The 45,251-nt window shown below is 40.6% G+C and carries 56 protein-coding genes; 43 read left to right on the top strand and 13 right to left on the bottom strand.

The features are described from left to right. The first annotated feature begins 351 nt into the window (after window positions 1–351). From M998_RS03515 to M998_RS03485, 7 genes are all read left to right on the top strand, one after another. Window positions 352–3,165 (top strand): DUF2339 domain-containing protein, encoded by a 2,814-nt coding sequence (locus M998_RS03515; RefSeq protein WP_068442816.1) that lies wholly within the window; start codon window positions 352–354, stop codon window positions 3,163–3,165. Next, entirely contained in the window at window positions 3,165–4,652 is a 1,488-nt protein-coding gene (locus M998_RS03510) for a DUF3999 family protein (protein ID WP_068907585.1), read from the top strand. The genes M998_RS03515 and M998_RS03510 overlap by 1 nt, the downstream gene beginning before the upstream one ends. 239 nt (window positions 4,653–4,891) lie before the next feature. Next, a complete protein-coding gene (locus M998_RS03505; RefSeq protein ID WP_068442822.1) occupies window positions 4,892–5,170 on the top strand; it encodes a hypothetical protein in 279 nt (92 codons plus the stop codon). Window positions 5,171–5,363: 193 nt separating this feature from the next. Next, window positions 5,364–5,771, top strand: a complete 408-nt coding sequence (gene psiE / locus M998_RS03500) for a phosphate-starvation-inducible protein PsiE (protein WP_375342644.1) — start codon at window positions 5,364–5,366, stop codon at window positions 5,769–5,771. Between the two features lie 478 nt (window positions 5,772–6,249). Beyond that, window positions 6,250–7,800, top strand: a complete 1,551-nt coding sequence (locus tag M998_RS03495; RefSeq protein ID WP_068442827.1) for an AbgT family transporter — start codon at window positions 6,250–6,252, stop codon at window positions 7,798–7,800. Window positions 7,801–7,824: 24 nt separating this feature from the next. Continuing rightward, the gene (gene pepT / locus M998_RS03490) at window positions 7,825–9,057 is read left to right on the top strand and encodes a peptidase T (protein ID WP_068442830.1); all 1,233 of its coding nucleotides are present in this window, start codon (window positions 7,825–7,827) and stop codon (window positions 9,055–9,057) included. Between the two features lie 423 nt (window positions 9,058–9,480). After that, entirely contained in the window at window positions 9,481–10,683 is a 1,203-nt protein-coding gene (locus tag M998_RS03485; RefSeq protein ID WP_068907583.1) for a tyrosine-type recombinase/integrase, read from the top strand. 14 nt (window positions 10,684–10,697) lie between these two features. On the opposite strand, the gene xis is transcribed toward M998_RS03485, so the two are convergent. The 12 genes from xis to M998_RS03425 all read right to left on the bottom strand — a co-directional run bounded on the left by xis (window position 10,698) and on the right by M998_RS03425 (window position 15,545). Further along, window positions 10,698–10,886 carry an excisionase Xis gene (gene xis, locus M998_RS03480; RefSeq protein WP_232007561.1) on the bottom strand — a complete coding sequence of 63 codons (189 nt, stop codon included), beginning with the start codon at window positions 10,884–10,886 and terminating at the stop codon, window positions 10,698–10,700. Between the two features lie 17 nt (window positions 10,887–10,903). Beyond that, entirely contained in the window at window positions 10,904–11,221 is a 318-nt protein-coding gene (locus M998_RS20025) for a hypothetical protein (RefSeq protein WP_068907579.1), read from the bottom strand. Between the two features lie 159 nt (window positions 11,222–11,380). Then, the gene (locus M998_RS03470) at window positions 11,381–11,629 is read right to left on the bottom strand and encodes a hypothetical protein (protein WP_068907577.1); all 249 of its coding nucleotides are present in this window, start codon (window positions 11,627–11,629) and stop codon (window positions 11,381–11,383) included. Further along, window positions 11,626–11,847 carry a hypothetical protein gene (locus M998_RS20020; RefSeq protein ID WP_068907575.1) on the bottom strand — a complete coding sequence of 74 codons (222 nt, stop codon included), beginning with the start codon at window positions 11,845–11,847 and terminating at the stop codon, window positions 11,626–11,628. Before M998_RS20020 ends, M998_RS03470 begins: the two co-directional genes overlap by 4 nt. Before the next feature lie 12 nt (window positions 11,848–11,859). Further along, window positions 11,860–12,432: a hypothetical protein gene (locus M998_RS03460; protein WP_068907574.1), complete on the bottom strand. Its 573-nt coding sequence runs from the start codon at window positions 12,430–12,432 to the stop codon at window positions 11,860–11,862. Continuing rightward, the gene (locus M998_RS03455; RefSeq protein ID WP_068907572.1) at window positions 12,407–12,769 is read right to left on the bottom strand and encodes a hypothetical protein; all 363 of its coding nucleotides are present in this window, start codon (window positions 12,767–12,769) and stop codon (window positions 12,407–12,409) included. The genes M998_RS03460 and M998_RS03455 overlap by 26 nt, the downstream gene beginning before the upstream one ends. A 71-nt stretch (window positions 12,770–12,840) precedes the next feature. After that, window positions 12,841–13,263: a hypothetical protein gene (locus M998_RS03450; RefSeq protein WP_068907570.1), complete on the bottom strand. Its 423-nt coding sequence runs from the start codon at window positions 13,261–13,263 to the stop codon at window positions 12,841–12,843. Window positions 13,264–13,292: 29 nt separating this feature from the next. Further along, window positions 13,293–13,685 (bottom strand): hypothetical protein, encoded by a 393-nt coding sequence (locus M998_RS03445; RefSeq protein ID WP_068907568.1) that lies wholly within the window; start codon window positions 13,683–13,685, stop codon window positions 13,293–13,295. A gap of 131 nt (window positions 13,686–13,816) precedes the next feature. Further along, window positions 13,817–14,083: a hypothetical protein gene (locus tag M998_RS03440; protein ID WP_068907566.1), complete on the bottom strand. Its 267-nt coding sequence runs from the start codon at window positions 14,081–14,083 to the stop codon at window positions 13,817–13,819. Further along, window positions 14,076–14,300 carry a host cell division inhibitor Icd-like protein gene (locus M998_RS03435; RefSeq protein ID WP_068907565.1) on the bottom strand — a complete coding sequence of 75 codons (225 nt, stop codon included), beginning with the start codon at window positions 14,298–14,300 and terminating at the stop codon, window positions 14,076–14,078. The genes M998_RS03440 and M998_RS03435 overlap by 8 nt, the downstream gene beginning before the upstream one ends. A 3-nt stretch (window positions 14,301–14,303) precedes the next feature. Next, a complete protein-coding gene (locus tag M998_RS03430) occupies window positions 14,304–14,756 on the bottom strand; it encodes a helix-turn-helix domain-containing protein (protein ID WP_068907563.1) in 453 nt (150 codons plus the stop codon). Between the two features lie 132 nt (window positions 14,757–14,888). Next, window positions 14,889–15,545, bottom strand: coding sequence for a LexA family protein (locus M998_RS03425; protein WP_068907561.1), 657 nt, complete (start codon window positions 15,543–15,545; stop codon window positions 14,889–14,891). A 111-nt stretch (window positions 15,546–15,656) separates the two neighbouring features. Here M998_RS03425 and M998_RS19635 point away from each other — a divergent pair, with 111 nt between their 5' ends. From M998_RS19635 to lysC, 15 genes are all read left to right on the top strand, one after another. Next, window positions 15,657–15,878, top strand: coding sequence for a hypothetical protein (locus M998_RS19635; RefSeq protein ID WP_068907559.1), 222 nt, complete (start codon window positions 15,657–15,659; stop codon window positions 15,876–15,878). Then, window positions 15,847–16,125 (top strand): hypothetical protein, encoded by a 279-nt coding sequence (locus tag M998_RS19210; protein ID WP_074379421.1) that lies wholly within the window; start codon window positions 15,847–15,849, stop codon window positions 16,123–16,125. The genes M998_RS19635 and M998_RS19210 overlap by 32 nt, the downstream gene beginning before the upstream one ends. A 246-nt stretch (window positions 16,126–16,371) precedes the next feature. Further along, complete coding sequence (locus tag M998_RS03415; protein ID WP_068907557.1) at window positions 16,372–17,937, top strand: DEAD/DEAH box helicase; 1,566 nt, start codon at window positions 16,372–16,374, stop codon at window positions 17,935–17,937. Then, a complete protein-coding gene (locus tag M998_RS03410; RefSeq protein ID WP_068907555.1) occupies window positions 17,934–18,920 on the top strand; it encodes a DUF7146 domain-containing protein in 987 nt (328 codons plus the stop codon). The genes M998_RS03415 and M998_RS03410 overlap by 4 nt, the downstream gene beginning before the upstream one ends. Further along, a complete protein-coding gene (locus M998_RS03405) occupies window positions 18,917–19,291 on the top strand; it encodes a RusA family crossover junction endodeoxyribonuclease (RefSeq protein ID WP_068907553.1) in 375 nt (124 codons plus the stop codon). Before M998_RS03410 ends, M998_RS03405 begins: the two co-directional genes overlap by 4 nt. Then, complete coding sequence (locus M998_RS20205; protein WP_068907551.1) at window positions 19,288–19,845, top strand: DUF968 domain-containing protein; 558 nt, start codon at window positions 19,288–19,290, stop codon at window positions 19,843–19,845. Before M998_RS03405 ends, M998_RS20205 begins: the two co-directional genes overlap by 4 nt. Further along, the gene (locus tag M998_RS03395) at window positions 19,842–20,621 is read left to right on the top strand and encodes an antitermination protein (protein ID WP_068907550.1); all 780 of its coding nucleotides are present in this window, start codon (window positions 19,842–19,844) and stop codon (window positions 20,619–20,621) included. Before M998_RS20205 ends, M998_RS03395 begins: the two co-directional genes overlap by 4 nt. A 171-nt stretch (window positions 20,622–20,792) precedes the next feature. After that, a complete protein-coding gene (locus tag M998_RS03390) occupies window positions 20,793–21,125 on the top strand; it encodes a hypothetical protein (protein ID WP_068907548.1) in 333 nt (110 codons plus the stop codon). Between the two features lie 206 nt (window positions 21,126–21,331). Further along, complete coding sequence (locus M998_RS03385; protein WP_068907546.1) at window positions 21,332–21,529, top strand: TrmB family transcriptional regulator; 198 nt, start codon at window positions 21,332–21,334, stop codon at window positions 21,527–21,529. Between the two features lie 143 nt (window positions 21,530–21,672). Further along, on the top strand, window positions 21,673–22,719 hold the full coding sequence (locus M998_RS03380; protein ID WP_068907544.1) for a DNA-methyltransferase: 1,047 nt from the start codon (window positions 21,673–21,675) through the stop codon (window positions 22,717–22,719). A gap of 478 nt (window positions 22,720–23,197) precedes the next feature. Next, window positions 23,198–23,548, top strand: coding sequence for a hypothetical protein (locus M998_RS03375; RefSeq protein ID WP_145980645.1), 351 nt, complete (start codon window positions 23,198–23,200; stop codon window positions 23,546–23,548). Between the two features lie 96 nt (window positions 23,549–23,644). Then, window positions 23,645–23,872, top strand: a complete 228-nt coding sequence (locus tag M998_RS03370; protein WP_068907541.1) for a phage holin — start codon at window positions 23,645–23,647, stop codon at window positions 23,870–23,872. Continuing rightward, window positions 23,853–24,422 (top strand): lysozyme, encoded by a 570-nt coding sequence (locus M998_RS03365; RefSeq protein ID WP_068907539.1) that lies wholly within the window; start codon window positions 23,853–23,855, stop codon window positions 24,420–24,422. The genes M998_RS03370 and M998_RS03365 overlap by 20 nt, the downstream gene beginning before the upstream one ends. A 48-nt stretch (window positions 24,423–24,470) precedes the next feature. Continuing rightward, window positions 24,471–24,848 (top strand): hypothetical protein, encoded by a 378-nt coding sequence (locus M998_RS20015; protein ID WP_068907537.1) that lies wholly within the window; start codon window positions 24,471–24,473, stop codon window positions 24,846–24,848. Beyond that, on the top strand, window positions 24,754–24,999 hold the full coding sequence (lysC, locus tag M998_RS20200) for an Rz1-like lysis system protein LysC (protein WP_446000162.1): 246 nt from the start codon (window positions 24,754–24,756) through the stop codon (window positions 24,997–24,999). Before M998_RS20015 ends, lysC begins: the two co-directional genes overlap by 95 nt. 20 nt (window positions 25,000–25,019) lie before the next feature. Here lysC and M998_RS03355 read toward each other — a convergent pair whose 3' ends face one another. Beyond that, window positions 25,020–25,232 carry a HEAT repeat domain-containing protein gene (locus M998_RS03355; RefSeq protein ID WP_068907535.1) on the bottom strand — a complete coding sequence of 71 codons (213 nt, stop codon included), beginning with the start codon at window positions 25,230–25,232 and terminating at the stop codon, window positions 25,020–25,022. 810 nt (window positions 25,233–26,042) lie between these two features. Here M998_RS03355 and M998_RS03350 point away from each other — a divergent pair. The 21 genes from M998_RS03350 to M998_RS03245 form a co-directional block, all read left to right on the top strand. Further along, the gene (locus M998_RS03350) at window positions 26,043–26,612 is read left to right on the top strand and encodes a hypothetical protein (RefSeq protein ID WP_068907534.1); all 570 of its coding nucleotides are present in this window, start codon (window positions 26,043–26,045) and stop codon (window positions 26,610–26,612) included. Next, entirely contained in the window at window positions 26,600–26,947 is a 348-nt protein-coding gene (locus M998_RS03345) for an HNH endonuclease signature motif containing protein (protein ID WP_197713308.1), read from the top strand. The genes M998_RS03350 and M998_RS03345 overlap by 13 nt, the downstream gene beginning before the upstream one ends. A 322-nt stretch (window positions 26,948–27,269) precedes the next feature. Then, on the top strand, window positions 27,270–27,737 hold the full coding sequence (locus M998_RS03335) for a phage terminase small subunit P27 family (RefSeq protein WP_068907528.1): 468 nt from the start codon (window positions 27,270–27,272) through the stop codon (window positions 27,735–27,737). Beyond that, window positions 27,691–29,427: a terminase large subunit gene (locus tag M998_RS03330; RefSeq protein ID WP_068907527.1), complete on the top strand. Its 1,737-nt coding sequence runs from the start codon at window positions 27,691–27,693 to the stop codon at window positions 29,425–29,427. Before M998_RS03335 ends, M998_RS03330 begins: the two co-directional genes overlap by 47 nt. Beyond that, on the top strand, window positions 29,427–30,695 hold the full coding sequence (locus M998_RS03325) for a phage portal protein (protein ID WP_068907525.1): 1,269 nt from the start codon (window positions 29,427–29,429) through the stop codon (window positions 30,693–30,695). Before M998_RS03330 ends, M998_RS03325 begins: the two co-directional genes overlap by 1 nt. A gap of 17 nt (window positions 30,696–30,712) precedes the next feature. Continuing rightward, window positions 30,713–31,381, top strand: a complete 669-nt coding sequence (locus tag M998_RS03320) for an HK97 family phage prohead protease (RefSeq protein ID WP_068907523.1) — start codon at window positions 30,713–30,715, stop codon at window positions 31,379–31,381. Between the two features lie 3 nt (window positions 31,382–31,384). After that, a complete protein-coding gene (locus M998_RS03315; RefSeq protein ID WP_068907521.1) occupies window positions 31,385–32,557 on the top strand; it encodes a phage major capsid protein in 1,173 nt (390 codons plus the stop codon). A 36-nt stretch (window positions 32,558–32,593) separates the two neighbouring features. Then, window positions 32,594–32,896, top strand: a complete 303-nt coding sequence (locus M998_RS03310; RefSeq protein WP_068907519.1) for a head-tail connector protein — start codon at window positions 32,594–32,596, stop codon at window positions 32,894–32,896. After that, window positions 32,893–33,222, top strand: coding sequence for a phage head closure protein (locus tag M998_RS03305; protein ID WP_068907517.1), 330 nt, complete (start codon window positions 32,893–32,895; stop codon window positions 33,220–33,222). Before M998_RS03310 ends, M998_RS03305 begins: the two co-directional genes overlap by 4 nt. Beyond that, window positions 33,215–33,664 (top strand): HK97-gp10 family putative phage morphogenesis protein, encoded by a 450-nt coding sequence (locus M998_RS03300; RefSeq protein WP_068907516.1) that lies wholly within the window; start codon window positions 33,215–33,217, stop codon window positions 33,662–33,664. The genes M998_RS03305 and M998_RS03300 overlap by 8 nt, the downstream gene beginning before the upstream one ends. Next, entirely contained in the window at window positions 33,661–33,996 is a 336-nt protein-coding gene (locus M998_RS03295; RefSeq protein WP_068907514.1) for a hypothetical protein, read from the top strand. Before M998_RS03300 ends, M998_RS03295 begins: the two co-directional genes overlap by 4 nt. 60 nt (window positions 33,997–34,056) lie before the next feature. Beyond that, window positions 34,057–34,542, top strand: a complete 486-nt coding sequence (locus M998_RS03290) for a phage tail tube protein (RefSeq protein WP_068907512.1) — start codon at window positions 34,057–34,059, stop codon at window positions 34,540–34,542. Further along, window positions 34,535–34,909: a phage tail assembly chaperone gene (locus M998_RS03285; protein ID WP_068907511.1), complete on the top strand. Its 375-nt coding sequence runs from the start codon at window positions 34,535–34,537 to the stop codon at window positions 34,907–34,909. The genes M998_RS03290 and M998_RS03285 overlap by 8 nt, the downstream gene beginning before the upstream one ends. A 23-nt stretch (window positions 34,910–34,932) precedes the next feature. Next, window positions 34,933–35,220, top strand: coding sequence for a phage tail assembly protein T (locus M998_RS03280; RefSeq protein ID WP_068907509.1), 288 nt, complete (start codon window positions 34,933–34,935; stop codon window positions 35,218–35,220). Between the two features lie 40 nt (window positions 35,221–35,260). Then, window positions 35,261–35,680, top strand: coding sequence for a hypothetical protein (locus tag M998_RS03275; RefSeq protein ID WP_068907507.1), 420 nt, complete (start codon window positions 35,261–35,263; stop codon window positions 35,678–35,680). A 38-nt stretch (window positions 35,681–35,718) separates the two neighbouring features. Beyond that, window positions 35,719–39,027, top strand: a complete 3,309-nt coding sequence (locus tag M998_RS03270; RefSeq protein WP_068907505.1) for a phage tail tape measure protein — start codon at window positions 35,719–35,721, stop codon at window positions 39,025–39,027. Beyond that, window positions 39,027–39,365 (top strand): phage tail protein, encoded by a 339-nt coding sequence (locus tag M998_RS03265; protein ID WP_068907503.1) that lies wholly within the window; start codon window positions 39,027–39,029, stop codon window positions 39,363–39,365. The genes M998_RS03270 and M998_RS03265 overlap by 1 nt, the downstream gene beginning before the upstream one ends. Then, entirely contained in the window at window positions 39,362–40,105 is a 744-nt protein-coding gene (locus tag M998_RS03260) for a phage minor tail protein L (protein WP_068907501.1), read from the top strand. Before M998_RS03265 ends, M998_RS03260 begins: the two co-directional genes overlap by 4 nt. After that, window positions 40,102–40,815, top strand: a complete 714-nt coding sequence (locus M998_RS03255) for a C40 family peptidase (protein WP_068907499.1) — start codon at window positions 40,102–40,104, stop codon at window positions 40,813–40,815. The genes M998_RS03260 and M998_RS03255 overlap by 4 nt, the downstream gene beginning before the upstream one ends. Further along, window positions 40,812–41,420: a tail assembly protein gene (locus M998_RS03250; RefSeq protein ID WP_068907498.1), complete on the top strand. Its 609-nt coding sequence runs from the start codon at window positions 40,812–40,814 to the stop codon at window positions 41,418–41,420. Before M998_RS03255 ends, M998_RS03250 begins: the two co-directional genes overlap by 4 nt. A 51-nt stretch (window positions 41,421–41,471) precedes the next feature. Continuing rightward, window positions 41,472–45,251 (top strand): TipJ family phage tail tip protein (locus tag M998_RS03245; RefSeq protein ID WP_248846446.1); only part of this gene is annotated, 3,780 nt, incomplete at its 3' end.

Here is a 45,251-nt window from a genome sequence, read left to right as displayed (position 1 = left end):
TTAAATATCTCTGTATTTTAATCGAATATTTTAATAATTATCTAAAAGAGAAAGTCAAAAAATAGATATTTTTGTATTTATAGATAAATATATTATTTAGAACATCACTTAAAGATGATTAAGTATTTTCTGAGTTCGTAACACGATAGAAGAGTGTTATTGTAACACTCTAAAAAAATGATTTTTTAAGACGAGTTTTACCATTCGCTGAGTATTAAATAAATAAATTTGTAACATTTTGTTACATTGAGTTGGCAAGGGGATCAATGCTATCTACACTAGAGCAATTACTGCGGATAGCGAGTGTAGGCATATGCTTAGTTACAAACTTTATTATGAGGAAGCCTATTTGTGGATATATGGATACTAGCAGGGCTCGTCTTGATTATTTTGCTTGGATTGGCGCCTATACTTGCTATCATCGCAATCAATCGAACAGGCCGTTTGCAATATCAAGTTTCTCAATTAAATCAAAAAATTGAATCTCTTGAAACGCTAATTTCGCAAGATAAATCTACTCAAATTGCTCAGACAAATTATCAATCCCCATTACAAGAAATATCCATAACAGGGGATACACAACAAAGTGAATCTGAACAGGGCATAACACAACCACCAGTAACGGAAGATCCCCATCAGGAAATTACTCATTCATACAGCGCAGCGAATACAGCTGTTCAAAATACAGTTATCTCTACTAATGATGAGCTACCCACAAAAATCGAGCCTGTCGCCAAAGGAATAAATCCAAATCGGTTTGATAGTGGAAGGTCAATAGACCGTGTGGAATTAAGTAATACTACGTCAAATAATAATACAGGTAAAAATCAGTCTGTATTTAGCCATTTCTTTAGTTGGTTAGTCAAAGGAAATCCACTGGCTAAGATAGGGATATTACTCCTTTTCCTTGGGGTCGCCTATTTACTTAGTTATAGCGTCCAAAATGATATTCTTTCGGCAGAAACGCGCTTAATTTTCAGTGCAATCGGTTGTTTAATTTTACTCGGAATAGGTTGGTGGCTGCGAAATAAAAAAGCCTTATTTGGTTTAATTCTGCAAGGTGGGGGAATAGGTTGTCTTTATATTACCATCTTTGCAGCGTTTAAATTATACACTATGCTGCCATACAGTATGGCATTTGCTTTCATGCTGTTGATTTGCGCAGCAAGTATCATGCTAGCCTTACTACAACGAACGATTAGCCTTGCCATCCTTGCTTCGATAGGTGGTTATTTGGCGCCAGTCCTGTTATCAACCGGTGGTGGCAGTCATATCATCCTTTTCTCCTACTATTTAATGCTATCGAGTGGCATCTTAATCATTAGCTTATGGCAAGCATGGCGCCCGCTTAATTTAGTGGGCATGTTTATGACTTATTCTGTCGCTGTTTTATGGGGATGGGATAACTACCAACCTGATTATTTTTTATCATGCCAACTATTTATTATCGCTAACCTGGTCATCTTTAATATATTAACCCAGTTATTTGCAATGCGATCTGAGCATAACAAACAGTTAGTCGTCGATAATACGTTATTATTTTTTCCGCCATTCTTGAGTATTGCATTTCAATATTTTATTTCTGGCGAAATGGGGCTACTACCTGCCTTTATTGCTTTATTGCTTGGTTTACTTTATCTCATTGCAGGGCTACAAATTCATAAGCGTTATAAAGTGTCAGGCACAAATATGGCGTTAGGCAATATTATTATTGGTGCGGGGTTTATTACTCTTGCAATACCGCTAGCGCTAAGCTTCGAATGGACCTCAATTGTTTGGTCACTGGAAGGATTGCTTATTCTTTGGTTTGGCTTACAGCAAAACCAGAAAAAAATGTCACTGATGGGTTCATTACTCATCGTAGTGAGCGCAATGACACTCTTAATCGATTATCCTTATTTATACTGGAGTCGCAGCAGTACTTATATGGTTCCAGTTTTATTGGTCGCTTGCTTTTTCGCCGGTGGTTTATTCCATTTACGGCGTAAAGAAAATAATTATTCTGATGTTTTAAGTTACGGTTTCTTAATATTAGGTATGGTGGTTTGGTTCTGCTGGGTTCCTATGTTTACCGATATCCTTTCATGGAGCGGAGAATCTGAAAGCTTTATTATTATGGCATTAGTTGTTATTTCAGTCTGGTTCTGGCGTTTCTACGCAATTAAAATCAATTGGATCCCGTTACTGCTCTGTCAGTCATTTTTGTGGTTTGTTGGCTACTATTATCTGGCACTTGATTTTATATATGATGAAAACCCAATGGGAAGGGGAGAAGGCTCTTTAATATGGGCGGTCATGTTGGGAAGCTCAGTTTTGTTTGTTATTCATGCGTATAAATTACGAAATGTATGGATGAAACGAATTCTCCATGGCGCTAATTTCTGGTTAATATTGCTATTTATAGCAACTCAAGTTAATTGGTTTGTCGTTATTTTGCCGTGGGGTATGCAAGAGCTAGGCTATTTCATTTACGTCATTGCAATAACATTAACGACTTTAGCGTTATATTGGTTGCAGAAAAATAGAATGGCCCCAATGATCCGTAATGGCCTTATTTATTGGTATAGCTATTTACCCGTAATCGCGGTGCTAATTGTTTTATCCTATTGTGCAAACCTAGAAGATGGCAAGCTCACTTTTTGGAATTATATCCCAGTCATTAATCCACTGGATGAAGCTGGGTTATTTAGCATTGCAACGATTATTTTAATGCGTAGAGGCTTTGTTCAGAAGATCAAAAAAGCGACGGAATATGATTTGTGGATCAGCCGTGGGTTGATGGTTACTGCAATTGGTTTGTCCGTACTGTGGTTCAACGGTATTCTTATTCGAGCAACTGCTGATTTTGCGAATATTAGTTGGAATTTGGATGCACTTTATGATTCTCGGATTATTCAAACTGTACTTTCAATTAGTTGGGCACTAGCTGCACTCTTTTGTATGGTTATTGCCGCTATAAAGAAAAACCGTGTTTGGTGGCTCAGTGGTGCAGTGATATTTGGTTGTGTAATCGCAAAATTATTCTTAATTGATATTTATGGTCAAAATGGTATTGAACGAGCGATCTCATTTATCACTGTTGCGTTATTGATATTGGTAGTTGGTTATTTTTCTCCGTTGCCACCTAAAGATGAGCAAGGAAATGCAGAAAAGGAGATGCAGTAATGAATCTAATAAAAAAAAGAGGATTAGGAAGAATAGCTGCCATTTTTTCCTTCGCGTTATTATTTACCAGTAATCTTTATGGTGAAGAGGCTAAAGCACTAATGCCTTATGATTTTTATCAAGGTGTAGAATTAGATACACTTGATAAGACAAGCCCTTTTTATTGGCTTGAGCTTCCCGTAAATGCTTATATAAATTCGGCTCACCCTCAGACATTACAAGATGTACGTGTATTTAATGGAACAGGGGATGAAGTCCCTTCGGCACTTTTTTATGATGCGGAAAAAACGATTTCCACTTCAACGCTCTCTTTTACCCCTCAGCGTTTAGTCGTCCAATCTGATAAAGTTAATTCACGGGATGAAGATAGGAACGAAAGGCAATATTTACTCGTTGAGGCGACACCAGGAAAAGTAAGTCGTATAGCGTTATCCAACATACAAGGAAAGCAAAATACGCAATACCAAGCTTATTTACTGACGCAAGACAAGAATAAAGACAATCCAATGTTAGCTCAAAACTTAACATTGGATTGGTCAAATAGCGAAACAGAATGGCAGGCTAAAGTATTTGTTTATGCGAGCACAGATAAAGAAAATTGGATAAATATTTCGGCTAATCAACCTATTATGAGTTTGAAATTAGATTCAGGAATAATTTCGAGTAATTCTATTGAGTTGCTACGTGGTAATTCATCGGCATTGAGCGCACCTTATTTTATGGTCATCGCAGTGAGTGCGCCAGATATGGCAATCCCAGATCTACAAAAAGTACATGCGACATTGGATGTGCTAAATTCAACGCGCCGGCAAGAAGTGTTTCATTTCGAAATGACCAATGATGGTGTTTCACGGGAACATGTCATTTATCAATTACCTTCGACACAACCACTTTCTGAATTACAGGTTCAGTTACAACAATCAAATAGAGTTATTCCACTAAAGATTGAGTACTCATCCGATAAGGGGGATATTTGGAAGCCCCTTACAGATATTGTGGCTTATAACCAGTCCTCTGATGGTGAAAGTGTCAGCAACCCAAATATTGCTTTAAATGGCGAAATGATTAGATCATTAAGAATTACTGCACTTAAAGGTAGTTGGGAAGATTTACCTCCGCGCATTGATGGTAAACGTGATGCAATCAATATAATTTTTAATATGCAAGGCGCGGCGCCATACCTGTTAGTTTGGGGTAATTATCAAACTCAGATTGAAAAAATGACTTATCGTGATCTTATCGGACAGCCATATAGTGTTGATGAAGTAATGAATCGTTATCCTGAGCTTTACGCCACAGGAAAAACTATTGATCTAGGCGGTGAAGAAAAATTAACCAAAGTTGAGCAACTCGATAGTGGTTCAAATTGGATGACGATTGCTTTATGGATGCTTTTATTCATTGGGATAGTTGTCTTACTGTATTTCTGCTGGTATTTGCTAAAAGAGATCAACTCTTCAAATAAAAACCAATCAGATGACCTATAATTAAGGCCTGTAAGGCAGAATAGATAAGGGAGCGAAAGCTTCCTTTATCATTTGTGTACGTGTCTTTACTTGTCTACAAAAACAATTACCTAGTCTCGGTGTTATTTGACATGGAATTGCGCTAAAACATCGTATATACCCGTCATAATTCAAGTTACAGGGTTGTTGGTCCACTTACCTGCAACTCGAATTATTTTGGGTATAGAACAATGGACTTAAGCCTTGAAGGATAAATGAAGATGAAAGCAACTTTATTTACAAACCTGTTTATGGCGATAGCATTATTTACCAGTGCTTCGGTATTCGCACAATCTGCAACGAGTTCGATAATATACGAAACAGCGCCTTATAATACGGCTCAGTTAGAATATATTTCTCATCACGTTAAGCAGCATGAAGAAAGTGACATTGAATCAGAAAGAGAGAGAAAAGAAACTGAACAACTTCAGCTAAGTGAAATAACAAATGATAAAAGGCTGACCGGGCGACAATTTAGAGTTAATGATGAAAAAAATTAAATCAAATTTGAGTCAAGTTTATTGCCTACTTGTAATGATTGCGTCTTAAAATTGAATTACAATTAGCCTAGTTTGTGTGTAATCGGAAAGTTTTGAATTTTATGGTGTAGATGTTCAAATAGTAACATTGATTATATTTGGTGTTTAAATGAGCGATACCTGTGTACCTGTCGAGGGAGAATATATGAATAATATGAATGGAATGCGTCACGCAAGTAATATTGCATGGGTATTGCAGTGGGTTTTAAACATTGGTTTGATTGCTTTAGCCGCGGTGCTTGTTTTTTTTCTAGGTAAAGAAACGGTCACGATGGCAGCGTTGATGTTTAGTGAAACAAAGAGCGCAACGGCTTATGAATTATTGGAAGGTATTGTTATCTACTTTCTTTATTTTGAGTTTATTGCCTTGATAATAAAGTACTTTATGTCTGGGTATCATTTCCCATTAAGGTACTTTATTTATATTGGTATTACAGCCATCATTAGGCTCATTATTGTTGATCATAGTGACCCTATGACTACATTACTGCATGCTGGTGCAATCTTAGTTTTAGTTGTTGCGCTGTTTATTGCGAATACTGAGAAACTCAAACGCGAATAGCATTTTACAGCCATACTTCAAATTGTAGTGCTATTACCTGACTATAATTTGAAGTACTTTGACTATACATAAAATAAACTTATATATAATGTTGAAAGGAATTTATAATATTCTTTTTTTTTGCCAAAAATTCAATTAAAAAAGAACTTAAACAATATATTTAAAATCAGGGTTTATATTTTAAAAAAATATTATATTTGAAAACAAATGCCGATAGTTATTGTATAAATAAATTTAACGTAATTAATTTTAACTGGTTTATCCTGTTAAAACAAAGTCAGAAAGTGTTTTACTTTTCTAATAGGGTTAATTACTGTGATAAAGTTTTCAAATCCAAAGTAATTTAATTTGTATGTGGGTGCTCAAAAAAATATCTCACTAAGTATACATGCGTATACTTTGAAGGTCAGAGTGAAATCACCTATATATTTTTTGAATAATAATGGGCATATTTTAATAACATAAGTAGCTTGTAAATATGACAACAAATACACTTCCTAAGAAAAAAGGTTTTTTAAATCGTGTTGAACGCATTGGTAATGTTATGCCGGATGTTACGATGCTGTTTGTTTACGCTTTAATAATCTGTTGGTTCTTATCTTATCTGCTTTCATTTGTAGATTTTAGCTATTACCATCCTATCTCAAAAGAGAAAATCGCTGTTGTTAATATGTTTCAGTATGAAGAAATGATATTATTTATAACAACAGTAGTGAAAAACTTCATAAATTTCCCTCCGCTCGGAATAACAATTGTTGCGACGCTTGGTATTGGTATTGCAGAAAGTAGCGGATTTATTAATACCGCTTTGAAAAAAATGCTTTCATTTATTTCTCCAAGAATGCTGACGCCAACTGTGGTTTTTGTGGGGATCGTTTCACATGTCGCATCCGATTCAGCCTATGTTATTTTGATGCCGGTTGCTGCAATGATGTTTTATGCCAGTGGGCGACATCCATTAGCGGGTATAGCTGCGGCATTTGCGGGTCTAGCGGGGGGATTTACTGCAAGTTATACGCCGTCTATTATCGACCCAATTATGCAAAGTTTTACACAAGATGCCGCGCAAATGTTAGCACCTGGCTACAGTGTGAACGTATTATGTAATTATTTCTTTAGTTTAGGTGGTACCTTCGGCGTTATTTTTACTTGTTGGTTTATTACTGAAAAAATTGTTGAGCCATGGCTGAATAAGAACTGCCCGATTACGACCAAAGACGTTGATATAGATGCTGAGCAAGATTTAGGTAAAATAACACCAGTAGAGCATCGTGCATTCCGTGTTGCTAGCTTAGTCTTGATTGCGCTTGGTATCGGGTTATTTGCATCATTATGGCCAGAGGGCTCCCCTTTACGTGGCCCTGATGGTAGCTTAACTAGCCCCAAAGCACCGATAATGCAAATCGTTGTACCATTACTGTTTATTTTCTTCGCTTTGCCGGGGATAGTTTATGGTTATATGACGAAGTCCTTCACATCGACCAAGGATGTCGTGAAGGCGATGGAAAATATTACTAAATCGTTAATTCCATTTATTGTTTTTGCTTTTTTTGCAGCGCAGTTCCTATATTCATTTCAACATTCTAATTTAGGAACGTTATTAGCATTATCAGGTGCTGAATTATTACGTACACTTGATATGCCATCAGGTATGACAGTATTTGGTGTTATCCTTTTGACGGCAATACTGAATATTATGATCACCTCAGCGACGTCTAAATGGGCAATTATGGCTCCCGTGCTGGTTCCAATGTTGATGGCGGTTGGTATTTCACCTGAACTAACACAAGCGGCATTCCGCGTTAGTGATTCTGCAATGAACGTAAGTACACCGATGTTTCCATTCTATCCACTCATTTTAATGTATTGCCAAAAATACTATAAGAATGCAGGGATTGGCACACTTTGTTCTATGATGATCCCATTCACGATTGGGTTATTGATTACCTTAACAGCGACATTATATCTGTTCTGGGCATTTGATATTCCAATTGGCTTTGATAGTGGCTATACATGGCAACCAGCATAATAAGCAGTGTAAAAGGAACAATAAATGAACGAATTAGGTAAGCAACTTGAGCAACGATTTTATCGCTATTTGGCGATTGAAAGTCAGAGTGATGCAGCGAATAGCGTTGTGCCAAGTACAGAAGGGCAGCGTGAGTTGGCTAAGTTGTTAGCTGAAGAGCTAAAAAGTTATGGCTTAAAAGACATCTATATTGACGACCATGCCATTTTATATGCGGTTCGCCCGGGTAATAAACCTTCAGCTCCAAAGATTGGTTTCGTAACGCACTTGGATACGGTAGATGTGGGGTTATCTCCTGTTATCAAGCCCCAAACATTGAAGTATCAAGGTGAAGACTTGTGTCTAAATCGCCAAGAAGATGTATGGTTTAAGCCTTCTGAACATCCTGAAGCCGCTCCTTATGTCGGTGAAGAAATAATCTTTAGCGATGGTACTAGTGTGCTTGGTGCTGATAATAAAGCCGCGATCACCGTGGTGATGGAGTTAATGGAAAAGCTACAACACGCAGATTTTGATTGCGGTGATATCTATGTTGCTTTTGTACCTGATGAAGAAATTGGTCTTCGTGGGTCTAAAATTATGGATTTATCGCGTTTTAGTGTTGATTTTGCCTATACGATTGACTGCTGTGCATTAGGTGAAGTGGTATTTGAAACCTTTAACGCCGCTTCAATTGAAGTTTCGATTAAAGGGATCACGGCGCACCCCATGTCTGCTAAGAATGTATTGTTAAATCCCATTCGTGTTGCGCATGATTTTATAGGTTGCTTTGATCGTTTTGATACCCCTGAACATACAGAGCATCGTGAAGGCTATTTTTATTTCACTGATTTAATCGCCAATCCAGATAACGCTAAAGTTAAAATGGCAATTCGCGATTTTGATCGTAATAGCTTTGAGGCTCGTAAGCATTTTATTGGTGAAAGTGTTGCTTTGATTAGAGCTCGCCATCCACGAGCCAAGATTGAATTCAAGATTGATGATGTGTATAGCAATATTAGCGACTCTCTCGGGGATGATAGAACAGCCATTGACTTAATTTTTGATGCATTAAAAATTCAAAATGTTGAGCCAAATGTAATCCCAATGCGAGGAGGAACAGATGGCTCTGCATTATCAGCACGTGGTATTTTAACGCCGAACTATTTTACGGGTGCATTGAATTTCCATTCGCGTTTTGAATTTTTACCTATCAGTTCATTTGAAAAAAGCTACCTTGTTTCAGAAACTATTTGTCGTTTAGTTGGGCAAAAATAGCGTTCTTATTGGTAAACATTGTATTCTAGCCGCTTTTTAATCAGCGGCTTTTTATCGTTTATTACGTATTTTAAATTGTATTAATAAAATCATTATTAATTAAATAAGATATGAAAATCTCCTATTCAATAACCGAGTTAAAAAATAATATATTACTTTATGTGATTTTAATTTATTATCTTGTCATTGTTTAACTTGAAGTATAGGAGGGGTAATTGATTAATATTATAATCATTGACGATTAGACCACCCATGACAAGCTAAGTCATCTCATGTCAAAATTATAATGTAACTATATGATTTTATTTGGTTTGCTAAATTACCCTCCGACAGCCCTAGACACCCTAAGCCAACATCAGTCATAATGAATGTGTCCACCAGTGTGTCCATCAAAAACGGACGATTACAACAAAAGAGGGCATTATGGCTATATCTGACACTTTTCTAAGGGCTAGTCATGGAAAGAAAGGTGAATCTGTAATAGAGAAGTCAGACCGAGATGGTTTATGGATCCGTATATCTAAAAATGGGGTGGTTTCCTTTTTCTATCGCTACAGGTTTGCTGGCAAACAAGACAAAATGACAATTGGTCAATATCCTATCATGTCATTAAAGGAAGCTCGCTCAAAAGTACTTCAATGGGCGAGAGTTTTAAGTGAAGGCCAAAACCCTAAATTAGTTAAATCAATTGAAGCTGATCAATTAATATCGCTTGGTAAATTTGAGGATTTATTTAGACAGTGGCATTCAATTAATTTCGGGAATAAAAAAAGTGCTGACCTAGTAATTAGAAGTTTTGAAATTCATGTATTTCCAAAACTAGGAAAATATTTACCGGAACAATTAACGACAAAAATATGGGTTTCCTTTCTTGATGAGTTATCTAAGAAATATACAGAGGTTACTAAAAGAGTAATAAATTGTTCGTTTAATTGTTATGAATGGGCAAGAAAGCGGAATATGCTCGAAGATAACCCACTAACAAATATTAGCCCAAAAGACTTTGGCATAAAGAAAAAGCATGGAAGTAGAACACTATCAGATGAAGAGCTATATTATATTTTTAGGGCATGTGACGAATCTCGGATGACTGAAAAAAATGCGTTGTTCGTAAAACTTTGTACTTTTTTTGCATGTAGGGTAAGTGAGCTAAGATTAGCTAAAAAAGCTGATTTTGATTTTAAAAAGATGCACTGGGTTGTGCCGGCAGAAAATCACAAAACAGGGCATGAAACAGGACAACCTCTTATTAGGCCGATGATCCCTGATGTTCTACCTACAATAATTGAACTGTTTTCAATTGCTGAATACGATATCTTATTTAACACGGGTGAAGACTACGCAGCTTTTAATTTTCATCTAACATTTCCAAAAAATATTATTAGGTTTGTATCTAAGAACTATGGGGTAGATATTCCTCACTTTTCAATGCACGACCTACGCAGGACTGCGAGAACTAATTTCTCTGAGCTTACAGCGCCACATGTCGCCGAGACCATGCTCGGGCATAAATTACCCGGCGTATGGGGTGTTTATGATAAATATGGTTATATGAACGAAATGCGAGAAGCCTATCAAAAGTGGTGGGATAAATTAGAGCTTATAACAAAATTCGCCCCAAAGTAGGGGCGTTTGTTTTACTAGCGATTTGCTTTGCTTAGCTCTGAATCTTTCGCTTGCCATTCTAAGACCCTATATTTGAACCATCTATTTTCAGAGCCTTGATAACTGCAGTCAGGTTCAGGGAAAGGCAACATCTCTCGTTTTCTTCTTCTATCCAACGTTCTAGATGAAATGCGAAGATGTTCACACACATCCTTAGTTGTCATATAAGCGCTATCAAGAGTCATTTATCATCTCCTTTTTGATACCCGTTCCTCAATACTTCAGCTGCAATTTCTTCTGGTGTGCCAATCCAACTAGCTTCCTCGATTAACCCACTTAAATGATATTTTGCTATATCATTGATAGTTCTTGGCAGGGCATCATATTTCATGCCGAGGTAAATACATGAAGCCGTCTGGTCGGCTGTCATTTCAATAATCTGCTCGATACTAAAATCAGTTTTTCTGTAGCCGGCTAAAAAAATGGCATCAGTAATGTCAGACGGATCATTACCAGCATTTCTAATGATATTGATAAGGTTAGAATTAGGTGTTGTCATAATATTTTCCTTTTAACCTTGCCGCAGTAAACGCATTGCATGATATATTTTTTACCTCTCATATATATGTCACCGAACTCATCTGTTTGGGTATAATCACATACAGATACAAGGATCCACTGATGCATACCAAAGAGGCATTTCCAATTTCGAGTGTCTTTAATTTCGCTCATCATTCACCTTCTTAGCTCGCTTTTTCTTTTTGGTGTTTGGCATTAATTTTGGTGCGACTACTTGTGGCGCTGGTGGAGTGGGAGGGCAAATTCCCATTCGGATATAACAACGCTGTCTTATGCGGTGAATGATCCGTGCTGTGTAGTCACGCCCATCATCAACATAATGGGTGGAACGAATTGTGGTATCGTCATAATCAACCATTTCATTTTCGGCATTATCTTGTTCAATCATTTATTAGCCTCCAAGCTGATTATTTTGTAAGCCTGTGAAACGTGTTTGGGTGTGCCATAAATTGTGGTAACTCGGAAAAAGAAGCCTCTTGATGATTCCTGAACTGGCGTAAAAAGCAGAACTTTATCAATTAACTGTTTTAGTTTTTTGCGTTCGGCAATAGAGGACAGGATCACTACTTTTGCAAAGCTGCTGCCAGCCATATATTCAATTCTCATTTGTCATCGTCCTTAGTGAATGGTTGGCATTACTGGAACGCCACCTTCAGCTTCAAGAATGCGAATGTAATCATTATTTATAGCGCTCAATACACGTTGCCCCTTGGATGATAGGCTTGGGCCATGTTCAACCGAAATATTGAGAAGGTCGACATAGGCGCGGATAGCAAGGTCAGTCCCTTGTTCTTTTCCGAATGCTTGAATAAATGTAGCTTCATAATCAGCAACAAGTGCTAAGCGTAGTGTTAGGGGGTAAACAGTTAACGTGGCTTTTCCGTTGCTATAAATAATTGCAGTGCAACTTTTACCCGCATCATCAATAACAGTCCTGATTCCGTTTTTTTCTTGCAGCTTTAAGATAAAACTAGCTGCAACGACCCAGCGCCATACTGAAAGATGCTGCTCAGGCGTGAAATTCTTTAGGTTTTTAGATAATTCGCCGAATATAAATGCAGCTAAATACAAGCCCTTTACTAACTCATTATCGTATTGACCTAATTCAAGGGTCTTAATCGCATCATCATAAGAAATCAATGATCCGCTTTCGTTTAAAATGCCTTTATTTGTCGATGTAAAATAAGCCATTAGCGATTTCCTTTTTATGTAAATTTTCAGCAATAAGCCCTGTAATTAAACTGATAAAATCCTTACCATCATTTGATAAGCCTCCATGCTTGTTATAAAGGCTGTCATAGGTATTAATTATCTGTTTATCATTCATTCCTACTTGTTTACGGCAAACAATATTTTCATATAGGTTAATTAATGATTGCTTTAATACCTCAGTATCTAAATCGACCTGATAACTAATTCCATCAATGATTCTGATAAATGATGTGCTTTTCTTTTTTCTTTTTAAATACTCAAAGAAAGCATCCATGAAATGTTTTCTTCGTTTATCTAGTAGTGATAATTCTTTCATAGTAACTCCTAACTTTAGATACAGGAATTCCTCAGCATTGATGCTGATTTAAATTTAATTTGGTGATTTGCTTATTTTTTAGTGATTGCTTCTTGCAGCCTTCCGCATTTTATTGCTGCATCTTCTTTTGCTTCTTCAAGCTTATCGTTTGCTTTTTGCCATTCTTTCTCTAATCGTGAAATACATTTTTCATCTTTGAGTTTTTCTTTTAACTCTTGGTATATTTCAGCCTGCCTATCTATATACTCTGGCGTCATAGCTCCCCGTTTAAATGCAGGAGTACCGTCGGGTAGTCGTGTTTCAATATCAGGCTCGTTTGTTGATTTACCTAATTGATGGAATTCATCGCTAGCAAGGATGTGTGCATATTTATTAACAGCAGCATCCTCAGTAAAGTAACTTTTACCGCAAGGCTGGACCAAATAAACTTCACGAGTAATTACTTGAATGTCATGCCTTGTTGCGAGCTCTACTGGCTTTGATTTGTTATTCATATTTATTGCCCTATGTATTTTTGATATTTTTAGTTAAAACTTATTTTTTCATAAACTGTTTCTAAGTTTAATTTTGCAGTGAAAATCAAATTAATTATCGATACTTGATTTCCGTTTTTATTGCTTGGCTCATTTGATGCGCTTAAGTTAATCGCCATTTCTAAAACAGATAGAATAGAGCCGATAGCGCCTTCAAGATTTTCATTTTTAGTAATTAAAATATCACCAATGGATTTTTTATTTTCATCAGCACTTATATTACAAACGTTTTTTTTCGCTCTACTTATATTTTCTACTACAGACTCAATTGAGTTAAATAAACTACCATCTGCTTTAATGTCATTATCTACAATCATATTCAAAATAGATTCAGCATAGGTTAATTCATTTATCGTATTTTCAACCAGCGTTGTATTATTCATTTTCTAACAACTCCATTAATTAAAAATTAAGTAACTCATTGGCTCTATTTAAATCGGCGTTTAATAAGGAATCGATTTTTAAAATAATACCAATTGTCATATGACTATCAGTTGATATGTCACACCTCTTATTAATCTTGCTTTTCGCCACAGAAAGGGCAGTGAGACATTTTTACGACTGTATCTAGTCGAGTTAAGTTCTTTGCCATTTCACCGTTTTTCTTCTTGGCACGATAAGCAAATTTGTAATTAAGCATTACGTGAAACTTACCAACTGAAAAATCAAGCATTTGATTATCCCAACCTGTTTCAGTATCAGAAATGACCCCACCTTCAGTTACTTTCAGTGCTAATTTAGAATTTAACTCTTCAGCAACGCTATTCATGCAATTACACATTTATTCCCCCTAAAGGTATTCTTGACGCTAGTGATAAAACATATTCGCTAACCAGTTGTAACTTTGCTGATTTCAAATCGGCTGCATAAACTTCTTTGCGTTCGGCTTTAGCCTGCGGATCACTACGCTTTACAGCAAAGAAGCAGAACTTAAACAGACCTGTACGGATATCAGGTTTAAGTACGTTGGTATTTGACGCATAATGTATAGTCGGCATTTTTTAAGCCCCATTGTTTTGGGTTGGAAAATCATGACCATAAATGCCACCTTCACCATGCATCAGCCATATAAAGCTAACGTCCAATGCCTTGGCAATAGCTTCTGCTCTAGGGGTATCAACATCTTTAATCTTACCCGTTGCCATAGAGCTAATCGTACTTTGTGATATTCCAGTCCAGTCCGCCAGCATACCTTGTGTCACGCTTTGTTCTTTTAGGGCAAACTTTAGGCGATCTGCGAAAGAGTTTTGAGAAGCGATGGTATTTTTTGTAGTTTCAGGTTTGATCTGAGCGTGATTTAATTCTGATTTAATCACTTCATTTTTTTCAATTGCCATTTCTATCAAGGTTTGAACTTCCATAGAGGAACTTGATTCAAGTGCACAAAATAGCAAAGTAGATATCTGATTACTCAATAGCTGAATTTTTATACCATTGTGATTTAAGGCGCTCATTTAATACCTCCTAGATAACAGTTTACGAAACCTAGGTTACATAGCGGGTAATTAGTTGTCAATAAAAAGATGAAATAAAAGTTTCGGGCACAAAAAAACCGACACTCGTCGGCTTTAGTGATATTTTTTGAGTCATACTTTCATTCTAATCTCCATTACAACCCCTTCAATGACACAGTCTCGCGTGAATGGGATGAGTGGATATCTTGGATTTAATGGCTTTAAGAATGCCTGCCCTCCATCTTCAATATATTGCTTTAAAGTTGATTCATCGGAGCCATTGATTCTTGCAACAACAAACTTACCTGATCTAGCTTCTTCGATCGGAGAGACTAGCACCTGCATTCCCTCAAATATTGAAAAATCACCAGATGATGTCATTGAATCTCCTTTAACATCAAGCCAGTATCCATTTTCTCCAGCGTATATGTTCGTACTAATCCACTCATCAGGCGCGATAGTGGTCTCGCATCCATTCCAAGAGCCCGCACTAATCCAATTAAGCTTTGGATATGTATATTTTGCAGGGTCATTTGGTCTTGGGTTTGATACGTTAGCGCCGTCCGTAAGCTCCCCATCCACTTGCTCCGTGCCATCCAGAAGCCATCTTGGAGAGCACTTTAAAGCTGACGCTATTTTGAATAGGTTTGCAGATCTTGTGTCTTGAGAATCGCCTAACTCAATTTTGCTAATGGTTACACGCGAGACACCAGTTAATTTTGCCAAGTCATCTTGTGACATTCCTAACTCTGTTCGTCTGCTGAGAAGTCTTTTTCCGAATGTGCTCATAATCCACCATTTCTATTTAAATTCATTCCGAAACTAATATATCAAATTAACTTGAAACCTAGGTTACTTTTTACTATGATTTAGCGAAAGAAAACTTTCAAGAGGTTTTAAATGAATTTATACGAAATTCTAAAAGGTATTTATAAAACAAATGCCGCCATCGGAAAAGCTTATCCACTTAAGGGGAAGGTTCGTAGCAGTCAAGGTGTGGGGAAGTGGAAATGGCGTGGAGTTCCCGAGGATGTAGCAATTTTGTGTCACTACGATCCCTGCATCCCATATACCTATGAGCGACTAGTCAATGTATCAGATACACAACATACCGATGCCTAAGTATCACTGTCCTGAAGATGCAGCGTGGATTCAGGGAATGTTATTGCAACTGCCATCAAGCGCTAGAAATAGGGCGCTGGTGGCTTACTCAGAAGTTTATCAACGATTTTGGGATGAAGAGCCAGTGTCTTATCGAAAAGATAATTTTGCGCGTCATGAGGCAAACACTCGGCTTAGACGATTTGTTCGTCGTTTATCAAGATCTGTCCAAGGATACACATCAAAACCACTAACAGTGATTCAATAATTCACTTTGGAGGTTTGGGTGTCTAGATGTCTAAATTGATTTTGGGGAAGAGGGGGAAACTTTCTAGGGGGGTAAGGGGGGTGATCTTTGAAAGGGGTGTAGGGGAAGGCACAGCCAAGGAAGGGCACAGATCTTAAATACAGATCACTGTGCAGTTAAAAAAGACCACCAGCCGCTTAGACGTCCAGATGGTAATAAGTAAAACAGCCTCATTATTGGCAGGGCAAATTATCAAGAGAGGAACGTATGTTAAATATCACACCTAATTTTGCACAGGAACGCGGTTTAGCGATGCTGCGTGAGCGTTGGAAGCAAAACCGTACATTTATGATTTATAGCCCAACAGGGAGTGGTAAAACAGGACTGGCGGCATTTATCACCAACGGTTATCTCAAGCGGGACATGCGAGTGATGTTTTTAGCGCCATATACAAATCTGATTGCTCAAACGTCTGAGCGTTTTCAGGAATACGGTATTCCAATGGAAGAAATCGGTTTTGTTTGGGCTAACCACCCAAATTATGACCCGACAAAATTAATTCAAATTGCCTCTGCAGATACCGTCATTCGTCGTGAATTTCCCGACAATATTGATTTATTAATTATCGATGAGGCCCATCTTCGCCGTAAGAAAATTTTAGAAGTTATCCGTGATACTGAAATCAAGGTGATTGGCTTATCAGGCACACCCTTTTCCCCTTTTCTGGGTGAATATTACGAAACACTGATTAAACCAACGACGATGAAAGAACTCATTCAGCGAGGTGATCTTAGTCGATATGAATTTTATGCGCCGACTAAACCTGATTTGTCTCAGGTTCAATCTGTGCGTAGCCGGGAGTTTGGAACAGATTACAAAGAAGCTGAAATTGCCGAAATCATGTCGGGTGCAGACCTTGTTGGTGATCTGGTTGATAACTGGTTAATCAATGGTGAAAACCTACCTACGATTTGCTTTTGCGTCACCGTGAGTCATGCCAACTTTGTGACAGTGGCTTTCAACCGTGCTGGCGTCAATGCGGAAGTCATTACTGCTGATACACCGCATGATGAGCGCCGAGTTATTATTCATCGTTTCGAGCAGGGTGCAACCAAGATCATTGTTAATGTCGGCACACTTGTTGCGGGTTTTGATAGTGATGTTCGATGCATCATTTACGCCCGTCCGACAAAATCAGAAATCCGTTGGGTTCAGTGTATTGGTCGCGGGTTACGAAAAGCCCACGGTAAAGACAAATGCCTTATTTTCGATCACTCAGGCTCTGTACTGCGCTTGGGTTTTCCTGATGACATTGAATATGACGAACTCCCAAGCAAAAATGACGGTATGAAAGAAGTCAACAGCGTTCGTGAGCAAGAAAAGCGCGAGAAAACCCCTAAAGAATGTACCGCTTGCCATTACATGAAACCTGCCGGCGTTTATGTTTGCCCTAAGTGTGGATTCAAGCCTTTAGCCGGTGAAGATATTGAGGTCGATTCTAGCCGTAATATCAAAAAAATGAGTAAGAAACCCAAGGTACATACCCAGCAAGAAAAGCAAAGTTTTTATTCGCAACTCAAATATTACCAAAACATTCGTTCACTTGAGAAAAAGCCGCTAAGTGATGGCTGGGTTGCCAATACCTACAAAGACAAATTCGGTAGTTTTCCAAGAGGGCTACATGAAACACCTCAAGAATTAACGCCTGAAGTCAGTAATTACATCAAACATAAGCAAATTAAATACGTTAAAGCCAAACAAAAATCTAAAGAACAAATTGAACAAATTAGAAGCAATTTAAATATTCAGCCACAGCAAGGAGCTTTACTGTGAATACGATTGATGCTGCACAGGGGAACTGGGCAAAAATATTTGCATATTATAGTTTGCCACCGATTACTGGGAAAAAGCACTTTAAAGGTAAGTGCCCGATTTGCGAACAAAAAGGTAAGTTTAGAATTGATGATAAAGATGGTCGTGGGACTTATATTTGCAAATGTAGCGCCGGTACTGGTTTTCAATTATTAGAAAGAACCCAAGGTAAAGAATTTAAATTATTGGCGGATGAGGTTGATCAGCTTCTTGGAAACATCAGACAAAAGGAAGTACCGAAGCAGCCCACAGTAGATTCAAAAGCAGAATACCAGAAGAAGTTAATTTCCTGTTTTGCGGGTATGCCTGATTTAAAAAACACTTCAGCAGCCCAGTATTTGCATGAGCGTGGAATATTCTCACTTCCTGCTGAGCATGTCAGATTTTGTGAAAATCAACCCGTTAGATTAGCCGGTGGTACTCAGCATTTTCAAGCTATGTGGGCGCTTGCCACGGACAGCAAAGGGAAAGCCTGCTACTTGCATCGCACTTACCTAAACGGAGCGAAGAAAGCGCCTGTTCCTATAGTGAAAAAAATGAATTCACTGCAGGACGAAAAGTACCTTGATTATGCCGAGTCAGTGGCGATCCGCATGTTTCCAGTTGCATCAACGCTAGGCATCGCTGAAGGAATAGAAACAGCCCTTTCATGTAAACAAATTTATAACGTCAATACATGGTCAACGATGAATGCGAATCACATGACTAAATTTATTGCTCCTAAGGGTGTTAGGCACTTGATTGTGTTTGCTGATACTGATTGGAGTGCAACAGGTCATGCTGCGGCATTTGAATGTGCTAACCGAAATCTAATGGCTAATAACGATGTTGATCTAGTTAGCGTACGTTGGCCTGACAAGGGCGATTTTAATGATGCACTGCTGGGTACATGTGAAGTTAGAGAATTAGTTTTCGAACACAAAAGCAGGAAGGTGGCAGCATGAGTAGAACAATTTTTCTTACTTTACCATTCCCACCGAGTGTCAACGCATGCTGGCGGAATGTTAATGGGAAAACATTAATCAGCGCTGCTGGACGTAAATTTCGAGCCAATGCAATTGCTGCGGTTTATGAACAATTACGCAAGATCCCTACAGCAATAACTGAACCAGTTTCAGTCATAGTAAAAATGTATCCACCGACAAGACAACGTAGGGATATTGATAATTATCTAAAAGCTCCTTTTGATGCATTAACTCATGCAGGTGTTTGGAGAGATGATGACCAAGTTAAGCGGGTAGAAATGGAATGGTGTGAGGTCGTGAAGGGTGGACGTTTTGAGATCACTATCAGCAGACATGGGGGAATTGCATGAATTATAAATGGATACTAACACCAATTATCGTTCCTGAAATTGGTTCAGTGATATTTAGACCAGGCGCTCATTTAAATACATTCAGTGGGCGAATGCTGTTAATGACGTTACCCGATGAATTAAAGCATAAAGAGTCAGGACTTATTACACTTTCCCTACAACACCATAGCAAGACGCTGAATGAGATTGAGTCATTAACGCCGGTACTAAACTTATCTATTGATCCAGAGCCACCAGCAAGCTTCATGAAAAAGCCAAAGTTACAACGATGGGAAAACGTGAAGTATTTGCAGTGGGTTAAATCTCAACCATGTTGCGTGTGTGGTGCTACTGCGGATGATGCTCATCATATTATCGGATATGGACAAGGCGGTATGGGTACAAAAGCACATGATTTATTCACTATCCCTTTATGCAGGGTTCACCACAGCGAGTTGCATAAGGATCCAAAGGGGTGGGAAAGAGAGCATGGGAGCCAAATAGATTTTTTATTTCATTTTTTAGATCGCTCTATTGGCCTAGGTGTATTAAATGGTAAAGGGGAAGCCAAATGAAGTTAGAAAATGCATTAAAAAACTTTCATCCTAAGTCACCGACATTCGGTAATGTCGCGGGCTGCACATCCCCTGACAGGATTACAGGTACGGATATCATGGCGGCTATGGGAATGACTGAATCACAAGCTAAATTTGGCATGACGGCTTTTCTGGCAAAAAATGATGTTAGCGAAGAGGATAAGTTTTCTACAGTGGAAGCTTTAACCCAATATGCTAAAAAAATTACACCTAAGCTGGTTCGCAAAGCAGCTGGCAAGAAACTGGGTTATTGTTTAATTGTTCTGGCCAAGATGGCATTTGAAGATTATGCACGTTCAGCAGGTTCGGTTTGTCAGTGTTCAGTGTGTAGCGGAAAGGGGCTTATTTATAGCCGCAAAGATGTCACTAAACATCCTGGTATAACGAGACTCGATGGTACCGTAGTCATTGAGCCGTGGATTGAAAATGAAAAGGTCGAAGAGTTATGCGTTCCTTGCAATGGTAAAGGCCAATTAACACACCGCTGTCGTTGCAGGGGGAGAGGAAAGGTACTTGATGAAGAGCAAACGATTTTACAGGGGGTGGATATTTTTAAGTTCTGTCCACGATGTGCAGGTCGCGGATTCAAACGAGTACCATCGTCAGTAGCTTATAATGCCATCAAGCGCATGGTACCTGACTTAACTCAATCCTCTTGGTCTCGTAATTGGAAGCCATTTTATGAAAAATTAGCCAGCAAGTGTTATGTTGAGGAAAGTATAGCGGAACGAGCATTTAGTAAAGTGACAAAATAAACATAATAAGGTTTAGTGCTTTAGGTTTATTAAAAACAAATGTAACTATTAGTCATGTTTTGATGTAAAAACAACCTAGATCACCAATCTGTCAAGCATACTTTTAAACTATAGACATTTGATTTATATGAGGTTATATTCAATTTTTATTTTTATGAAAATGGATGTTATATGAAAAACTCTTATGAAAAAGATCTGGAAAGATTATGGAATACCTATAGCCCAATAGATATGTTTACTGATTTTGAGTCATTAGTTGCTGATATTCAAAAAAAAGAGGAACTAATAGAACCTTGTAGAAAATTAATAGCTAGTAGGAATAAGCTAAAAAACTACAATAAAAAAAACTCATATGATTTAAAGTCAGAGTTTGAACTAATACTTAACCTAGGCTGGCTTCCTCACTCTATCTTTATTTTTTCTGCATTTTTAGAGGGAATAAAAATTAAAGCGATAGGGAAAATTAATAGATCATGGGTATTCAAAACTAATATTGGGAAGTGACACTATAAAGGTAATTTGCATTTTGCATAGAATTGGCTTATTATCTTCTAATAATGGACATTTTATACCTAGTCGCATTAAACTAATTCAAGACCTCGCAATGCGGGGTTTTTTTATGCCTAAAACAAATATAAGACTTGCTGTTGCCGTTGGTCAGAGTTACATGTGTAGTTATGCACAATAACTGACCAGAGGTTAAAAATATCATGTTAAAACAGACTGATATGACAGAAGAGGCAAAAATAGTTTTAGAAGTGGTTCCACATTCTTGGTGGGCAACAATAGACGAAATTTCACGTTATACCGAGTTAGCAAAATCACGTTGTCAGTTGATATTAACGCAACTAGCGATGGCGGGATTTATCAAAGAAAACATCGAAGAAAATACATTTCAAAATATCTAGCACTGTGAAAATGGGCGGCTGGTGGGTGTTGGTAGCACCTTACCAGCCATTCGCCCGTTCTGAAACGGATCACGGACAAACTAAAGCCCACTGCTTATGTGCACAAAGCAAGTGAAGCTTATCAAAAAAGGTTTCCCTGATCTATGAAAAACACTGTAATTTTAAACAGTATCAATTTAGTCAATGATGACTCACTCAGCTACATAAAGACACTTCCAGATAATTGTATTGACCTAATTGCAACTGACCCGCCGTATTTTCAAGTTAAGTCCTGTAATTGGGATAATCAGTGGGAAAATGTCGCTTCTTATTTATCTTGGCTTGATGAAATGCTTGCGGAATTTTGGCGGGTATTAAAGCCAAACGGTAGCTTATATATGTTTTGTGGTTCTAAGCTGGCGGCTGATACGGAATTGTTAGTGCGTGAACGGTTCGATGTGCTTAACCATATTATCTGGGCTAAACCATCAGGACCATGGCGACGACAAAACAAAGAAAGCCTGAGAAGTTATTTCCCAGCGACTGAGCGGATCCTCTTTGCTGAACATTATCAAAGCCCTTACAAGGGTAAAAGCAGCGGTTATCTTCAGCGGTGCAGGGAATTGAAAGAAAACACGCTGCGACCGTTGATTGAATACTTTAAGCAGGCAAGAGACACATTAGGCATAACCGCTAAGGAAATACATCAGACCACTGGAAAGCAAATGGCTTCTCATTGGTTTGGCTATAGTCAATGGCAATTACCTAGCGAATCAGACTACTTAAAGCTACAGGTATTATTCAGCAAAGTAGCGGCAAGCCAGTTCAGCGACAATCCATTAAGCCGCCAGCACACGGAATTAGTTGGTGAGCAAACCTTACTCAATCGTGAATATCATGAATTATCTGAGCAATACCAGCTATTGAGGCGTCCATTCTCCGTAACGGTTGATGTTCCCTATACTGATGTGTGGGTATATCCACCAGTACAGTATTATCCCGGTAAACATCCATGTGAAAAGCCTTCAGCGATGATGGAACACATTATCAATAGTAGTAGCCGTGAGGGTGATGTAGTGGCTGATTTCTTTATGGGTTCTGGCGCAACAATAAAAGCGGCATTAAAACTTAATCGTCGTGTTATCGGTGTTGAATTAGAAACCGACCGTTTTGAGCAAACTAAAGAGGAAATAAACAATATGAAGTTATAAAGCGGATAGGCCGCAGCAGCCGAAAGGCGGTAATAGTTGGGCAATGACCAACTCCCGAGTCTCCGAGTAGAGAGCCAGCTTTGCATCTGGTTAGGGTTAATAAGTAAAGAAGCACCGGTGACGAAGCATGACCGCCAATCATGTACTGGTTAGATCCAACGGGGAGCAGAGACGAACCGGGGTTGCGAACTCAAGGGCATGAGCGAGGGCACTGCGAAAGTGTGTCTTTTCTATAATGATAAGGTAACTTCAAGTGGTAGGCCTGCCGCTCTTGAAATCCGCCCGCAAAGCTGGGGGTTACCTTATCATTGTGGAGAATGCCAAGGTTGATTGGCTAACTCGCATGGGTTATCTGTACTTATCAGGATAGAAGCACACACGCCATGGGGAACCTGAACGCATACACTCTCAGCGTATGCCTCCACAACACCATTTCGAACAACAAAATATTCCAAAAATTATTCCAAGGGCTACCTATATGACTATCGACGACATAAAAGCTGTTAACGATGCTTATATAGCCAATGAAAAAAGAAAGGCCGTAATAGAAAGAGCTAACAAAAAAGCAGATGGCTACCAAGCTATGAAGTGTATATTTAAGCTAATGGTGGATGATCGCTACGTCAAAAGGTATGAAACCTATATTGATATTACCGTAATGGGATATGACCACGCGTTTATATTTTATAATGCACTTCGCGATATTCCATTATTTATTAAATATGGTAAAGAAAACGGTGTGTGGCAGCATCGATTATTTAAGAAGCTATTTTTTTATGACCAAATAAACTGGTCGTATGGCAGAAACTATGTTCGATTAATACTGTAACTCTTCTTTCACTTCTTCTTTTATCCCCTCAAATGAGGGCGAAAAAACAGAAATTCCCACAATCACAATTAACGGAACACTCCGAAGGGGGTGCGTATGCGTATGGAAAAAATAACGACAACTACCTCCTATATAACATCGGCGGGAGGGACCTTGTATTGGCTAAAACAGCTATTAGATGGTTTTTCTTCTGAGCAATGGGCCGCAATTGGTGTGTTAGGGAGTTTGCTATTTGGGCTGCTGACATTTTTAACAAATCTATATTTCAAACGAAAAGAATTCAAATTAAGAGAGAGGGCTAATAGTGGCAAAGATACCCACTAATATAAAAAAGGCGGCTGCTGGTGGTGTAATGGCCTTAACCGTTGCAATGCTTTCTTTCTTTGAAGGTGTTGAATACAAGCCCTATAAAGATGTAGTCGGAGTAACCACGGTTTGTTTTGGGCACACGGGCGCTGACATTATTCCCACTAAAACCTATTCCGAATCAGAATGTTTAGCTTTGCTTGAAAAAGACCTAAATAAAGTCAGGAAAGGCGTAGACCCTCTAATTAAAGTTGATATCGACGATAACACCCGAGCCGCTATTTATTCCTTTGCTTACAACGTGGGCACGGGTGCTTTTGCGCGTTCTACGATGCTGAAGAAACTGAATGCTGGTGATATCGCTGGTGCTTGCAATGAATTAAAACGCTGGACTTACGCAGGAGGTAAAAAGTGGAAAGGCCTGATAACACGCAGAGAGATAGAAAATGCCGTATGCCTTGGCGAATTCGCATCTACTTATCCCTATTCCTCATCGGAACCATTGTCTTTATGGCAACTGGCGTATACGTACTCAGAGACGATACCTGTGGTGGCACTGACAAGATGAGTTTAGAAAAACGCTGTCAAAGTGCGGTTAATTACAATAAGGGGAAGCATGTCAATTTTTGAAAAAATAGCATCACTGATTATTGTGCTTCTCATTATTTGGTCTGGTTGGTTGATGCTTTCACTCGAGAGAATAAATAATGCGAATGAAAAACTAACGGCTTTAAATTCAACACAACACATTATCCTATCCACTGTTCTACAGATCTCGGTAACGTTTAATGAAATCTCACGAAATAACCTTAGGGAACGCGACACGGCAGCAGTGGCTTCTGAAACGGTTAAAACTATTATCAAAACCGTTATTGTGGGTGATAAGTGTGCTGCTATTGATGCTCCTAGTGATGCTACTATCGAGCTGCACAACCACGCGAATAGAATACGTTCAAACGCCATCAGTACCCATTCCAGTACACTTACTCAATGATTGCTTGCCTGAATACATCCCTGAGACATTTTCTTGGGGTGATTCGCTATTACTCAATGAGTCGTTATTAACAGTCATTGAACAGTGCAACTTGGACAAGAAAGCTATTCGAGAGGCTGACGCGGCTAGGAATAATTCAAAATTATACTAGAGCGGAGATCTTTAGGTAAATCAAAAGAATTCGGAAAGTTTACTTAATGATCTTATGGCTGAAATTGCAACATCCCTGTTGGGGTCTTTGCACAGCGCAAGAAGTCTAGAAATAGCAGCTTGCTGCTCAACGGTAGCTTTATAATCACCAAGTGCAGTAATAGCCGCTATTTTAACATCATCATTACTTCTATTTGTTAACTCAATAAGGGTGAGTATTATATTATTTTCCATATTACTTTTAATTCTTTATTTTATTTTTATTAAAAGTAAATTTTAGCGAAAAAGCAAAAGGATTATTGTTTGTTATTGTTTTTTAACTGGAACTAAACACTATCTTAACTCTAAAAACGGTTGCGAGCTAAATTAAGTCATTAGGCGCTTAGCTTAATAGGCAAAAAAATAGCCCACAGAGATTTGGGCTAAAAAGAACAGCATTAATACTTAATATGATATCCATGTAAAGCATAGTAAGTAATTTTAAATATGCAAGTAGAGTTAATGATAATGAGAGGTATGAAGGAATTATGATTTAAAGAGCAAAAAAAAGCCCATAACGGAATGGGCTAAAAGATTGCACATATTGTTTATGAATAACCCAAATGTCGTATGGGTGCGTAAATAATATCAGTAAAAACCAATCAATCTATTAATAAATTGTTACTAAATACGAAAAAGAATATACGAATCAGAGTATTGGTTGCGAGCGAGGCGCGGCGTTGTCGCTGTCTCATATGTTAGCTGTGACCTGCAACCTCAACGCAGTGAGCGCATATTGAGAGTCAAAAACAACGAATCCAAGTGTGGATATACTCATGCGGTAGAAACGTCAGCCACCGGAGAAGAAACGGCGTGACTTATGGAGAGACATAATTTTATTTAATTCTACAAATGCTATTCATTGAGTGGCATTGATAGAGTTTTATATATGTTTTGAATGCTGGTGGTCACTCGGCACCAGGCAGTTATATAAATTCATCTAGAAGAATATTCTAAATAGCCATCAGCTAATCACTGGTGGCTTTTTCATTTATGGAGACAGTCATGTCAGATAAAAAAGAAATAGCCACCCTATCTATAAAAATATCAGTCGATAGCACTGACTTAGATAAGCTGGAAGCGCAGCTAAAGCGTATTGAAGGGCTAATGGTTAGTGTAGGGCTGAAACAGCCAACAAGCGTTGGTTTTAGTGCTGATAAGTTCTTTGTTACAAGCGGTCAGGTGTTTATTGATGAGTCATGCATTGATAAAGCAACGATTGGTAAAATAGTAATCCAGTCGCCCACAACAACAATAAGAGCTGGCGAGAAGCAACAGTCAGCTCGCGCTCAGCTTGAAACGAGTGACGCTGGTAAAGTGCTAGAGCAATTAAATGAAGCATTCTCTAAATCAACTAAGGGAAGTGCTATGGCGCAAACCATCAGAATTAATACTGCTGTTGATAATGGTGGGCTCGAAGAATTTAAACGGCAGTTTGAGTATAAACTCTCTCAGCTTAGCGCGATGATAACCCGCACACAGCAAGCAATAGAAAATTCAGACAAGGCATTTGCAGCTTCTATCGAACGGGTTTGCGCTGATATTCAATCTGCTAAGTCTGGATGGTTGCAGTGAAAAAGCCCAATGTCTACGGTGGTCGATGGGCAAAGGTAAGGCTCAGCTTTCTTAATGAATATCCCTTGTGCGTTATGTGCAAAGAGCAAGGCCGCATTACTGCAGCTACAGTTGTAGACCACATCACACCACACAGGCTTAGGGATGCTCTGGCATCAGGTGACACCGTGCAAATAGCCAAAGCCCAGAGGCTGTTCTGGGATAAGAAGAACTTCCAAAGCCTATGTGATCCCCATCACAACTCAACTAAGCAACGTATGGAGAAGAGTGGTGTCGTCGTTGGTTGTAGTGTAGACGGCATACCGCTTGACCCTAATTCACATTGGAATAAATAGCATGACAGAAACAAAGCAAGTAAAGCTATCTAAGTTGTTCAAGCATGGTAAACAGATTGGCTACTGTCTCACCGTTGATGGTCAGATGTTGTCTGGTCAAAAGCAGTTAAGTATTAACACATATCCATTAGATACTTCTGTTCATGTTGAATTCGCGTGGCATGAACCAATGGTCACAGATGCACCCGATATTCATTTGAAGTCATAGCAATATGATAGGGGGGGGCGGGGTAAAAGTTTAAAACCTTTGCCTTAAATTACCGACCATAGTCATTAGTGTGCACAACCGCGAAATGAAAAGTTTTTTTCTGGGAGGTTTGCGATGGCAGGAAGACGCCCGAAACCGACCCACTTGAAAGTGGTCACCGGTAATCCGGGGAAACGAAAACTCAATAATAAAGAACCCAAACCACGGCGTGAAATTCCGAGTCCACCTGAGCACTTAACGGACTGGGGGAAAATGGCGTGGGCAAAATTAACATTGCTTCTTGATGGGATGGGTATTTTAACCGTTGCGGATTCATTAGCACTGGAAAGGCTTTGTGATATTTATGCCGACATATTGCATTTGCGCAATACGGTTGCAATCGAAGGTCATACCTATACAACTAAAACGCAATTGGGTGATTTTATGATTAAAGCGAATCCGGCCGTTGCAATGCTCGCTGATGCAGATCGGCGCTTTAAAAGTTATTTAGTCGAGTTCGGTCTCACTCCGGCAGCTCGCTCAAAGGTGAAAGTCGATGGTGGAGAAGAAGAGGAAGACCCGCTCAGCCAATACTTCGGCTGACCCAGCAACACAGTATGCACAAGATGTTAATGATGGGAAAATACTGGCAGGTCCTGACATACGATATTCGTGTGCAAGGCATTTAAAGGATTTAAAAGAAGCGGAGCGACGGGGTTTGGTTTGGGACGTTGAAGCCGTAAATCGCGTGATTGCTTTCTTTGCAAAAGTCTTAAAGCTCAACGGGGGCGAACATGAAGGCCAACCGTTTATTTTATTGCCGTGGCAGTGTTTTGTTGTTGGCTCCATTTTCGGCTGGAAGATGGAAGATGGTACTCGGCGTTTTCGCATGGTCTATGTGGAATCGGGTAAGGGGTCAGGTAAATCCCCACTCGCAGGGGGCGTAGGTCTTTATTGCTTAGTGGCTGATAACGAACCCCGAGCCGAAATTTATGCCGCTGCCACAAAGAAAGACCAGGCTATGATTTTATTTCGTGATGCGGTGGCGATGGTTGACCAATCACCAGCGCTGAGTCAGCGAATAACTAAATCAGGTGGTGCAGGTAAAGAGTGGAATTTAGCTTTCTTAAAGGCAGGTTCATTTTTCCGACCAATTAGCTCGGATGATGGTCAGTCAGGTCCTCGTCCTCATTGCGCGCTTATTGATGAAATCCATGAGCACAAACACAACACTGCTGTAGAAATGATGCGAGCCGGTACAAAGGGTCGCCGTCAGGCATTGATATTCATGATCACCAATAGTGGTCATGATAAAACCAGTGTGTGTTATGACTATCATGAGTATGGGCGAAAAGTCGCTGAAGGCTCGATTGAGGATGATAGTTTCTTTTCTTATATTTGTTCTCTCGATGAAGGCGACGATCCCTTTAAAGATGAATCGTGCTGGGGAAAAGCGAATCCCTCATTAGGTTATACCTTTACGGATCGCTATTTGCGCGAGCAGGTCACGCAAGCTCAAGGTATGCCCTCAAAAGAGAGCATTGTTCGCCGGCTTAATTTCTGTCAGTGGGTTGATGCTGATGATCCATGGATTAATGGTGATACATGGATGAACCGTGAACAACAATTCACCTTAGAGGATTTACAGGGCGAAGAATGTTACGGCGGACTTGATTTATCGGGAACGCGAGATTTAACGGCATTAGCGCTGTACTTTCCTCAACGCAAATATCTTTATGTTGAATTCTGGACACCGAAAGACACCTTACTTGAGCGAGCCAAAACCGACCGTGTTCCTTATGATGCATGGGTTAGACAAGGCTTTGTTCATACTACGCCGGGTAAAGCTGTCAAATATGAATTTGTTGCTGAGCGTATTGCTGAAATCACCATGCAGGTGAATTTATTGGCCATTGGTTTTGACCAATATCGAATTAAATACCTAGAGCCTGAACTTGATAATGCCTCTGTCACCGTTCCACTTCTGCCTCATGGGCAAGGCTACTACAAAGCGAAAGATTCAGGTCTTTGGATGCCTCACTCCATCGAGCTTTTTGAGGGGCTTATTGATGATGAAAAATTGGTTATTCATGCAAATCCCTGCTTGAGGTGGAATGCCGCTTCAGCGGTGCTTGAAGCCGACCAAAAAGAAAACCGTATCTTTGCTAAAAAGAAAAGTACAGGCCGTATTGATGGCGTTGTTGCGTCAGCGATGGCAATTGGTACTGCTGGCGGCGAGGTTGATGATGACGGCAACCTTGATGATTTTTTCTCTAACCCACTGAGTATGTGATGACAGATAAACAACATTCAATCGATTTGCGGACTAACAATGGTTGGTTTGCGCGTCTGGCTTCCTTCTTTGTTGGTGGGAGGCTTGTGACGCCTGAGCAAGGTTCACAGACCGGCCCTGTTTCTGCTCAAGGTTCACTGGGTGATTCGTCGATAACCGATGAACGTATATTGCAAATAGCCACGGTTTGGCGTTGTGTCAGCTTGATATCAACCTTAACGGCATGCTTACCGCTAGATATCTTCGAAACTGACAAAACAGGCAATCGTTCAAAAGTTGATTTAAGTAATCCTTTAGCCAGATTACTCCGATATTCCCCCAATCAATATATGACTGCGCAAGAATTCAGAGAAGCGATGACAATGCAACTTTGTTTTTACGGAAATGCCTATGCGTTAATTGAGCGTAATCGGTCAGGTGATGTGATTAGCTTACTCCCTCTTCTTTCCGCGAACATGGATGTGAGGATGGAAGGTAAAAACCTTATCTATAAGTATCAACGTGATAAAGAATTTGCCAAGTTTAAACACGCTGAGATATTTCATTTAAAAGGTTTTGGCTTCAACGGGTTAGTTGGATTATCCCCAATAGCGCATGCCTGTAAAACAGCCGGTACCGCCGTGGCTATGGAAGATCAGCAGCGTGAATTTTATGCCAATGGCGCTAAGTCCCCCAAAATACTCACTACGGGCGACAAAGTTCTCTCAAAAGAGCAGCGAGCACAAGTGGAGGAGAATTTTAAAGAAATCGCAGGTGGACCGGTTAAAAAACGATTATGGATATTAGAGGGTGGATTTAAAGCTGAAGATATTGGCGTTAGTCCTCAAGATGCGGAAACCATGGCTTCCCGTAAATTTCAAGTCAGTGAGCTGGCGCGTTTCTTCGGTGTGCCGCCACATTTAGTTGGGGATGTTGAGAAATCAACCAGTTGGGGAACCGGAATTGAGCAGCAAAATTTAGGTTTTCTTCAATACACCTTACAGCCTTTTATCTCTCGATGGGAGAACTGTGTAGCTCGCTGGCTTTTAAAGCCGGGTGATGTGGGTAAATATCATGCTGAGCACAACTTAGATGGCTTATTGCGAGGCGATTCAGCTTCTCGAGCGGCATTTATGAAAGCCATGGGGGAATCAGGGTTGCGTACCATTAATGAAATGCGGCGACTTGATAATTACCCACCACTTGAAGGAGGGGATGTTGCTTACCGGCAATCACAATATGTCCCCATCAACCAACTTAGCCAAGAGCCTCACGAAAGTGGGGCTTAATTATTTATGGGGGCTCAATGTCCGATATTAGAAAAACCCTCGCCTTTGATGAAGCGGAGATTAAATTCACCGGAGATGGCACTCAAGGCGTATTCGAAGGTTATGCATCGGTATTTAGTAACACCGATTCAGACGGCGATATTATTTTGCCGGGGGCATTTAAAGGTGTCTTAGAAAGCCAAAAACGCAAGGTGGCCATGTTTTATAACCATCGAGCATGGGAACTGCCCGTCGGTAAATGGGAGCACTTGGAAGAAGACACTAAGGGGTTACTTGTTAGAGGTCAGCTCACGCCGGGTCATAGTGGTGCCCAAGATTTAAAAGCCGCTATGAAGCACGGTACTGTTGAGGGGATGTCTATCGGGTTTGGTTGTGTCCGGGAAGATTTCGATGTGACCTCATCAGGGCGTATTTTTAAAAATATTTCAATGCTACGGGAAATTAGTATTTGTACCTTTCCTGCTAATGATCAGGCTCAAGTATCGTCGTTAAAAAGTGTCGATGGCCTGTTAACTGTTCGTGATGTTGAATATTGGCTGAGAGAGTCAGCCGGTCTATCAAAATCAGAAGCGATAGGGTTTATTTCACGCTTCAAATCCGCTGTTCGGAGTGAGTCCGATGGCACTCAAAAAACACAAGTTGATTCCATTATTAACCAAATTAATTCATTTAATCTGAAAGGATAAATTATGTCTGATTTAACCGTAATTCAAAAAGCCATCGAAGATTCACAAGTCAAAGTTAAAGAATTATTTAATGAGCAGAAAAAGCAAATTGAAGAGACAGGAACAATCTCTAAGGCGCTGCAAGCTGACTTAACAACCGTTCAAGAAGAACTGAAAAAAGCCGGTGAGCGGCTATTTGATTTAGAGCAAAAAGGGGCGACAGGCGCGGATGATCCTAACGCTAAAAAAGATTTTTCTGAGCGTGCCTCTGAAGAGCTTATTAAGTCGTGGAATGGTAGTGCCGGTGCATTTGAAGTTAAAACATTCAATAAGTCACTGGGCAGCGATGCAGGTTCGGCTGGTGCATTAATTCAACCAATGCAAGTACCGGGCATTGTTATGCCGGGTATGCGCCGTCTAGTTGTTCGCGATTTATTAGCGCAAGGTCGAATTTCCAGTAATTCACTGGAATATGTGCGCGAAAAGTTGTTTACCAATAGCGCTGCACCCGTGAAAGAAAAGGCTCAAAAGCCTGAATCTGACCTGACTTTCGAAAAACAAACCACTAACGTGATCACTATCGCGCACTGGATTCAGGCGTCACGCCAAGTGATGGACGATGCGGCGCAGCTACAGTCTTACTTGAATACCCGTTTGTTATACGGCTTAGCGTTAGTTGAGGAAAATCAACTCCTTAATGGTGATGGCTCAGCCGATAACCTGACAGGTGTTAACCAAGTCGCAACAGCGTACGATATCACGTTGAATGTCGCAGGGGACACGCAAGCTGACTTGATCGCCCATGCGATTTATCAGGTAACAGAGTCTGAATTTAGTGCATCGGGGATCATTTTAAACCCTCGTGACTGGCATACCATTGCATTAATGAAAGACAAGGAAGGCCGTTATATCTTCGGTGGCCCTCAAGCGTTTACTTCTAATGTGATGTGGGGGCTGCCTGTTGTGCCAACAAAAGCACAAGCACAAGGTGAGTTTACGGTTGGTGCGTTCGATTTAGCATCACAAGTATGGGATCGCATGGATGCCACAATTGAAGTTAGCCGTGAAGACCGCGATAACTTTGTTAAAAATATGCTGACCATCCTGTGTGAAGAGCGTTTAGCGTTAGCACACTACCGCCCTCAAGCATTAATCAAAGGCTCTTTTGCTACAGCGGAAGGTAAGTCAACCAAATAATAAGGTCGGGGTAGGTAACTGCCCCGTATTATTCCGATGGATATCTTAGATGTTATTCCGCTTTCATTGCTAAAGCAGCACATTGAATATGACGATGACGATCGGGATGAGCAGATTAAATTTTATGCTCAGAGTGCTTTGGATTATTGCTTAAAATGGTGTGATGAACCTGCATGGAAAGTACCTGAAGATATCCCTCATCCCGTTAAATCGGCAACGCTATTAGTCCTCGGCGATTTGTTTGAGCACCGTACCAGTCAAAGTGAAATTCAATTGTATGAAAATAAAGCTGCTGAGCGTTTATTGTTTCATCATCGAAATTGGCGGGGTGGCGAATGAATCCGGGGCGCTTACGTCACAAAGTGACCTTTCAACGTAGTGAACTGGTTAAGTTACCTTCTGGCGCTCGTGAAAATCAGTGGGTTGATATTGCAACAAATGTTAGGGCTGAGGTTAAAGGTATTTCCGGTCGCGAGCTTCTTGCGTCAGGTGCCGAAATGTCAGAAATCACCGTTCGCATTTGGATGCGTTTTCGACCGGATATCAACTCAACCTGTCGCATGGTTTTTAATGGACTTAATTATGATATTCAGTCTGCTATCCCTGATGTAAAGCGCACTCGATTGGAATTATTGTGTAAACAGGGAGTGAAATCGGATGGATGATTTTAATATTGATTTCAGTGGCTTCCTCGATATCGCCAAAGAGTTTGATGAACTGAGTAAAGCAGAGAGTACCAAAGTATTACGACAGGCTGCATATGCAGGTGCTGCAGTATTGCGTGATGAAGTCAGAGCCAAAGCACCACGGCGGACAGGAAAGCTGGCGAGAAATATTGTGGCCAGTAGCCAACGAAGCCGAAAAACAGGTGAAGTCTCTGCAGGTGTTTATGTGCGTGGTAGCAATAAAGACAGTACAAACAGTGATAATTCAATGAAAGCCAAAGACCCAAGAAATGCGTATTACTGGCGATTTTTGGAAGAGGGCACATCAAAAATGCCCCCGGTACCTTTTATTCGACCTGCATTTGACAGTAAAGCTGATGAAGCCGCGAGCGCTGCAATCTCGAAGTTAAATGAGGCCATTGATGGAGTGCTAAAAAAATGACGGAAGCGGATTTATTTATACTTTTGGATCCTGTTTTACCCGATAAAGTTTTCCCGTCTGTTGTTCCTCAAGATATGCCAGCTATAAGTCCACCTTGGATAATATTTTCATTTTATGAAATTGATGAAGATGTATTGTCTGGTCAAGCCGAAACCATGACTAATATTCAAATTGATGTTTATGCCAAAAGTCCAGATGAGGCGACTGAAATACGGAATAAAGCATTCATGGCCATCAAAATATTATTACCAACAAATGTCTCACGAAAACCCGATTATGAGCCCGATACCGCGCTGCATCGTCGAACCCTAGAATTCCAAGTCTGGAATTAAATTTTAACTCACACCATCAGCCACTTTCGAGTGGTTTTTTTATGTCTATAGGAAACTGATATGACGAGTAAACATGAAAAAACGCAAGGTACCAAAATCAGTATTTCGAAGCTACCTGCGACAGATGTCACTGCAGTCGAGACAGATTCATTGTCGATTGATTGCACAACGAAAGAAGTTAGTTTCACGGGGGGGCAAAAAGCGGATATTGATGTCACCACGTTCTGTTCAACAGAGCAGGAAAATATAAACGGGCTGGCTGCACCGGCAGAAGTCACGATTGGTGGTAACTTTGCCATTGATGAAGGTCAAGATGTATTGCGCCAAGCTTATGATAATGACACTGTCCATGCCTTTAAGGTGGTATTTCCTTCTGGTGCTGGCTTCGCTTTTCTTGCGGAGGTTCGTCAAAATAGCTGGTCAGCAGCTACAAACGGCGTGGTGAGCGCATCATTTACACTTCGCCTCAAAGGTAAGCCTACACCATTAGTAAAAGGTAAGGTCGCCCAGCAGCGCAACCAACCGGAGGCGGTAAATAATGGCTAAAAAGTCTAATTTACGCAACTTAGCCCTCAGCGCATCACAATCATATCGTTCTAAAAAAGTGATTGTGTCCGAATGGGGCGGTTTAGAAGTGACAGTGCGTGAGCCTTCCCTTCAAGCACGGATTCAATGCAGCGAGTTACACGAATTGAAAGGGGGAGAGGAGTTAACATCTACGCAAAAATCACTCCTCAATATCGAGGGGGATGTGACTTTATTTACTCACATTCTTCTTGAAGAAGATGGTAGCCCGGTCTTTACGGAAAAAGATATCCCTGAATTGTTAAAATCCTATGGCCCGGTTCACGCACGGTTATTATCTGAAGCGTTTGCGCTGACTATTTCAGTACTAGAAGCTGAAAAAAAGTAAAAGAACCGGAAACATTCTTTTTAATGACACTAGCGCTCAGACTGGGGAAAACCCTAGCAGAGTTAGTTTCTAGTCTGGACGCTAGCGAGCTCAGAATGTGGATGGCATACGACAAGATAACCCCCATTGGGGATCGTCGTGGGGATATTCAAACAGCAATGATAACGTCGGCGGTATTGAGTGCGGCGGGCGCAAAGGTTTCATTAAATGAAATGATACCAGTTTGGGATCAGGAGGCCGCAAACGAGCCCAATAGTAGCAATAACAACCAAGAGCCACTTGAAGCATGGTTGAGCAGCATGTCCGAATAGTTATATAGTAGGGCCATTATTTATTAATGGAATTACTTAAATGAAAAAGCTATTTATTGTTGCCATTGCTTCTACTGCTTTGTTATTCGGGTGTGGAGAGGAAGTACCAAAAACTACTGGCGATATAATGAGTCACCTAGAAAATCGTGATGACATGCGCTCATACAATTTAAAGTTTAAAAACTTAAATCTTTATGAAACAGAGCAGGGTGAGGATATGTTGTGTGGAGAGATTCAATTTTCCAGAAAATCCAACATGCTACCTATAAGTACTCCAGTAGTCCTTCGTTCGGATCTAAGTAAGGATGTAAATGAGGTTGTTGATGGAAAAAAATATTTTAAATTTTATTTTTTCAAAAAAACAAACTCTCAAAGTGCTGCAAACGAAGAACCGATAGTAATAGTAGACACAAATGATTCCAAGCTAATTGGGTTATGGAATCAAGCCTGCAATAATTAACAATGACTGCTTAGGCGGTCTTTTTTTGGAGACCGCAAATGGCAACATTACGCGAATTAATTTTAAAAATATCAGCTAACTCAACCAGCTTTCAAGCGGAGGTTAGTAAAGCTTCTCGTATTAGTAATGACTTTTACAAAAACTCCTCAAATGGCAGCCGTCAATTACGTCAAGAGCTAGCTCAGCAAAAGAAAGCCCTTTCAGAAATTAATGGCCAGTTATCAAGTGTGGCTATGACTGCAAAAGCTAGCGCTGGTGCTTTGATTGGTTTCTTTTCTGCCTCAGCGGCGATTTCCACTGTTGATGAGTGGGGGCAAATGTCGGCTCGTATCACGATGGCTCTAAAATCCGTAGAGGGTTCAGCCCAGCGTTACGATGATATACAAAAACGATTTTTAACTATTAGTAATCGAAATGGTAAGGCAGTAGAAACAACCCAAGAGTTATATATCAGTACAGCTTCAGCGATGAAAGAATTGGGATATGACACAACCCAAACTGTTGATTACATCGAATCCATGTCTTCGGCATTCACAGCCAATGCAACCAGTGCCCAAAAAACAGAATCAGCCCTTAACGCGATGAGCAAATCCACAATTGAAGGTAAGGTGGCGGGTGAGAACTGGAAAGCGATCATGAATGCAACACCATCAATTCTTATCGATATCGCCAAGGAGTTAGAGCGTACAAATGGTGGAATGAAGGTGACAGAAAGCCAAGTTAAAAAGTTAGCAGCGGAAGGAAAAATATCTTTTAAGTTATTTGCTGATGCGGTAAAAAATGCCAAAGATGCGAATAATGAACTCGCGGATTCAATGGATAATACGGTTGCTGATGGCTTTATGCGAGTGGCTAATTCAGCAAAAAGCTACTTTGGTGAGCTAAATAGAGGGGCTGGAGCAACCAAGTCAATATCTACTGTTCTTGCTACGGTAAGTGATAATTTTGATAAGGTTGCCCTTGCTGGCAGCTTGTTAGTTGGCGTTGGATTATCTCGCTATCTTGGAAGTTTAACGATAAATACAAAAAATTTAGCAAAAGAGACAGCTAACAGTTACCTATCGCAAATCAATCACACAAGGGAGCAAGTTCGCAGTCTTGGGGTAACTCAAATGCAGATTAAGGATGAAAAGCAGTTACTCCTTGATATGAGACAAAAATTAGTTACTAGACGAATGGTTGCTGCAACTGATAAAGAGCGATTAGTTCTAGATAATCAACTTGCAAAAAACACCAAAAAACTTATAGCAATTAATAATCAAGAAATAACGACAAACGCAAGATTATTAGCTTCACGAAAAGCATTAAATGGTTTTCGAATGGCTGGCAATGCGGTGGTTAGTGGAACCAAAGGATTACTGTCTTTGGTTGGCGGATTGCCGGGTGTGATAATGCTCGGCGCTGGCGCATGGTATGCCGTAAAACAGCAGCAAGATGCAGCTCATCAATCGGCATTAGAGTATGCAAATGCATTAGATGAGGTCATTAAACGCACCAAGAACATGACCCTAACAGAATCATCAGATGAAGCGGGAAAAGTTGAAAAAACATTAGATGCACAAAGAAAGGCATATGAGGATCAATTAAAGTTAGTACAGAAAATAAGAGCTGATATTAAGGCTGGAGAGAATGATGCGGCTCAAAACTTCCCAGATCTACCTTCAATTGCGAAAGAGGGAGCTTTAAAAAATTATTTATCTGCAGTGCAATTGCTTGCTGTTGAAGAAGATCGTCTGATACAAAAAGAAAAAGACCTACAGTCAACAACAAATGCTTTGAATCAACTTGAAAGCAGGAGAGATGAATTAATACGACAACAAAATGATAGCAAGCGCACTAAACTTAAATTTATGGCTCAGGAACTCGCTCAAGAATCAGAGTTTAATCGATTAATTTTACTCGGTAATAACTTAATATCAAATAGACAGCTACTTACTAAAGTACCTGTATCCTTACTTAATCCTGAGCAGATAGGATTTCTTGATGGAGCTTCTCGTGAGGCTCAAATTGCAGGTATGTCTCAACGTGATCAGCTTAAACAGCGTAGTCAGTGGGAAGCGGAAAGTATGTTTCCTAATGACGAGCGCTATGGTTCCTATAAAAAACAGTATGTTAATGATAAGCTAAAAGCCTTTGATGACCGCGAAAAAATGAATAGCTCGCTGAAATCGGGCATTTCATTAACGAAAGAAGCAGATAGGGTCACGGAACGCTATAAAGATAAAATGGCAGACCTCAGCGTTGCAATGGAAGTCCAAAAAATTAGGGCATTACAAGGTGAAAAAGCCGCTGCACTTTATGCTGCCGGAAATGAAACGGGCGCTAAGTGGACGGATGAGCAACGAAAAGCGATTCAATCATCTTCTGTTCAGCTGGCGGAATGGACACAAAAAGCCGATGAAGCTGTGCGCAAACAGCGCGAAATGACGGATGCACTTAAAGAGTTAAAAGATGCGACCCGTAAATATAATGATGATGCTGCTTTGGCTAAAAGCACGGTCGGTATGGGTGATCGTCGTCGCGGTCAGGAAGAAGAACGCCAGCAAGTTGAGCGGGTATTTAGCAAAACGGATGGCGGGTTGGAGGCGTTAAAAGCGAGGCAAGATGCGCTAGACGCACTCAACAATAAGTACAAGGAGGCCGCAATCGCTGAAACAGACTGGCGAGCAGGTGTGAGTGCGGGACTTGAAAACTGGGTCAATGATGCTTCCAATTATGCCGGTCAAGCTGCAAGTGCAACTCAATCAGCAATGACCGGAATGGTGGATAATGTCGCTAATGCCTTGAATGGAAACAAAGCGGATTGGAAAAGCTGGTCGGTTGATGTGCTGAAAAGTGTACAAAAGGTATTGCTTAATATGGCGTTAGTCCAATCGATGAAGGCTGCAGGTAGCTATTTTGGCGGTGGATTCGGTAGTTTTATGAGTTCTATTGTCCCCAATGCCAAAGGGGGCGTTTATGATTCTCCTGGTCTGAGCTCATACAGTGGGCAAATCGTTAACTCTCCCACCATGTTTGCCTTTGCGAAGGGGGCAGGATTGATGGGGGAAGCAGGTCCCGAAGCAATTATGCCACTTACACGAGGCTCGGACGGTTCATTGGGGGTACGTGTCCTTGGTTTGGAAAACGTCCAAAACGGATCCACTTCCATTACGTCTAATAACGCAATTAAAATTGATGTTGGTGATATCAATCTGATAAGTGATGGAGCTAAGGATCGGCAACAACCTGTCGGTGATGTAAGCGCCGCTAAACAGCAACTCAAAAACGAAATTGTTAATACTGTTAACGAGCAAGCATCAAGAGAGGGAACCCCCCTTTGGCGGTTAATTAATCAGAGGAGGTAATTTTGGTAGAAACATTTACATGGTGCCCTCGTGTCAACGCGCAAGCCGACACCGTATTTCGAATTAAAAAGGCACAGTTCGGCGATGGATATGTACAGGTTGCTGGGGATGGACTTAATAATCGCTCTGATAGTTGGCAACTGGAATTTGTAGGCAAAGAGGCAATGATCGAACAGATTGTTGCCTTTTTTGATCGCCATGCTGGACATAAAGCCTTTATCTGGAAGCCACCCCTAAGACCGAAAGGTTTGTTTCGCTGTGAACAATACAAGCCAGTTACGCTCGGTGGCGGTAATTATTCATTGACCACCAGTTTTATTGAGGCCTTTAGCACATGAAGATAATTTCGGATATTCAGCAGCTTGAGCCGGGTAATAAAATTCAGCTTATTGAAGTCGATGCCAGTGAGTTTGATGGGCCGGTACTTCGTTTTCATGCGTATAACTTGCGATATACCCCGACTGAAATTATGGCTGCCGGTGATAAGTTAAAACCTAAGTCTATTTGGTGGCAAGGGAATGAATACGGGGCATGGCCTTATCAAATTGAGGGCATGGCTAAAAATAGTGATGGTAGTCAAGCGCGGCCTAAGCTGAGAGTTTCTAATGTTGATAGCGTAATATCATCATTGTGTTTGCAATTTGATGATCTCGTTCAAGCTAAAGTAACTCTTTATGAAACTTTTTCCCACTATCTTGATGCGAAAAACTTTTCTGATGGCAATCCAACGGCTCAACCGGACGAATGTTTTAAGCAAGTGTATTACATCGACCAAAAAACCAATGAGGTAGCCGGTGAGGCTATCGAGTTTGACCTATCAAGCCCGTTCGATTTGCAGGGAATTATGATACCCGTTCGCCAGATACATAACTTGTGTTACTGGTGCATGAAAGGGGATTATCGTAGTGGTCGAGGGTGTAATTATACAGGGAATAAATACTTTAATGAACGGGGTGAGCCAGTCGATGATCCATCGTTAGATAGATGTGGCGGTCTTATCAGTGATTGTAAAAAACGCTTTGGTGAAAATGAACCTTTAGATTTTGGAGGGTTCCCAGCAGCAGGATTAATACGATGATCACAAAAAAAATAAGTGAAGTGATATTTCAGCATGTGAAAGCGGAATATCCTAAAGAGGCTTGCGGTGTCATTTGCCAAAAGAGCCGAGTTAAACAGTATTTCCCCTGTCGTAATCTCTCCAGCAACCCTATCGACCACTTTGAACTTTCCCCCGAAGATTATGCCCTCGCCGAAGATTGGGGAAAACCTATCGCGATTGTGCACAGTCATTGCGGTGATGGGGTCACAACGCAACCGAGTGAAATTGACAAGTTACAATGTGATGTCACCGAATTACCGTGGGTCATTGTGTCATGGCCAGAAGGCGATCTTCGCGTTATCTCTCCTCGAGGAGAGCGGAAACTTGAAGAGCGTCCTTTTGTGCTGGGTCATGCGGATTGTTGGTCGCTGATTATGGATTATTACTATCAACAGCACGGCATTACCTTGAATAACTACAGCATCGAGCGCCGTTGGTGGGAAGAGGGCGAAAGTCGCTATATGGACAATTGGCAAAAAGAAGGTTTTGTTGAGTTTTCTGGCGAGCCGAAAGACGGTGATATGGTCATTATGCAAGTGCAAGCGAATGTCCCTAATCATGCTGGGGTGCTGGTGAATAATGGCATGCTGCTTCATCACCTTTATGGCCAGCTCAGTCGCATTATTCCTTACAGCGATTATTGGCGTGATCGCACCATTAAAATCGTGCGGAGGAAAGAGCTGATATGAATACGTTAAAAACTATCCGGTTATATGGACAACTCGGTACTTTGTTTGGGCGAGAGCATAAATTAGCGATTGATTCCCCTCGTGAAGCGATTAAAGCGCTATCTGTACTTTGCAAAGGTTTTGAGCAATTTTTAGCAACAGCCCATCTAAAAGGCATGGAATTTGCGGTATTTAAAGGCAAGCGTAATATTGGCGAAGATGAATTGTATCTCGATACAAGCGAAGAAATTCGCATTGCGCCTATCATTAAAGGTAGTAAGCCGGGTGGATTTTTTCAAACCATTTTAGGTGTGGCCATGATAGGGGCTGCAATGATGTTAGGTCCTGCCGGTTGGGCGGCATTTGGTGCTGGTGGTTTTATGGGCGGCGGTCTTGCGCTGATGGGTGCTGCCACCGCATTAGGCGGTGTTATTCAAATGCTATCCCCACAACCTAATGGTTTATCTATGCGGCAAGACCCGGATAATAAGCCATCTTATGCTTTTGGTGGGGCTGTTAATACCACTGCGCAAGGGAACCCCGTTCCACTTCTTTATGGGCTAGACCGACGAGAAATCGGTGGAGCCATAATCTCTGCAGGGATTTATACCGAAGATCAGCAATAAATCGATTAAATTTAACTAGCCACCTACGGGTGGTTTTTTTATGGGTGAAATATGGCGAAAATACAAGGTGCTAAGGGCGGCGGTGGCGGCGGACATACGCCAACGGAATCACCGGATAGTTTATTATCTGAATCGACGGCAAAAATTCTATTAGCCTTATCTGAGGGTGAGATTGCTGGCGGCTTGGATGATACGCGTATTTTTCTCGACGACACGCCGATTGGTAATTCGGATGGCAGCAAAAACTTTGAGGGTGTTACGTGGGAATTTCGTTCCGGCAGTGAACACCAGGAGTACATTCAAGGTATCCCTTCCGTTGATAATGAAATCAATGTGGGGATGGAATTAAAAGACGATCAGCCTTATGTGAGAAATATCGGTAACACCCAACTTTCAGCAGAGCGCATTCGCTTTTCGCTTCCTCAATTTATGCAGCAACATGATAACGGGGATGCGACAGGGTATCGTGTTGATTATGCGATTGATTTATCTACTGATGGCTCAGGATATCAAGAGGTCACTAAATCTGCTTTTGATGGTAAAACAACCAGTGAATATCAACGTACACATCGTGTTGATTTACCTAAAGCGATCACTGGTTGGCAATTACGTGTTCGCCGTTTAACTAAAAATCAAAATTCAGCAAAGGTAGCCGATAAAATTACTATTTCTGCCGTTGCTGATGTTATCGATGCGAAATTACGGTACCCAAATACCGCGCTGTTATTTATTACTTTCAATGCGCGCCAGTTTAATAACCGTATTCCAAAAATCAGCGTACGCCCGAAAGGGGGTCTGTTGATTAAAATACCGACTAATTATGACCCAATTAATCACACCTATTCGGGCGCGTGGGATGGCACGTTTAAATTAGCGGCGGCCAATAACCCGGCATGGGTATTTTATGATTTAGTCTTAAATAATCGTTATGGTTGCGGTGATCGCATTAAAGCGGCGCAAATAGAAAAATGGGACTTATACCGAGTTGCACAATATTGTGATGAGTTAGTCCCTGACGGTTACGGTGGTAATGGGAAAGAGCCGCGCTTTTTATGTGATGTGTACATTCAATCACAAGAAACCGCCTATCAAGTGCTCAACGATATTGCGGCTATTTTCCGTGGCATGACGTTCTGGGCTGATAATAAAGTCAACGTATCCGCGGATATGCCAGACACTATTTACCGTACTTTTACCAATGCCAATATTGTTAATGGTAAACCAACTTACTCCGGCGGCAGTATTCAAAATCGCTATACACAGGCATTGGTTTCATTTACGGATACAGATAATCACAGTAATGATGAGATTGAGCCAGTTGCAGACTTAAAGCTCCAGCGTCGATATGGCGTAAGAAAAATGGATCTCTCCGCAATAGGTTGTACACGCCGAAGTGAAGCAAATCGACGAGGTCGCTGGGCTTTATTGACTAATGCTAATGACCGGATGATTTCTTTCGCGACAGGCCTTGAAGGTGCAATACCGTCTCCTGGTCATATTATTGCAGTTGCTGATTCGGCATTAGCGGGACGAGATACTGGCGGGCGTATTTCCTCGGTTGAGGGGCGAAAAATTACCCTCGATAGAACCACCTCAATTAAAGCCGGCGATCGCCTGATTGTGAATTTACCCGATGGTAAATCAGAGGGGCGAACCGTCACCGCCGTGAATAAAAAAGTGGTCACGGTTTCTGTTGAATATTCACAAGCTCCGCAAAAAGAAGCGGTGTGGGTGGTGGACTCCGACGATTTAGCAGTGCAATTGTATCGAGTTATCAATATCAGTGATAACGGTGATAACACTTACACGATTTCGGGTGCCATTCATAACCCTGATAACTATGATCACATCGATTCAGGGGCACGTATTGATGAGCGACCAATAACGGTTATACCTCCTAATGTGCAGCCAGCCCCAAAGAATGTGCGCATTTCGTCCTATTCACAGGTAGACCAAGGCATTGCATTTACTACCTTGCGAGTGGATTGGGAAGCGGCTGAAAGCGCTATCGCATATGAGGCTGAGTGGCGTCGGGATAATGGCAATTGGATAAACGCCTCTCGTACATCAACATTGGGCTTTGAAGTTAATGGTGTTTATACAGGGCGTTATCAAGTTCGCGTTCGTGCGATTAATGCGTCTGAAATATCCAGCATATGGTCCAGCGCGGAAGAAACTAAACTCAATGGTAAGGTAGGTAATCCACCAAAACCGCTCAACCTGCGCGCATCATCGGAAGTTTGGGGTATTACCTTGGATTGGGGTTTTGCGCCAAACACCAGTGATACGCTGAAAACTGAGCTTCAGTATTCAACTGAAAATACCCTTGATTCTATGCAGCTGCTTGCTGATGTGCCTTATCCGCTCAAATCTTATCGTATGTCGGGATTGAAAGCGGGTGTTCGCTTTTATTTTCGTGCGAGGCTGGTGGATAAAACCGGTAATCAATCCGAGTGGACAAGTCTTGTTTTCGGTGAGTCATCATCGGATGCGGAGGGAATTTTAGAAGCGGTTGGCGACAAATTCCTCAGCAGCGAAGCCGGTCAAATCATGCAAGAACAAATCAACTTCAACAAAGACCAAGTGTCTGACTTAAAAATAGATAGTGATGATTTCAAGCAAAAAGTTATCAGCATCGATCGCGAATTTGATGCGGTTAACGAAGCCATGATGACGATTACACAATTCTCAACCGAGAGCTATTATGAACTCAAGGAAGAGTCAGCCAAAGGCAAAGCATCTATCAAGCAGTTAGAGCAGGTTCAAGCTGACTTCACGGCATCTCAAGCGAAGTATCAGCAAGAAGTTGCCTCAAAATTTGAGCATACGGCAGCAGATGTTTTGACTGTTCAAGAATCATTAGCGAAATCGAATGAGGCTTTCGCTCAGCAAATCGGGCAAGTTCGTGCCGAGATTGAGAGTACTAATGAAGAAGTCGGTACCATTACAAGTCGAGTGACTACCGTTGAAAAAGCCACGGTTGATCTGAAATCAGCACATGCCAGCCTCGAGCAATCAACCGTCTCTGAATTTGGTGAAATGCGCGGTTATATCACTCATTTTGAACAGGCATTCTCTGACAGCGAAAAAGCCCTCGTCGAGTCAATAGGACAAACTCAAGCTCAAGTTAACTTATTACACAATGAAAATCGCATTTCACGAGCGCGTATCATTCGAACAGAGACCGCGTTAGCAACTGAAACAGAAGCGCGAGCAGAAGATAAGGTACAAATCGATGCGCGTTTTGATGATGCGGAAGGTGCTATTGTCACGATTAAAGAAGTTCAAGCCAAGCAAGATGAAGCACTGGCGAAAACGGAAGAGCAGTTACGTGCAGAAATCCAGATGGGTGATGAGGGTATCCAAGGGCAACTGGATGAGCAAGGCCAAAAGTTATCCAGTGTCAGCAGTATTGTTGATGAGCAAAAAACTGCAATTGCTAACCTGAACGAAACCACCACTAACATTACGCAAACTCAAGAGAGTCAGTTTGAAAAAACACAAGCCAGTATCGGCAAACTAACGGAAACCACTGCTAGTACAGATAAAGCGCTGACAGAAGCGAAGGAGCAATCTAAATCACGCTTTGAAGATAATGAATCATCTATCACTCACATTCAGCAAACAATGAGCAATGAAGAACTTGCACAAGTTGAAGCCATCGGACAATTGACAGCTCAACAAAATGTGCAGGGTACTGAAATACTCAGAGCGAAAGCATCAATCACTCGCATTGATAAAGTGGTTGCTGATAATGACCACGCCTACGCGCAATCATTTGAGAAAATATCGACTCAATTTGATGGAATTAGTGCAGATATTACCACCATC

Source organism: Providencia heimbachae ATCC 35613, from assembly GCF_001655055.1.
GTDB classification, from domain to species: Bacteria; Pseudomonadota; Gammaproteobacteria; order Enterobacterales; family Enterobacteriaceae; genus Providencia; species Providencia heimbachae.
The sequence above is the reverse complement of the archived record's forward strand: the minus strand, read 5'-3'. Positions and strand labels throughout refer to the sequence as shown.

What these genes read in the sequence shown, in the direction of transcription:
- M998_RS03510 (WP_068907585.1), top strand. Translation starts at nt 3,165, where the DNA reads ATGAATCTAATAAAAAAAAGAGGATTAGGAAGAATAGCTGCCATTTTT.
- M998_RS03505 (WP_068442822.1), top strand. Translation starts at nt 4,892, where the DNA reads ATGAAAGCAACTTTATTTACAAACCTGTTTATGGCGATAGCATTATTT.
- psiE (WP_375342644.1), top strand. Translation starts at nt 5,364, where the DNA reads ATGAATGGAATGCGTCACGCAAGTAATATTGCATGGGTATTGCAGTGG.
- M998_RS03495 (WP_068442827.1), top strand. Translation starts at nt 6,250, where the DNA reads ATGACAACAAATACACTTCCTAAGAAAAAAGGTTTTTTAAATCGTGTT.
- pepT (WP_068442830.1), top strand. Translation starts at nt 7,825, where the DNA reads ATGAACGAATTAGGTAAGCAACTTGAGCAACGATTTTATCGCTATTTG.
- M998_RS03485 (WP_068907583.1), top strand. Translation starts at nt 9,481, where the DNA reads ATGGCTATATCTGACACTTTTCTAAGGGCTAGTCATGGAAAGAAAGGT.
- xis (WP_232007561.1), bottom strand. Translation starts at nt 10,886, where the DNA reads ATGACAACTAAGGATGTGTGTGAACATCTTCGCATTTCATCTAGAACG.
- M998_RS20025 (WP_068907579.1), bottom strand. Translation starts at nt 11,221, where the DNA reads ATGACAACACCTAATTCTAACCTTATCAATATCATTAGAAATGCTGGT.
- M998_RS03470 (WP_068907577.1), bottom strand. Translation starts at nt 11,629, where the DNA reads ATGATTGAACAAGATAATGCCGAAAATGAAATGGTTGATTATGACGAT.
- M998_RS20020 (WP_068907575.1), bottom strand. Translation starts at nt 11,847, where the DNA reads ATGAGAATTGAATATATGGCTGGCAGCAGCTTTGCAAAAGTAGTGATC.
- M998_RS03460 (WP_068907574.1), bottom strand. Translation starts at nt 12,432, where the DNA reads ATGGCTTATTTTACATCGACAAATAAAGGCATTTTAAACGAAAGCGGA.
- M998_RS03455 (WP_068907572.1), bottom strand. Translation starts at nt 12,769, where the DNA reads ATGAAAGAATTATCACTACTAGATAAACGAAGAAAACATTTCATGGAT.
- M998_RS03450 (WP_068907570.1), bottom strand. Translation starts at nt 13,263, where the DNA reads ATGAATAACAAATCAAAGCCAGTAGAGCTCGCAACAAGGCATGACATT.
- M998_RS03445 (WP_068907568.1), bottom strand. Translation starts at nt 13,685, where the DNA reads ATGAATAATACAACGCTGGTTGAAAATACGATAAATGAATTAACCTAT.
- M998_RS03440 (WP_068907566.1), bottom strand. Translation starts at nt 14,083, where the DNA reads ATGTGTAATTGCATGAATAGCGTTGCTGAAGAGTTAAATTCTAAATTA.
- M998_RS03435 (WP_068907565.1), bottom strand. Translation starts at nt 14,300, where the DNA reads ATGCCGACTATACATTATGCGTCAAATACCAACGTACTTAAACCTGAT.
- M998_RS03430 (WP_068907563.1), bottom strand. Translation starts at nt 14,756, where the DNA reads ATGAGCGCCTTAAATCACAATGGTATAAAAATTCAGCTATTGAGTAAT.
- M998_RS03425 (WP_068907561.1), bottom strand. Translation starts at nt 15,545, where the DNA reads ATGAGCACATTCGGAAAAAGACTTCTCAGCAGACGAACAGAGTTAGGA.
- M998_RS19635 (WP_068907559.1), top strand. Translation starts at nt 15,657, where the DNA reads ATGAATTTATACGAAATTCTAAAAGGTATTTATAAAACAAATGCCGCC.
- M998_RS19210 (WP_074379421.1), top strand. Translation starts at nt 15,847, where the DNA reads ATGTATCAGATACACAACATACCGATGCCTAAGTATCACTGTCCTGAA.
- M998_RS03415 (WP_068907557.1), top strand. Translation starts at nt 16,372, where the DNA reads ATGTTAAATATCACACCTAATTTTGCACAGGAACGCGGTTTAGCGATG.
- M998_RS03405 (WP_068907553.1), top strand. Translation starts at nt 18,917, where the DNA reads ATGAGTAGAACAATTTTTCTTACTTTACCATTCCCACCGAGTGTCAAC.
- M998_RS20205 (WP_068907551.1), top strand. Translation starts at nt 19,288, where the DNA reads ATGAATTATAAATGGATACTAACACCAATTATCGTTCCTGAAATTGGT.
- M998_RS03395 (WP_068907550.1), top strand. Translation starts at nt 19,842, where the DNA reads ATGAAGTTAGAAAATGCATTAAAAAACTTTCATCCTAAGTCACCGACA.
- M998_RS03390 (WP_068907548.1), top strand. Translation starts at nt 20,793, where the DNA reads ATGAAAAACTCTTATGAAAAAGATCTGGAAAGATTATGGAATACCTAT.
- M998_RS03385 (WP_068907546.1), top strand. Translation starts at nt 21,332, where the DNA reads ATGTTAAAACAGACTGATATGACAGAAGAGGCAAAAATAGTTTTAGAA.
- M998_RS03380 (WP_068907544.1), top strand. Translation starts at nt 21,673, where the DNA reads ATGAAAAACACTGTAATTTTAAACAGTATCAATTTAGTCAATGATGAC.
- M998_RS03375 (WP_145980645.1), top strand. Translation starts at nt 23,198, where the DNA reads ATGACTATCGACGACATAAAAGCTGTTAACGATGCTTATATAGCCAAT.
- M998_RS03370 (WP_068907541.1), top strand. Translation starts at nt 23,645, where the DNA reads ATGCGTATGGAAAAAATAACGACAACTACCTCCTATATAACATCGGCG.
- M998_RS20015 (WP_068907537.1), top strand. Translation starts at nt 24,471, where the DNA reads ATGTCAATTTTTGAAAAAATAGCATCACTGATTATTGTGCTTCTCATT.
- lysC (WP_446000162.1), top strand. Translation starts at nt 24,754, where the DNA reads ATGCTCCTAGTGATGCTACTATCGAGCTGCACAACCACGCGAATAGAA.
- M998_RS03355 (WP_068907535.1), bottom strand. Translation starts at nt 25,232, where the DNA reads ATGGAAAATAATATAATACTCACCCTTATTGAGTTAACAAATAGAAGT.
- M998_RS03350 (WP_068907534.1), top strand. Translation starts at nt 26,043, where the DNA reads ATGTCAGATAAAAAAGAAATAGCCACCCTATCTATAAAAATATCAGTC.
- M998_RS03345 (WP_197713308.1), top strand. Translation starts at nt 26,600, where the DNA reads ATGGTTGCAGTGAAAAAGCCCAATGTCTACGGTGGTCGATGGGCAAAG.
- M998_RS03335 (WP_068907528.1), top strand. Translation starts at nt 27,270, where the DNA reads ATGGCAGGAAGACGCCCGAAACCGACCCACTTGAAAGTGGTCACCGGT.
- M998_RS03330 (WP_068907527.1), top strand. Translation starts at nt 27,691, where the DNA reads ATGGTGGAGAAGAAGAGGAAGACCCGCTCAGCCAATACTTCGGCTGAC.
- M998_RS03325 (WP_068907525.1), top strand. Translation starts at nt 29,427, where the DNA reads ATGACAGATAAACAACATTCAATCGATTTGCGGACTAACAATGGTTGG.
- M998_RS03320 (WP_068907523.1), top strand. Translation starts at nt 30,713, where the DNA reads ATGTCCGATATTAGAAAAACCCTCGCCTTTGATGAAGCGGAGATTAAA.
- M998_RS03315 (WP_068907521.1), top strand. Translation starts at nt 31,385, where the DNA reads ATGTCTGATTTAACCGTAATTCAAAAAGCCATCGAAGATTCACAAGTC.
- M998_RS03310 (WP_068907519.1), top strand. Translation starts at nt 32,594, where the DNA reads ATGGATATCTTAGATGTTATTCCGCTTTCATTGCTAAAGCAGCACATT.
- M998_RS03305 (WP_068907517.1), top strand. Translation starts at nt 32,893, where the DNA reads ATGAATCCGGGGCGCTTACGTCACAAAGTGACCTTTCAACGTAGTGAA.
- M998_RS03300 (WP_068907516.1), top strand. Translation starts at nt 33,215, where the DNA reads ATGGATGATTTTAATATTGATTTCAGTGGCTTCCTCGATATCGCCAAA.
- M998_RS03295 (WP_068907514.1), top strand. Translation starts at nt 33,661, where the DNA reads ATGACGGAAGCGGATTTATTTATACTTTTGGATCCTGTTTTACCCGAT.
- M998_RS03290 (WP_068907512.1), top strand. Translation starts at nt 34,057, where the DNA reads ATGACGAGTAAACATGAAAAAACGCAAGGTACCAAAATCAGTATTTCG.
- M998_RS03285 (WP_068907511.1), top strand. Translation starts at nt 34,535, where the DNA reads ATGGCTAAAAAGTCTAATTTACGCAACTTAGCCCTCAGCGCATCACAA.
- M998_RS03280 (WP_068907509.1), top strand. Translation starts at nt 34,933, where the DNA reads ATGACACTAGCGCTCAGACTGGGGAAAACCCTAGCAGAGTTAGTTTCT.
- M998_RS03275 (WP_068907507.1), top strand. Translation starts at nt 35,261, where the DNA reads ATGAAAAAGCTATTTATTGTTGCCATTGCTTCTACTGCTTTGTTATTC.
- M998_RS03270 (WP_068907505.1), top strand. Translation starts at nt 35,719, where the DNA reads ATGGCAACATTACGCGAATTAATTTTAAAAATATCAGCTAACTCAACC.
- M998_RS03260 (WP_068907501.1), top strand. Translation starts at nt 39,362, where the DNA reads ATGAAGATAATTTCGGATATTCAGCAGCTTGAGCCGGGTAATAAAATT.
- M998_RS03255 (WP_068907499.1), top strand. Translation starts at nt 40,102, where the DNA reads ATGATCACAAAAAAAATAAGTGAAGTGATATTTCAGCATGTGAAAGCG.
- M998_RS03250 (WP_068907498.1), top strand. Translation starts at nt 40,812, where the DNA reads ATGAATACGTTAAAAACTATCCGGTTATATGGACAACTCGGTACTTTG.